47 protein-coding genes and 2 tRNA genes (2 of these 49 cut by a window edge) are annotated in these 57,671 nt (G+C 58.0%); 27 read left to right on the forward strand and 22 right to left on the reverse strand.

Translation table 11 applies throughout. The annotated features are described in order from the left end of the window. Positions 1-437 carry the 3' portion of an HD domain-containing protein gene (locus GSQ91_RS05115; protein ID WP_158820183.1) on the forward strand. Its footprint begins 181 nt before the window's first position, so 437 of the gene's 618 nt are visible here — the last part of the coding sequence; its start codon lies beyond the left edge, outside the window; it ends in the stop codon at positions 435-437. On the opposite strand, the gene GSQ91_RS05120 is transcribed toward GSQ91_RS05115, so the two are convergent. From GSQ91_RS05120 to GSQ91_RS05135, 4 genes are all read right to left on the reverse strand, one after another. Further along, complete coding sequence (locus GSQ91_RS05120) at positions 434-748, reverse strand: hypothetical protein (RefSeq protein ID WP_158820184.1); 315 nt, start codon at positions 746-748, stop codon at positions 434-436. The genes GSQ91_RS05115 and GSQ91_RS05120 overlap by 4 nt on opposite strands. 38 nt (positions 749-786) lie before the next feature. Then, on the reverse strand, positions 787-1,422 hold the full coding sequence (gene pncA / locus GSQ91_RS05125; RefSeq protein ID WP_158820185.1) for a bifunctional nicotinamidase/pyrazinamidase: 636 nt from the start codon (positions 1,420-1,422) through the stop codon (positions 787-789). 189 nt (positions 1,423-1,611) lie between these two features. Beyond that, positions 1,612-2,361: an SDR family NAD(P)-dependent oxidoreductase gene (locus tag GSQ91_RS05130; protein WP_158820186.1), complete on the reverse strand. Its 750-nt coding sequence runs from the start codon at positions 2,359-2,361 to the stop codon at positions 1,612-1,614. An 89-nt stretch (positions 2,362-2,450) separates the two neighbouring features. After that, positions 2,451-2,744, reverse strand: a complete 294-nt coding sequence (locus GSQ91_RS05135) for a helix-turn-helix transcriptional regulator (RefSeq protein WP_158820187.1) — start codon at positions 2,742-2,744, stop codon at positions 2,451-2,453. 64 nt (positions 2,745-2,808) lie between these two features. Here GSQ91_RS05135 and GSQ91_RS05140 point away from each other — a divergent pair, with 64 nt between their 5' ends. From GSQ91_RS05140 to GSQ91_RS05160, 5 genes are all read left to right on the forward strand, one after another. Beyond that, the gene (locus GSQ91_RS05140) at positions 2,809-4,542 is read left to right on the forward strand and encodes an acyl-CoA carboxylase subunit beta (protein WP_158820188.1); all 1,734 of its coding nucleotides are present in this window, start codon (positions 2,809-2,811) and stop codon (positions 4,540-4,542) included. A gap of 60 nt (positions 4,543-4,602) precedes the next feature. Beyond that, positions 4,603-5,466 (forward strand): hydroxymethylglutaryl-CoA lyase, encoded by an 864-nt coding sequence (locus tag GSQ91_RS05145; protein ID WP_158820189.1) that lies wholly within the window; start codon positions 4,603-4,605, stop codon positions 5,464-5,466. An 84-nt stretch (positions 5,467-5,550) separates the two neighbouring features. Further along, complete coding sequence (locus GSQ91_RS05150) at positions 5,551-6,330, forward strand: enoyl-CoA hydratase/isomerase family protein (RefSeq protein WP_158820190.1); 780 nt, start codon at positions 5,551-5,553, stop codon at positions 6,328-6,330. A gap of 60 nt (positions 6,331-6,390) precedes the next feature. After that, positions 6,391-6,891: an acyl-CoA thioesterase gene (locus GSQ91_RS05155; RefSeq protein WP_371417086.1), complete on the forward strand. Its 501-nt coding sequence runs from the start codon at positions 6,391-6,393 to the stop codon at positions 6,889-6,891. Beyond that, positions 6,863-7,600: an SDR family oxidoreductase gene (locus GSQ91_RS05160; RefSeq protein ID WP_158820192.1), complete on the forward strand. Its 738-nt coding sequence runs from the start codon at positions 6,863-6,865 to the stop codon at positions 7,598-7,600. Before GSQ91_RS05155 ends, GSQ91_RS05160 begins: the two co-directional genes overlap by 29 nt. A gap of 44 nt (positions 7,601-7,644) precedes the next feature. On the opposite strand, the gene GSQ91_RS05165 is transcribed toward GSQ91_RS05160, so the two are convergent. After that, positions 7,645-8,442, reverse strand: a complete 798-nt coding sequence (locus tag GSQ91_RS05165) for a glycosyltransferase family 2 protein (RefSeq protein ID WP_158820193.1) — start codon at positions 8,440-8,442, stop codon at positions 7,645-7,647. An 11-nt stretch (positions 8,443-8,453) separates the two neighbouring features. Further along, positions 8,454-8,786, reverse strand: coding sequence for an iron donor protein CyaY (gene cyaY, locus GSQ91_RS05170; protein WP_158820194.1), 333 nt, complete (start codon positions 8,784-8,786; stop codon positions 8,454-8,456). Between the two features lie 102 nt (positions 8,787-8,888). Here cyaY and GSQ91_RS05175 point away from each other — a divergent pair, with 102 nt between their 5' ends. The 3 genes from GSQ91_RS05175 (at position 8,889) to GSQ91_RS05185 (ending at position 10,761) form a co-directional block, all read left to right on the forward strand. Then, complete coding sequence (locus tag GSQ91_RS05175) at positions 8,889-9,971, forward strand: LacI family DNA-binding transcriptional regulator (protein WP_158820195.1); 1,083 nt, start codon at positions 8,889-8,891, stop codon at positions 9,969-9,971. A 125-nt stretch (positions 9,972-10,096) separates the two neighbouring features. Next, positions 10,097-10,444 (forward strand): type II toxin-antitoxin system RelE/ParE family toxin, encoded by a 348-nt coding sequence (locus GSQ91_RS05180; protein WP_158820196.1) that lies wholly within the window; start codon positions 10,097-10,099, stop codon positions 10,442-10,444. Next, positions 10,441-10,761 carry a helix-turn-helix domain-containing protein gene (locus GSQ91_RS05185; RefSeq protein ID WP_158820197.1) on the forward strand — a complete coding sequence of 107 codons (321 nt, stop codon included), beginning with the start codon at positions 10,441-10,443 and terminating at the stop codon, positions 10,759-10,761. The genes GSQ91_RS05180 and GSQ91_RS05185 overlap by 4 nt, the downstream gene beginning before the upstream one ends. A 15-nt stretch (positions 10,762-10,776) precedes the next feature. Here GSQ91_RS05185 and GSQ91_RS05190 read toward each other — a convergent pair whose 3' ends face one another. The 9 genes from GSQ91_RS05190 to GSQ91_RS05230 form a co-directional block, all read right to left on the reverse strand. Beyond that, positions 10,777-12,177 carry a sorbosone dehydrogenase family protein gene (locus GSQ91_RS05190; RefSeq protein ID WP_158820198.1) on the reverse strand — a complete coding sequence of 467 codons (1,401 nt, stop codon included), beginning with the start codon at positions 12,175-12,177 and terminating at the stop codon, positions 10,777-10,779. A gap of 41 nt (positions 12,178-12,218) precedes the next feature. Continuing rightward, a complete protein-coding gene (locus tag GSQ91_RS05195) occupies positions 12,219-13,172 on the reverse strand; it encodes a hypothetical protein (RefSeq protein WP_158820199.1) in 954 nt (317 codons plus the stop codon). A 50-nt stretch (positions 13,173-13,222) separates the two neighbouring features. Next, a complete protein-coding gene (locus GSQ91_RS05200; protein WP_158820200.1) occupies positions 13,223-13,711 on the reverse strand; it encodes a single-stranded DNA-binding protein in 489 nt (162 codons plus the stop codon). 47 nt (positions 13,712-13,758) lie between these two features. Then, a complete protein-coding gene (locus GSQ91_RS05205; protein WP_158820201.1) occupies positions 13,759-15,150 on the reverse strand; it encodes a hypothetical protein in 1,392 nt (463 codons plus the stop codon). 42 nt (positions 15,151-15,192) lie between these two features. Further along, positions 15,193-15,423, reverse strand: coding sequence for a hypothetical protein (locus GSQ91_RS05210; RefSeq protein WP_158820202.1), 231 nt, complete (start codon positions 15,421-15,423; stop codon positions 15,193-15,195). Positions 15,424-15,463: 40 nt separating this feature from the next. Beyond that, a complete protein-coding gene (locus tag GSQ91_RS05215; protein WP_158820203.1) occupies positions 15,464-16,021 on the reverse strand; it encodes a DUF420 domain-containing protein in 558 nt (185 codons plus the stop codon). 26 nt (positions 16,022-16,047) lie between these two features. Next, entirely contained in the window at positions 16,048-17,055 is a 1,008-nt protein-coding gene (gene cyoE / locus GSQ91_RS05220) for a heme o synthase (RefSeq protein ID WP_158820204.1), read from the reverse strand. Between the two features lie 19 nt (positions 17,056-17,074). Next, entirely contained in the window at positions 17,075-17,662 is a 588-nt protein-coding gene (locus GSQ91_RS05225; RefSeq protein ID WP_158820205.1) for a hypothetical protein, read from the reverse strand. A gap of 118 nt (positions 17,663-17,780) precedes the next feature. Further along, a complete protein-coding gene (locus GSQ91_RS05230; RefSeq protein ID WP_158820206.1) occupies positions 17,781-18,932 on the reverse strand; it encodes an acyl-CoA dehydrogenase family protein in 1,152 nt (383 codons plus the stop codon). Between the two features lie 155 nt (positions 18,933-19,087). Between GSQ91_RS05230 and GSQ91_RS05235 the strand changes: the two genes are divergently transcribed. Together GSQ91_RS05235 and GSQ91_RS05240 are read left to right on the forward strand one after the other, a co-directional pair. Then, entirely contained in the window at positions 19,088-20,032 is a 945-nt protein-coding gene (locus GSQ91_RS05235) for a ComF family protein (RefSeq protein ID WP_158820207.1), read from the forward strand. A gap of 85 nt (positions 20,033-20,117) precedes the next feature. Then, a complete protein-coding gene (locus GSQ91_RS05240) occupies positions 20,118-20,771 on the forward strand; it encodes an HNH endonuclease (RefSeq protein WP_158820208.1) in 654 nt (217 codons plus the stop codon). A 172-nt stretch (positions 20,772-20,943) separates the two neighbouring features. Here the strand turns inward: GSQ91_RS05240 and GSQ91_RS05245 are convergent, their stop codons facing one another. Beyond that, positions 20,944-21,792 (reverse strand): hypothetical protein, encoded by an 849-nt coding sequence (locus GSQ91_RS05245; RefSeq protein ID WP_158820209.1) that lies wholly within the window; start codon positions 21,790-21,792, stop codon positions 20,944-20,946. A 77-nt stretch (positions 21,793-21,869) separates the two neighbouring features. Beyond that, positions 21,870-23,696, reverse strand: coding sequence for a DUF1570 domain-containing protein (locus GSQ91_RS05250; protein ID WP_158820210.1), 1,827 nt, complete (start codon positions 23,694-23,696; stop codon positions 21,870-21,872). A 179-nt stretch (positions 23,697-23,875) separates the two neighbouring features. Here GSQ91_RS05250 and GSQ91_RS05255 point away from each other — a divergent pair, with 179 nt between their 5' ends. The 9 genes from GSQ91_RS05255 to GSQ91_RS05295 all read left to right on the forward strand — a co-directional run bounded on the left by GSQ91_RS05255 (position 23,876) and on the right by GSQ91_RS05295 (position 37,320). Further along, positions 23,876-26,179 (forward strand): S9 family peptidase, encoded by a 2,304-nt coding sequence (locus GSQ91_RS05255; RefSeq protein ID WP_158820211.1) that lies wholly within the window; start codon positions 23,876-23,878, stop codon positions 26,177-26,179. Between the two features lie 14 nt (positions 26,180-26,193). Further along, positions 26,194-26,736, forward strand: coding sequence for a regulatory protein RecX (locus GSQ91_RS05260; RefSeq protein WP_158820212.1), 543 nt, complete (start codon positions 26,194-26,196; stop codon positions 26,734-26,736). A 112-nt stretch (positions 26,737-26,848) separates the two neighbouring features. Beyond that, a complete protein-coding gene (locus tag GSQ91_RS05265) occupies positions 26,849-27,817 on the forward strand; it encodes a hypothetical protein (RefSeq protein WP_158820213.1) in 969 nt (322 codons plus the stop codon). After that, positions 27,814-28,395 carry a CDP-alcohol phosphatidyltransferase family protein gene (locus GSQ91_RS05270; RefSeq protein ID WP_158820214.1) on the forward strand — a complete coding sequence of 194 codons (582 nt, stop codon included), beginning with the start codon at positions 27,814-27,816 and terminating at the stop codon, positions 28,393-28,395. Before GSQ91_RS05265 ends, GSQ91_RS05270 begins: the two co-directional genes overlap by 4 nt. 11 nt (positions 28,396-28,406) lie before the next feature. After that, the gene (gene alaS, locus GSQ91_RS05275; RefSeq protein WP_158820215.1) at positions 28,407-31,106 is read left to right on the forward strand and encodes an alanine--tRNA ligase; all 2,700 of its coding nucleotides are present in this window, start codon (positions 28,407-28,409) and stop codon (positions 31,104-31,106) included. A 286-nt stretch (positions 31,107-31,392) separates the two neighbouring features. After that, a complete protein-coding gene (locus tag GSQ91_RS05280; protein WP_158820216.1) occupies positions 31,393-33,783 on the forward strand; it encodes an N-acetylmuramoyl-L-alanine amidase in 2,391 nt (796 codons plus the stop codon). Between the two features lie 46 nt (positions 33,784-33,829). Beyond that, positions 33,830-34,972, forward strand: a complete 1,143-nt coding sequence (locus GSQ91_RS05285) for a DUF6599 family protein (protein ID WP_158820217.1) — start codon at positions 33,830-33,832, stop codon at positions 34,970-34,972. 558 nt (positions 34,973-35,530) lie between these two features. Then, positions 35,531-37,081, forward strand: a complete 1,551-nt coding sequence (locus tag GSQ91_RS05290; protein ID WP_158820218.1) for a glycoside hydrolase family 28 protein — start codon at positions 35,531-35,533, stop codon at positions 37,079-37,081. Between the two features lie 163 nt (positions 37,082-37,244). Continuing rightward, a tRNA-Thr gene (locus tag GSQ91_RS05295) sits at positions 37,245-37,320 on the forward strand. Positions 37,321-37,340: 20 nt separating this feature from the next. On the opposite strand, the gene GSQ91_RS05300 is transcribed toward GSQ91_RS05295, so the two are convergent. Genes GSQ91_RS05300 through GSQ91_RS05310 form a run of 3 tightly spaced genes read right to left on the reverse strand, consistent with a single transcriptional unit; the run spans position 37,341 to position 41,070 of the window. Further along, positions 37,341-38,240: a site-specific integrase gene (locus GSQ91_RS05300; RefSeq protein ID WP_158820219.1), complete on the reverse strand. Its 900-nt coding sequence runs from the start codon at positions 38,238-38,240 to the stop codon at positions 37,341-37,343. A gap of 41 nt (positions 38,241-38,281) precedes the next feature. Continuing rightward, positions 38,282-38,653 carry a hypothetical protein gene (locus GSQ91_RS05305; protein WP_158820220.1) on the reverse strand — a complete coding sequence of 124 codons (372 nt, stop codon included), beginning with the start codon at positions 38,651-38,653 and terminating at the stop codon, positions 38,282-38,284. A 35-nt stretch (positions 38,654-38,688) separates the two neighbouring features. Next, positions 38,689-41,070: a winged helix-turn-helix domain-containing protein gene (locus GSQ91_RS05310; RefSeq protein ID WP_158820221.1), complete on the reverse strand. Its 2,382-nt coding sequence runs from the start codon at positions 41,068-41,070 to the stop codon at positions 38,689-38,691. A 283-nt stretch (positions 41,071-41,353) separates the two neighbouring features. Between GSQ91_RS05310 and GSQ91_RS05315 the strand changes: the two genes are divergently transcribed. Further along, positions 41,354-45,346: an Ig-like domain repeat protein gene (locus tag GSQ91_RS05315; protein ID WP_158820222.1), complete on the forward strand. Its 3,993-nt coding sequence runs from the start codon at positions 41,354-41,356 to the stop codon at positions 45,344-45,346. 134 nt (positions 45,347-45,480) lie between these two features. Here the strand turns inward: GSQ91_RS05315 and GSQ91_RS05320 are convergent. Continuing rightward, positions 45,481-45,583: transfer RNA gene (locus GSQ91_RS05320), tRNA-Ser, on the reverse strand. On the opposite strand from GSQ91_RS05320, the gene GSQ91_RS05325 reads away from it, so the two are divergent. Both GSQ91_RS05325 and GSQ91_RS05330 read left to right on the forward strand, forming a co-directional pair. Continuing rightward, positions 45,534-45,920, forward strand: coding sequence for a hypothetical protein (locus GSQ91_RS05325; protein ID WP_158820223.1), 387 nt, complete (start codon positions 45,534-45,536; stop codon positions 45,918-45,920). The genes GSQ91_RS05320 and GSQ91_RS05325 overlap by 50 nt on opposite strands. Positions 45,921-45,968: 48 nt before the next feature. Then, complete coding sequence (locus GSQ91_RS05330; protein ID WP_158820224.1) at positions 45,969-46,421, forward strand: hypothetical protein; 453 nt, start codon at positions 45,969-45,971, stop codon at positions 46,419-46,421. Between the two features lie 71 nt (positions 46,422-46,492). Here GSQ91_RS05330 and GSQ91_RS05335 read toward each other — a convergent pair whose 3' ends face one another. Then, complete coding sequence (locus GSQ91_RS05335; RefSeq protein ID WP_158820225.1) at positions 46,493-47,122, reverse strand: response regulator transcription factor; 630 nt, start codon at positions 47,120-47,122, stop codon at positions 46,493-46,495. Positions 47,123-47,720: 598 nt separating this feature from the next. Here GSQ91_RS05335 and GSQ91_RS05340 point away from each other — a divergent pair. From GSQ91_RS05340 to GSQ91_RS05355, 4 genes are all read left to right on the forward strand, one after another. Next, complete coding sequence (locus GSQ91_RS05340) at positions 47,721-50,801, forward strand: sensor histidine kinase (RefSeq protein ID WP_158820226.1); 3,081 nt, start codon at positions 47,721-47,723, stop codon at positions 50,799-50,801. A 206-nt stretch (positions 50,802-51,007) separates the two neighbouring features. Beyond that, positions 51,008-54,424 (forward strand): TonB-dependent receptor, encoded by a 3,417-nt coding sequence (locus tag GSQ91_RS05345; protein WP_158820227.1) that lies wholly within the window; start codon positions 51,008-51,010, stop codon positions 54,422-54,424. Positions 54,425-54,560: 136 nt separating this feature from the next. Next, positions 54,561-56,006 carry an alpha-L-fucosidase gene (locus GSQ91_RS05350; protein WP_158820228.1) on the forward strand — a complete coding sequence of 482 codons (1,446 nt, stop codon included), beginning with the start codon at positions 54,561-54,563 and terminating at the stop codon, positions 56,004-56,006. Between the two features lie 638 nt (positions 56,007-56,644). Further along, positions 56,645-57,671, forward strand: partial view of a TonB-dependent receptor domain-containing protein gene (locus GSQ91_RS05355; protein WP_158820229.1) — the start only. Its footprint extends 2,564 nt past the window's final position; only the first 1,027 of its 3,591 coding nucleotides appear in the window; it begins with the start codon at positions 56,645-56,647; the stop codon falls past the right edge of the window.

The raw sequence follows: 57,671 nt of genomic DNA on the forward strand, positions 1-57,671 counted from the left end.
GCGCGGGGCTTCTGCACGACTTCGACTACGACAGGCATCCGACGCCGGAGGAGCACCCCTTTGTAGGGGTAAAGTTTCTGCGCGAGCAGGGCTGGCCGGAGGAGATTCTGCACGCGATCCTGGCTCATGCCGACTACTCAGGCGTGCTGCCGGAGACGCATCTGGACCGCTCGCTGTTTGCCTGCGATGAACTTGCCGGCTTTCTGACGGCCTGTGCGTTGGTCAAGCCAACGAAGTCGATTGCCGACGTTGAGGTCGCGGGCGTGAAGAAGAAGATGAAGGACAAGGGGTTCGCCCGGGCCGTGAAACGCGAGGACATCACACGCGGCTCGGAGTTGCTGGAGATTCCCGTGGAGGAGCACATTGGGAATTGCCTGTTGGCGATGCAGGAGCATGCTGGGGTTCTGGGCCTGGCGGGGATTGCTTCGGAAGGTTAGTGACATCCTCGCATGACGGCGAACCACGCCAGCGAGAGGATGAGTGATCCGATGATGCCGATGGCGATCACAGGACTACGCGTGGCCGGGGTGGCGCTTGAGTGGCTGTGTTCATGCGGTGCTTCGGGGTTGTACGTGATGGGGAAGAGATGGCCCTGCGGGATGGCGGTCTCTGAGTAAAACTCGCCCGTATGGAGTTCATCGTTGGCCCAGTAGTTGAACGAGATGCGAAAGTGTTTGTCGGAGGGAACTCCGAAGGCGAGGGCGCGGCCTGCGCCAAACTCGTACTTGCAGGCGGTAACGGTGGCCATCGCTTCAGGCCAGAGAGCGTCGGGAGTGGTTTGAGATTTCAATCGCGTAGCGCTGAGGATGTGATGCGCTGAACGCTTTGCGCGGCGAAGGCATTGTTGGTCGCATCGATGGTGCCTGGCAAGCCGACGGCGCGGCTGAGGTCTTCGACGACGAGCACCTCAAAGCCCAGCTTTACGGCAGCAAGCGCCGAGTATCCCACGCAGAAGTCGTACGCTAGCCCCGTCAGAAAGAGCCGTTGTAGCCCTCGCTCACGGAGATAGCCGGCCAGTCCCGTCGGGGTGGTGCGATCGTTTTCGGTAAAAGCAGAGTAGCTGTCGATGTTCTGGCGAAACCCCTTGCGCAAGATGAGTTCGGCGTGTGGGATATCGAGGCCGGGGTGGAGTTCCGCGCCGCGCGAACCCTGGAGGCAGTGGTCGGGCCAGAGGGTCTGGGTGCCGTAAGGGGCTTCCACGGTGCTGAAGAAGGGCTGCTTGCCATGGGTGCTGGCGAAGGAGATGTGTCCCCGCGGATGCCAGTCCTGCGTGAGGATGACATGCTCAAACTTCGCGGCAAGCTCGTTGATGCCGGGGATGATGGCATCGCCGTCTTTGACGGCTAGCGCGCCACCAGGCAGGAAGTCGTTCTGCATGTCGATGACGAGGAGGGCGTCGGTGGAGCGGAGGCTCAGGCTCATAGAACGATTGTACGAACTGGGGATGGTGGTGTCGGACTCCAATGGTTTTTAAGTCTTTGCTTTTCGCCGTCATCCTGAGCCAACGGCGAAGGACCCCCGCATTGGTGCTGCCACCAATGCGGGGGTCCTTCAGCTACGCTTCAGGATGACGGCGAAAAGCAAACAAAGGCATCCGCAATCGCGCATCGCTTACTGCAACCCACCGGACGCGAGGATAATATCTCCGGTCAACCAGCTTGAGTCATCCGATGCCAAGAAGACGGCGAGTGGCGCGATGTCCTCCGGCTTGGCGAAGCGGCCGAGCGGGGTTTGCGCGATCATCTGCTTCTCAAAGTCGCTGCCGGCAAGCCCTATGGCCTGGTAGCCCTCGGTCTCTGTGGCGCCTGGGTTGATGGAGTTGACGCGGATCTTCTTCGCGCCTAGCTCCTTGGCGAGCACACCGGTGATCGCGTCGACGGCACCCTTGGTCGCTGTATAGAGCGCGGTTTGGGGCGGAGTCTGCCGGCTCGCAACCGAGCCGATGTTGATCACGCTTCCGCCGTTGGGTCCGAAGTGTTTTACGGCCTCTTGCGTGGCCAGGAACAGGCCAAGGACGTTGGTGTTGAAGTGCCAGTGGAAGTCCTCTTCCGTAGCTGTCTCCAGCGAAGCGAACTTATAGACGCCGGCGTTGTTGACGAGTACATCGAGCGATCCGAAGGCCTTCTTGGTCTCGGCAAAGAGTCGCGTTACATCGGCGCTCTTCGAGACGTCCCCCTGGACCGCGATGGCTTTGCCGCCGGCCTTGGTAATCTCTGCGACGACCTGGTCTGCGCCTTGCTTGCTGGAGGCATAGTTCACAACAACAGAGGCTCCCGCTGCCGCCAGGCCCTTTGCGATTCCCGCGCCAATACCTTTGGACGCGCCTGTAACGACGGCCACTTTTCCTTTGAGCTTGCTCATTCGAAATCTCCTGTATTGATTAGACACTTTGATAAGTGTCTAATCATATGAGAGTTCGATGTCAGGGAAAGTGGTTGGATTCTACGAAATTAAATTGTGGCGAGCTGGTCGAGGTAGGCTCGCAGGACATCGCGCTGCAGGATGAGGTTGGCAAACTTGCCTTCGCGGACGATCTGCAGAAGGCCCGCCGTCTCTAACTCTTTGATATGGTGCGAGAGTGTAGCGGCTGTGATGCGATGTTTCTTGTGCAGGGTCATACAGGGAGTCGGTTCGGCCTGGGCGCCGAGTTCCTGCAGAATTCTCACGCGGCGCGGTTCCGCGAGCGCACGGGCGATCAACTCGAGCTGGCGGGCGGTTAGCCGCGGCTGTTTGACGGGAGCCATAAATTCAACATACACCGGATAGGAATGCGGTGATGCTATCCTTGCGAGTTCTTTGGATGGTGCGATGGCAGAAGATTTGAAAGCGGCAAATAATCTGGAATCAAAGCTCGATAGCGGCTCGGTGCGGTTTGGAGCCAACCGTGCGGCGATGGTGGCGCTGCTCGGCGAAATGCGCTCGGAAGAGGGCACGATCCGCGAGGGCGGCGGTGCAAAAGCTGCTGACGCCCAGCATGCGAAGGGTCGATTGACGGTGCGCGAGCGGCTGGCGTTGCTGCTCGATAAGGATTCGGAGTGGACAGAGTTGGGCCTATGGGCTGCGCATGGAATGTATGCGGAGTTCGGTGGCGCGCCGGGTGCTGGCGTGGTGACGGGGCTGGGGCGCGTCGAGGGGCGGCTGTGCATGATCGTCGCCAACGATGCGACGGTGAAGGCTGGCGCGTTCTTTCCGATGACCGCCAAGAAGGTGCTGCGGGCGCAGACGATTGCGCTGGAGAATCGTATACCGACGCTGTATCTCGTGGACTCTTCGGGCGTGTTTCTGCCCCTGCAGGAGGATGTGTTTCCCGACCAGGACGACTTTGGGCGGGTCTTTCGCAACAACGCGGTGATGAGTTCGCTGGGCGTACCGCAGATAACGGCCATCATGGGGATGTGTGTTGCGGGGGGAGCGTATCTGCCGGTGATGACGGATACCGTTCTGATGACGGAGGGTTCTGGATTGTTCCTTGCCGGTCCTGCGCTGGTGCAGGCGGCGATCGGGCAGAAGACTCCGGCGGAGGAGCTTGGTGGTGCGCAGATGCACGCGGAGATATCGGGCACGGTGGACTTCAAGGAGCCGAACGATCATCTGTGCATCGCGCGCCTGCGGTCACTGGTAGGGAAGTTGGGGCGCAGGGGACAGCAGACGACAGACGACGAGGTGTTCAGTCGTGTAGCGTTCGATCCGGGAAAGGATGCTCCGCGATTCTCTGCGGAGGACTTATATGGGCTGATGGATCCGGCGAAGGCTGCGACCAACAGCTATGACGTGCGCGAGGTGATTGCGCGGGTGGTCGACCGCTCGGAGTTCGATGAGTACAAGGCAGAGTTCGGGCGAACGCTGGTCTGTGGGTATGCGAGGATCGGCGGGCGCGCTGTGGGGATCGTCGCCAACCAGAAGCAGAATCAGCAGCAGACCGTCGCGATGGGGCCGCAGGCTGGGACGAAGCGCACGGAGTTTGGCGGCGTCATCTATACCGAGAGCGCGCAGAAGGCGGCGCGGTTCATTATGGACTGCAACCAGCAACTGGTGCCGCTGCTATTTCTGCACGATGTGAACGGCTTTATGGTGGGCAAGGACGCGGAGTGGAGCGGTATCATCCGTGCTGGCGCGAAGATGGTGTCGGCAGTGTCGACTTCAGTGGTGCCCAAGATCACAGTTATCCTGGGAGGCTCGTTCGGTGCGGGACACTATGCGATGTGCGGCAAAGCCTACGATCCACGCTTCCTGTTTGCGTGGCCGACGGCACGGTATGCGGTGATGAGTGGAGCGTCAGCTGCGAATACTCTGGTGGAGGTACGGGTAAAACAGCTGGAGCGCGCGGGCAAGGTTTTGTCGGCGGAGGAGAAGGCGGGAATCTACGACGAGATTAAGGCCACCTATGATGCGCAGGCCGATCCCCGGTATGGAGCGGCGAGATTGTGGATCGATGCGATCATCGACCCGGCAAAGACACGTGAGGTGCTGATGACGGCATTGGAGGCTTGTGCCCTCAATCCCGAAGTGCCGAGATTTAATCCAGGAGTGCTGCAGACATGAAGCTGCCTGTAACAGTATGAAAAGCATCCGTAAAGATAGCGGTCAGAGACAGAGGTTAATTTGGTAAAGATTATTGAATGTCCGCGAGATGCCTGGCAGGGATTGCCGAAGGTAATGCCGCCTGAGGTGAAGGCGCAGTATCTGCGTGCGCTGATAGAGGCCGGATTCACGACGATCGATGCGGTGAGCTTCGTATCGGAGAAGGCTGTGCCGCAGATGGCTGACTCCGAACTGGTGCTGGACTATCTCGATCCGCCCGATGATGTCGAGATCATCGGCATCGTTGTGAATGCGAAGGGTGCGGAGCGCGCGGTGAGGACGGGTGCCGTGCAGACGCTGGGGTTTCCTTACTCCATCTCGCCGCAGTTTCTCGACCGCAATCAGCGGCAGACACCCGAAGAGGCACTGGACCAGTTGGAACAGATTGGCGAGCAAGCCTATAAGGCCGGGCTTGACCTGGTGGCGTACATCTCGATGGCTTTTGGCAATCCGTACGGCGACCCGTGGGACATCGACGAGGTGGTGAGCGCGGTCGATCTGATGGTGGATGCGGGGGTGCTGCAGGTATCGCTCTCGGATACGGTGGGGATGGCGTCGCCGGAGCTCGTGCGAAATGTGGTCGGTTGCGTGATGGGAGTGCATGAGGGGTTGGAGATCGGAGTTCATCTGCATGCGCGGCCGGACGATGCCGCTGCCAAGGTAAAAGCCGCGTATGAGGCCGGTTGTCGACGGTTCGACGGGGCCATCGGCGGGCTGGGTGGGTGTCCGTTTGCGCAGGATGCGTTGGTGGGAAATCTATCCACAGAGACCCTGCTTGCGACGCTGGCGGAGCTGGGGGCGGAGCTTCCGCCGTTGCGGTCTCTCGATGGGCTGGCTGCGGCAAGTGCGGAGATTGCGAAGAAGTATGGAGCGGTAGTGCAGTAAGAAAGTGACAAGTGATAAGTGAGCAAAGCTAAAAATGATGGTTCTTCACTTGTCACTTAATCACAGCTCTAGGAGATATCAACGATGTCGACAGTACTGGTAGAAGACGAAGACGGGGTACGGACGATCACGCTGAATCGGCCTGAGCGGCGGAATGCGCTTGTGCCGGAGATGCAGGAGGAGTTGATCGCCGCCTTTAGTGAGGCTGCTGGCGCTGGAGCGCGGGTGATCGTGCTTGCGGGCAAGGGCGAGGCGTTTTGTGCGGGACTGGACCTGTCTGTGTTGCGCAAGATGGCTGGGCGCACCCCCCAGGAGCATCGCGTAGAGGCGAACCGCGTAGCGCGGATGTTTCGCGCGGTGTGGGACTGCGATGTTCCGACGATCGCTGTGGTCCACCGGGCTGCGATTGCGGGCGGCACGGGGCTAGCCATACTCTGCGATTTCACGTTAGCGGGACCAGAGGCGCAGTTCGGCTTTACGGAGGCGCGGATTGGGTTTATTCCGGCGCTGGTAGGTGTGTACCTTGCGTTGCTGGTGGGTGACAAAGTGGCGCGCGGGCTGCTGTTGAGTGCCCGGAAGTTTGACGCAGTGGAGGCTTTGCGGCTCGGGTTGGTGAATGAGGTGGTGGATAGAGAGGGATTGCAGGGACGGGCTGCCGAGCTGGCGCAGGAGCTGATGGAGAACTCTCCCGAGAGCCTGCAGGCGACCAAGCGACTGTTGCGGGCGCAGCAGGCGGAGTGGCTGGATCGTGCGCTGCATCTGGCGATGGAGGCGAATGCGGCTTCGCGGGAGACACACGATTTTCGTGAGGGTGTGGCTTCGTTTCTGGAGAAACGGAAGCCGGTGTGGAAGAGCAGGGGTTAAGAAAAAATAAGCTGGCAACAGAAAACGGCGACAACTCGCTAGACTGTGGAGATGAGCGAGATGAAAGAGATCCTGGAGCGTGGTTTTGGGGAGACGCGTGTGCGCGTGCGCTACGCCGAGACCGACCAGATGGGCGTGGTCTATCACGCCAACTACCTGGTTTGGTTTGAGGTGGGGCGCGTTGAGCTCATGCGTCAAATGGGCCTGGATTACAAGAGCCTGGAGTCCGAAGACGGCGCGATGATCGCGGTTGCCGAAGCCACCGTGCGTTATAAGGCGCCTGCGCGCTATGATGACGAACTGATTGTAAAGACGTGGCTGATCGGGTTGCGTGGTCCAATCCTGCGGCTTCGGTATGCGATTGTTCGCTCGACGGATGAGCTGTTATTGTGCGAGGGCGAAACGGTACACGTTGTCGTTGGGCGGGACATGAAGAAGCGTGAGATGCCGGCGAGGTTCGCGGAGCGTTTTGCGACGATATTGCATCGTACAAAGGGGCCGGAAAGAGGAGCATCAGATCGAGGAGCAAACGATGAGCGAGAAGAAGGTTGCACTGATTAGTGGGGCGAACAAGGGCATTGGTTTCGAGACCGGGCGGCAGCTCGGCAAGCTGGGTTATACGGTTCTGCTAGGTTCGCGGGATGCGTTGAAGGGTGAGGTGGCGGCGCGGCAGCTGCGCGCTGACGGGGTGGACGCCCGGGTGGTGAAGCTGGACGTTGTGAAGCAGTCTGATATTGACGCCGTTGCGAAGCTGGTGGAGAACGAGTTCGGCAAGCTCGACGTGCTGGTGAACAACGCTGGAGCCATGATCGAAAAAAGCTGGACCAAGAACAGCACCAGCGAGACAAAGGTTGCCGACCTGCGCGCGACGTTCGAGACGAACCTGTTTGCCGTGCTGGCGCTCACTCAGGCACTCCTGCCGTCTCTGAAGAAGGCGGAAGCCGCGCGGATTGTGAACGTGTCCAGCATTCTCGGTTCGGTGAGCTTGCAGGCCACGAAGGATTCACCCACCTACAGCACCAAGCTATTCGCGTACAACTCGTCGAAGGCGGCTCTCAACGTCTTTACCATTCATCTGGCGCACGAACTGCTTGGGACGAAGATCAAAGTGAACTCGGCGCACCCCGGTTGGGTCCAGACGGACATGGGCGGCAGTGCCGCGCCGATGAACGTGGTTGAGGGCGCAAAGACCGAGGTCCAGCTCGCAACGCTGCCTGAAAAGGGGCCAACGGGCGGGTTCTTTCATCTGGGCGAAGCAATCGCCTGGTAGTCAGAATTTTGAACAGGAACGAAGATGGGGCACCCAGTTCGGAGTTAGGCTGTTGGGTGCAGTGGAAGCTTGCGCATTTTCTCCCAGGCCTTCGCATACTTCCAGCTGGTGTACGTGGCATGGTACAGGTGCAGCAGAAGGCCTTCGCGACCGTCGAGGAAGCCGAGGCGGAAGATATAGTTCCACAGGAACATCAGCTGCGGGACCAGGAAGATATTGATCACGAAGCTGAACACGGAGCGGCTGGTCCTGCCATTGGCTATCAGCAGGTCCGCGCCCAGGCCGCTGTAGCGGTCCATATGCTCGATGTATGTGGAGAGCGCCGGGTAGGCGTTATGGATGATGTCGAAGTCCAGCGTATCGGCCGCGCCGTCAAAGGCGATGGTCTCGTGGACGGGACGTTCCTGAAAATGTGGGGTCAGCGCAAAGTTCGCGGCGCGGCGTCGAAACAGGCGCAGCTTCGGGTCGGGATAGAAGCCGCCATGCTTGATCCAGCGTCCTAAAAACAGGTTGCGACGGGGCAGGTAGTAGGCGTCTGTTGGCGGATTTGTGGGCAGCATCGTGCGAATCTGGGTCTGCAGTTCGGACGTAAGTTCTTCATCGGCGTCGAGGGAGAGTATCCATGCACCGGTGCACTGGGAGATGGCAAAGTTTTTCTGCGCCGCAAAACCCGGCCATTCCCGTTCGATCACGCGGGCGCCAAAGCTGCGCGCGATCTCCTGGGTGCGATCGGTCGAGCCCGAATCGACGACCACGATCTCATCGGCCCAGCTGACACTCGCGAGCGTTCGTGGCAGATTCTCTTCTTCGTTTTTCGTCACAATCGCGACAGAGACGAGCATGGCACCTCAGGTCACAGAGAGATGGAAGGATCGTTCAGATGTTCGCGTAGCAGGCGCTCGGTGAGCGTCCGCAGGTCTTCCCCGGTCTTGGGCAGCGTGAATGCTTTGGCATCTTCGTTCCATTCAAGCTTGAATGAGGTGGACTGCGCCGAGATCCAGACCTGCCGGACGGGCGTATTGGGCGTGAATACAAACTTTGCACTATCGTCCTCAAAGAGGACGTTGAGGACGCCATTCTTTTCTTCGGCTTCAAAGCCGCCGTCTTCCTCGGCACGGATAAGGGCCTGTTTCAAGGCTTCGAGGGCCTGGTCGGATTCGCGGCGGAAGATAATTTCATCGATCATTTGGAGACCAGTGTAAATGCATGCCGTTCGAAATTTCGAAAGGTTTCGTCATACTGGCCGTCAAACGTATATCTTGGTTGGCGACACAGGAGATGGTGCAGAATGCCTGAAGAGAAAAAACAAGTCGTAAAAAAACCCATCAGTCAAAAGGCCCTGGCGGAGCATTTGAAGCTTTCGCCGAGTACAGTTTCGCTTGTCATGAACGACGCTCCGCGGGCGAAGCTGATCCCCGAAGCGACGCGGAAACGCATTATCGATGCGGCGGCCAAGTTCGACTACCGCCCAGATTTCTATGCAAAGTATCTGTACTCCAAGCGCAGCTTTACCGCTGCGGTGGTGCTGCCGGAGATTCGCGATCCCTATGCGTCGACGATACTTTCCGGCATCGACCGCAAGCTGACCCAGGAGAAGTATCTCTACTTCACAGCGAACCACTATAACCAGGAAGAGTTGATCCGCGAGTATCCGCGGCGGCTGCTGGAACGTGCGGTGGAGGGGTTTCTGCTGATCAACACCAAGTTGGTCGCAGACCCAGGCAGGCCGACGGTGATGGTGGGCAGCGCTCCGAAGGTGGAAGGTGTACCGCGGTTCGCGTTGAACAATCATCGTGGAGGCGCCCACGCCATGGAATACCTGGCCGGGCTCGGACACCGCCGTTTTGCGGTGATCAAAGGACATCCATGGCGTGCAACCGCCAGCCAACGCTTCCAGGGGATTAGGGATAGTGCGAAGGAGCATGGCATTGTGCTGGACGAGCGCCTGGTAAAGGAACTGCACTCAGGAAATTTGCCCCATGAGGTTTCGATGCCCGAGGAAGGCTACCGCTGTGCGCTGGCGCTGCTGGCGGCGAAGGTTCCTTTCACGGCGTTGATTACCTTCAACGACGTGACGGCAATCGGCGCGATTCGTGCCTTCCGCGAGGCCGGTTTGCGGGTTCCTGAAGACATCTCCGTCGTAGGGTTCGATGATATCGAGAGCGCGGGGTATCTGACGCCCAGCCTGACGACACTGCGTCAGCCTTTGGCGCAGATGGGCGAGCTAGCGGCCGAGCATCTGATTGGGATCATTGACAGAGGCGAGCCGCCGCTCTCAGAAGTTCTCGTAGACCCAGCCCTGATCGAGCGCGAATCGACGGCAGCCCTCGGTAAGAGCAAGGTGATCCCGAAGAAGGGGCCTCGACATTAGGGACTGTCTATGTTGCCGCATAGATAGCCCGTCAGACGGTATCTGAACTTTTTAGCCGTTGGGAACGGGATAGGTTTTCCTTGACGCATGTTGTCATATTTGACAACATGTAAAGCAGCGAGAGAATGACAAGAAAAACGCGACCCATTTCGTGGATCAAGGCGGCTCGTAAGGATTTCGACCGATTTCCTGATGAAGCCCAAATGATCTGCTGGACTGCGCTGACGATTGCATCTGAGGGTGGGAAGGCAGATATTGTGAAGCCTTTACATGGGTTAGGCCCTGGAGTTCTCGAAATAGCGCTGCCCTATCGAGGGGATGCGTTTCGCGTCGTTTATGCGGTACAGATCGGAACCGATGTGTGGGTGATCCATGCTTTCCAGAAGAAGTCGACGCAAGGGATCAAGACCCCTAAACATGAAATCGAACTGATAAACGACCGCCTGAAAAGATTGAAGGAGATGCTTCGATGAAAAGCGAACCGATGGAAGTTGTACGGGGCAGTGGGAACGTGTTCCGCGATTTTGGACGTGAACTGGCCGATGTCGAGCAACTCAAAGCTATTCTGGCGGCTGAAATCATCAAGATGCTGGATCGAGATGGTCTAAGCGTTCGCGGTGCTCACGGTCGCACGGGAATTGCTGCTGCCGATTTCTCTCGCATTCGCAATGCCGACCTCCAACGGTTCACCTTGGATCGCCTGGTTTCGATCATCAATCGGCTGGGATCGCGGATCGAGATTAAGGTGAAAGTTCATCGTGTACAACCAGTTGAACGGGCAGCGGCATAGCCCAGAGATATTTCCCTAACTCTTCGGGTAGATGAAGTACACCAGGCCGAGGTAGTCGTCAGTGAGCAGGAAGCTGTCCGGTCCGATCTGCAGAAGGCCGCAGGGACGCCCGTGAATGACGGGTCTGCCATTCACCTTCGTGAGGAAGCCGGTGAGAAAGTCGCGTGGTGTGCGGTCGCCTGGAGTGAACTGCGTGAGCCGGTAGCCTGTGCCGATACGCTGATGCCCTGCGCCGTGCAGCGCAACGAGGAAGCTGCCATGCAGCAGAGGACTGTCGTTGCCAAAATAGGCTATGCCGAGTGGCGAACTGTGAGCGGCAAAGGTCGTGTAGGCTGCTGGGACGTCCTTGCAGGAGGTCAGAGGCTCAGGGACAGTCCCGAGGTCGGCGTTGGGGTCGGCTGTCGAGGCATGGCCCCCTCCCGCTGGCAGCAGGGTTCCAGCTTTGGCCAGCACAGGGCGATCGGCGACTGCAGGATCATCGGGCCCTGGATTCTCGGGCAGCGCTGTGGTGTCGAGCGTGGGCTTCCCATGGGCGAAGTAGCAAGTGGGCCAACCGTAGTTCACGTTGGTGAATGAGCCGAGGTGAACCCCTGCAATCGCACCGGGCTTGGCGTTCGAGTCGAGCTCAAAGAAAGAGTCTTCGGGCAGGGTGTCGCCGAGATGGTCATCGCCCATGTTGCTGGCGAAGAGCGAGCCTCCATCGAGCCCCGGGATAAAGCGCAGGTCGACGGCGTTGCGCAGGCCATGCGCCAGAAGCTGCGGGTGGGAGCCATCGGGGTCCATAACGCTGAGCGAAGCGCGAATGACCTCGTGCTCGCGGCAGTAGTTGCAGGAGGAGCCCGCAGCGACGTAAATGCGGGTATGCCCATGCAGCGTAGCGACAGCGACGGTGCGGGTCAGATGCCAGCCTCCGTACTTGTAGTTCAGGCCGTAGTCGGGGTAGTGGATGAGAACCTGTGGTGGTGAACTCGGCGCGTTGTCGCCGGGGTTGTACTTATAGCGCACCAGGCGGTCGGTGAGCGGCAGATAGAGCCACGTCTGATGGGTGGCAGGATCGGTCCAGAAGGCCAGGTTGTTGGGATTGCGCAGGTGGTCGAGATAGTGTGTGACGTGTGCGAAGGTGTGGGTCTTCTCGTTCCAGCCGTCGAGGATAAAGATGGAACCCTGCGTGTTATCGGCCAGGTCATACATTCCGGTAACAAAGATGCGGCCGTCAGGCGCCTGTGCGAAGAAGCGCACGCGATGCAGGCCGCTGGCTGCGACATTGATATCGAACTTCTCCGGCAAGGAGAGCGTGATGGATTTGCCGGGAGCATAGGTCAGGGTGTGCGAGGCGTTATTCGCCTGAGCCTGTAGCGATAAAGGCAGAATGCAGGCGGAAACGAGCAGAAGTAGACGCTTAGATAAACGATTCATGCGGATAGTTAGACGGAACATAGGCAGGTGAAGTCGCCCGGTTACTTGGTTGGACACGGTCCCGAAGCCGCCGTTGGCTCAAACCGGAGCGCGGTGTCGGAAAAGAGAAATGGCTGACAGGTGAAGGTGCGCAGATGGGCGAGCTCATAGGATCGCGCGTTTCCCAGCGGATCGGTAGCCTCATGCGCGGATAGGTGGCCCGTTGCGGTCACCAGGTTGAAGTGTTTGGCAGGATCCGCAGGGTCCGGTTGCATCCAGCGCTGGACGACATTGCACCCTCCCGCAGGGTCCACGTGTTTTCCCGTAGCAGCAGAAGAGCAATCACGCGAGGCGGAGGCAAAGCTCATGGTGACGACTGCGCGGTTATTGAAGATGCGCAGGTGGGCTTCGTTCTCGGTGTAGCCGCCCTCACCGTCGGTCGCAACCGCATGGAAGACCACCTGATAGCGATCCTGCTGCAGCAGCGAGCGCGAGGTGCGGGCAAAGGTCGCTGGAGTCGTCCTGGGGTCATCGAACGAATCCGAGACGAACACGGTGGCAATGCGGCGCCAGTTGTCGCCATCAGGCATCAGGATCGCGGTGACGATGTGCTGATCGAGCTCGATCGTGAGCATCGCGTCGAGATCGTCCGTGCTGCCGAGGTCGGCGAACTCCAATTGGATGGAGTGCGGCCAGCCGATATGGCCGCGCTGCAGATATTGGCTGGGCGCGCCGAGAGCCGAGAGCGCAGCGGCCCGGGTGCGTTCGTCGTCCGAACGAAGCTGTCGCGTGAGCGACTGCGGTGCAGGCACGCCATAGTTGACCGCAACGAACTGAAGCGCCCCCAAGCCCGAGCTGACAGGCGCAATCGGCTGCGAGCCGATGATGCCTCCATGGGCAAACGTCGAAGGCGGTGGTGCTGTTGGAGGGGAAGAACCCCCGTTATGGTGTTGGGCTGAAAGCTGCGGAGCCGCGAAGGCCAGTGCGCCGGCAAGGAAGATCAAACTGCGGCGCATGGTCGATCGCGACTCCTGGTGTGACGAAAAAGACAACAAAGGGGACATGGTTAAAACGGAATATCTTCGTCGGTAATGCCCTGATCAGCGTAATCGTTCGCGGGTGCGCTGGGGGCTGCGCTGGAGGCGCGAGCGCCTGAGTAGCTGCCTGAAGAGGCGGAAGACCGCTCATAGCTACCACCGCCGCTACCGCCTTCGGCACCGCGTCCGCCCAGCAGCGAGAGCTCGTTGACGAGGATCTCGGTCTTGTACTTCTTCTGGCCGGACTCTTTGTCGTCCCAAGAGCGGGTCTGGATCTTGCCTTCGACGAAGATCTGCGAGCCTTTTTTGACATAGTCGCGGACAACCTCCGCGGTGCGCTGGAAGCAGACGAGGTTATGCCACTCGGTCTTGTCTGCCCAGTTGCCCTGCTGATCCTTGGCGCGTTCCGCGGTCGCAAGCGAGAAGCTCGCGACGGTCATGCCGCCTGCAGTCGTACGAATCTCGGGGTCTTTACCAACATTCCCGAGGAGAAAAACTTTATTAACGCCTTTAGCCATGATTTGCTCCGTTCGGAAACGAGGATAGCAGAGACGGGGCAGAGGATTTAGGGGTGGGGACGGCCTGGCACCCCTCCGGCGGGCGCTGGAACGCCTGATGCGGGCTTCTTGGGCGTCAGGAGAGGCGAAGGCCACTGCGCTCCCACACGGGCGATGGCGGAGTCGATTGTGCTCCCGCGAGCGAGGGCGTCTTCGTCGACCGGCTGGACCACACGAACGATGCCCTGGGCGTCGGTGAGGAGGAGAAGAGGCACATCCGTCGCTGCAAACTGGTCGAGCAGCGCCGGCTCTACGACGATTGTGGGCGTCTCGCGCAGCAGATTAGCAGCGTCGGACGGGTCGAACGCCGTGGATGCCGGCGCATCTTTGGCGGTGGCTCCGGGAGCGGGCGGTATAGGTTTGCGCGGCGGAACGGTCTGGGCGAGCAGGCCGTAGAGATACGCCTCATGGTCGGCGACGGTGAAGACTGTCTCGGGAAACTGACTGCCCATCTGAACGCACTGCGCGCACCAGTCAGGGAAGAGGAGCAGGGCCGTCAAAGCGTTGACTGCAGGCAGCTGCGGCAGCTTGCCCGGCATGCTCAGATACGAGAGTCCCGCGATCTTAGGCAGCGGCTTACCCAGCAGAGCGTAACGCTTTCGCGAGGCCGCGATGGGAATGGCTTCGTCCGGGGTCAGCGTTGTGGGCAGAGCGGCGTCGAGGGCGATGAGGGCTGCGGCAACATCGGCAGGCGGTACCTTCGCAAGCTGCTGAAGCGCAGGCAGCGTGAGGCCATCGGCATAGAGCTCATGCAGGGATTGCGGAGGTTCATCGGCTGACGCTGAGGCGGCCGGGGCGGCTGCTGAGGCGGCGGTAGCCTGCAGGAGAGCCAGAAGCAGGGGCTGGCGTAGCGTCGCAAGCGCGAGGGCGTCAGAGGTGTTGACGAACTGCATGTAGCTGATCGCCTCGCCGATCGTCTCGGCGGTCAGGGTATCGTAGGGCACGACGGTGAGCATGGTGCGCGCACTGGCCAGTGCGTCGGGCTCCTTCTTGAGATGGAGGTCGGCGTCGATCTGCCCGGCGTAGGCTTGGGCGAGCAGAGGTTTTGTGGGGGAATCGGCCGCGATGTAGAGCGTTGCAGCCTGGATGACCGAAGGCCACATCTGGCCCAGGGAACAGAGTCGGACAAGATCGATCAACGCCTCCCCGGTAAAGACCTTAGGGTCGCGTGCAGCGCAATCTTTTTGAGCGCGGTCCATGGCCACCTTGAGCGCCGCGATCTCGACGTCGGACCAGTTCGCGACGGAGTGACGCGTGACATCGAGCGGATGCATTGCATTGTCGTAGGCGGCTTTGGGAGAGAGTTGCTGAGGCGGTGGGGCTGGCGAGGTGTTCTGAGCCAGGGCCGTTGCGGAAAAGAGCAGCGTAGCGAGAAGAGTTCGGAGTTGCAGCTTGCGCACGGCCGGGACCTCGAAGTTCGGCCAGAATAGCAGGGTCAGAGGCTATGAGCGCCTGCGGAGATCCCCAAGCAGCTTCGCAAACCCCAGCAGCAGTGTGAGCACGCCTGTTGGCAGGCAGCCCATCGCCAGCATCAGGGCGAGCCATCCGCTGGTAGTGTGTGGACCCTGTTTGGTAACGCCGCCGAAGGCTGTCAGCATCAGGACCGCCGCGACCGCTCCTGTAAGGAAGATAGCGGCGCCGGTGCGGAGGAGTTTGCGAGTGTCTGGGTGCATAGGGGGCAGAAAACAGGTAGAGCAGAAAAGAGAGGCCGTATTAGCGGTAAGCGGCCAGCATCGCATACACCACGACGCCGGTGACCGACACATAAAGCCAGATGGGATAGGTCCAGCGCGCGAGCTTGCGGTGCGCTGGAAAACGGCCCGTAAGCGAGAGGAAGAAGGTGATGAGAATCATCGGCAGCGCAACCACGCTGAGGAAGATGTGGGAGATCAGCAGCGCGAAGTAGGTGACGCGCAGAGCGTGGCCCTGGCCGAGAAACCGCATATCGCCGTGCAGCGCATGGTTGACGATGTAGCTGACCAGAAACAGGCTTGAAACCAGGAATGCGCCAAACATGCTGTTGCGGTGCGCCGTAATCCTGCGCCGCATGATGAAGCGGTAGCCAAATATCAGAAACACTGTGCAGAGCGTATTGAACGTGGCATTGAGTGCTGGCAGGAAGGCAAGCTGTGTTCCTGCGACGTCCGTCGGCTGGTGGTAGTAGACCAGCCAGGCGAGAAAGAGCGACGCCGCGGCACTGATGCCGATGATCGTAGCGACGATCGAGAGCGGTGTGCGGTAGTTCGGATTTTCGTTGGCAATCGCTGGCATTTAATTCTTTCGTTCGTGAGCAGAGGTTAGAACAACAGACGGCCCTGGGCATTGAGCATCATCGCCAACAGCAGCAGCGGCAGATACATCACGGACACCTTGAGCAGCTGGCGGGCGAGCGCACGGTTCTCCGGGGCTTCCGGGTTGCGTGTGATAGCTGCGAAGCGGATGGTCGCGTAGAGATACCAGATGCCGAGCACTCCTGCGACAACGGCATAGGGCAGTCCGGTGATATGTAGCCACGTCGGCCACAGGCTTACCGGGATCATCAACACGGCATAGAACAGCGACTGGACAACCGAGGATCGGGCGGCGTCGCGCACAGGCTCCTGGGTCGCGGTTACACGGATGCCGGCCTGCGCGTAGTCTGCGCGGTACATCCAGCCGATGGCCATGAAGTGCGGGAACTGCCAGACGAAGAGGATGGCAAACAGCGCGACGGCGGGCCACTCGATGAGCCCGCGTGCGGCGGTCCAGCCGATGAGCGGCGGCAGCGCTCCGGGGAAGGCTCCAATGAAGGTGTTGAGCGTGGTGATGCGCTTAAGTGGCGTATAGATCGCCACATACCCCACGGCGGTGAGCAGCGTCAGCGTGCCCGTGAGTGGGTTGGTGGCATACGCCAGATAGAGCGAGCCGCCGAAGACAAGCAGGAAGCCAAGGATTAATCCGTGTGCTAGCCCGATACGATGCTGCGCCATTGGCCGCGAGGCGGTACGCGGCATAAGGCCGTCAGTGGTGCGCTCCAGCGCCTGATTCAGCGCGCTCGAGCCCGCAGTGACGATGGCAATGCCTGCGAGCGCTTCGATGAGTCCAATATGAAACGGACTGATCCCCGAACGCAGCGACCCGAGGTAGAAACCGGCCGCCGCGGTGATGATGACCATCGTTGAGACGCGCACCTTGAAGAGCGCCGCATAATCGGCGAGCAGCGAGGAACTGCTCGCGCGCGAGTGAAGAGTCGTAGATGTGGCAGTGACGGGCACGTTGAGCTTTAAGGATAGCCCATCACCCGCAGGTTGGCGGGCGGTACTCATCCTTCACCGGGGAATGGGGTTAGCGAGCGGAATTTACCAGTATGGATTTGAAACCCGTGAAGTTCACTCTGCACGCCGATTCTGGGGAGGGGTGCCAGGTTGAGCCATCCGCATAGTCGATCTGGGTGATCTCGGCCCACTGCACGAAACCCACGGTCTGGGGATATATCTCTGAGTGAAAAGATGTTGCCGCTATCTTCGCATGGGTCATCAACTCGAAGCTCTCCGCTACGGGGTCATCGTTTACGGGGTTAGTGTTGACAAGCATCACGTGCGGACCTTTCGGTGATCCATACACCGTGACATGCACCTTCAACAGCTTCGCCGAAGCCATCGACCCGTCGAACGACAGATCAAGATGCGGTGCTTTCTCCGGTGGACGGGTTGATTCCACAGGACTGTTAAGCTCCACTGCACCATTCGGTTGCTGATTCTGGAGTGGATTCTTTGACAGGAGTGTGGCAGAGGATGGCCATGCCTGATGTCCGAGAAACCCTATTGGGCACTTTCCGGTCACAAGAATCACATTGGAAGCGATTGGCTTATCTTGCCCGGGCAGCACACACGCTGCGGAGAGTAGAAGAGCAACGGTAAGAAGGCTGCGCATAATCCACCTCGGTTCGTCCTATGGCTACGTTCTAGATGCCTGCACCAACAATCTATACCCGCGTCTCCATGGGGCTCAACTCTCGAAGGCATGGGTTACAAGGGTTTGGACGGATCTCTCAGGCAGATGGTATCGTCAGCTTCGCAATGGTCGCCAACTGCATAAAGCTGGTCCCTTCGTAGATCTTCCCGATCTTGGCATCGCGATATAGCTTCTCGACGGGGTAGTCCTTTACAAAGCCAGCCCCACCAAAGACCTCGACGGCCAGTGACGCAGTCCGCTCGGCAACTTCGCTGGCAAACAGCTTGGCCATCGCGGCCTCCTTCAGATACTCTGCACCGGAGTCCTTAAGGCGTGCGGCGTTATAGACCATGAGCCGCGCGGCTTCCACATCCATCGCCATGCGCGCGAGTTGGAACTGCATGGCCTGGAACTCGGCGAGCGGCTTGCCGAACTGCTTGCGCTCACGGGCGTAACGAGCGGCGTGTCGCCACGCTCCCGAGGCCAATCCCACAAGCTGGGCGCCTATTCCGATGCGGCCCTCGTTCAGTGTCTCGATGGCGATCTTGTACCCTTTGCCGGCCTCTCCAAGCACGTTCCCCGCAGGCACACGGCAGTTGCTGAAGAGCAACTCGCAGGTGCTGCTGGCGCGGATGCCGAGCTTGTCCTCCTTGCGTCCCAGCGTGAAGCCGGGCGTGCCTTTCTCAACGAGGAAGCACGTAATGCCTTTGTATCCTGCGGCGGGATCGAGCGTGGCGAAGACAAGAAACAGTCCAGCCTCGACGGCATTGGTGATCCACAGCTTCGAGCCGTTGAGCACATAGTCGCCATCTTCCTGCTTTGCTGCGCGGCATTGTAGGGCAAAGGCATCCGAGCCGCTGACCGCTTCGGAGAGCGCATAGGCTCCGGTAAGACTCTCGGCCAGCTTGGGCAGCCAGGCTTTCTTCTGGGCTTCGCTGGCCCAGCGCATCAAGGCGCTGATGACAAGCGTGTTCTGCACATCCACCAGCACGCCAACCGCGGGGTCGACGGCGGAGATCTCTTCGACCGCGAGCACGGCCTCGAACAGCGTTCCAGCCGCGCCGCCATACTGCTCCGGGACCTGAACGCCCATCAGTCCAAGCTCGAAGAGCTTACGCAGCAACTTCGGCTCAAACTTCTGTTCTTCGTCCATAGAGCGGACGAGCGGAGCGATCTCAGTGCGCGCAAAGTCGCGGACTGTATCGCGGAAGAGGGTTTCGTCGGGGGAGAGTTGAGTGAGCGCAGGCATAGGCTTAGGGGCGACTGGAAAGTGTAGCGCACCCGCCCTGGTTCACGCGCCCGGATTGCAGCAGGGCGCGTTCCCGGACTATACTGCACGCATCGGCACAGCTGGCGCTTCTTCTCGCCGTGCCGCGGGTGAGGTTCGTCTTCAGCAGCGAAAGCGTGAAGGATGTCCAGCTCGGAAGTGGAGGGCCGCCTGGCCAGTATTTGGGTGCGGCTGGATGGCGTGCGGTAACGCGCGTCCTCCGAAGTTGCCGGAGTGCGACGGGTGGGGCTGTCGCGGATCTGGTCAACGTAATTTTCCCATCGGATTGCCGTGTCTGTGGAGCACCGATGGTTGCGCTTTCCAAAGCGCAGGTTTGCGAGTCGTGCGTTGCGCGTGTGGGAGCGCAAACCGACGTGCTGTGCAGTCGCTGCGGCGATGCCATGGGCATGGAGTCGGCACGGTTTGCCGCCGGCATGGGAATGACAGAATGCACAATGTGCAGGCTGGCTCCTCCAGAGTTTGCGAAGGCTGTAGCCTTTGCCGTCTATGACGATGAGGTGCGCGAGATGCTGCACCTGCTCAAGTTCAACGGAATGCGGCGCATAGCCGACCATGTGTTGGGCGACGGCATGGCTGCTGCGATCCTGAAACTCGAAGACGAAGCCGCGAGCGAACTCACCGTCGTACCGGTGCCGCTGTTTGCCAGCCGTCAGCGCAGCCGTGGGTTCAATCAGGCGCAGGTATTGGCCGAGGCCGGCATTGCTAAGCTGCGGCGGTTGCGCCCCTCCTGGAAGCTGCAGATGCGGCCAGACGTTCTCTGCCGTGTCCGCGATACGCGTCCGCTGTTTGTTCTCGATCCGGGTACTCGCCGGAAGAGCCTCCGCGGTGCCTTTCGCGTCGAGCCTGCAGATGCCATTCGCGGGCGCGAAGTCTTGCTTGTCGACGACATCCTGACCACCGGCGCAACGGCGCGTGAGTGCTCGCGGGTGCTGATGCGGGCAGGCGCGGCGAAGGTCTGGGTGGCGACGATGGCCAGAGCGCAGGCGGAGAGCGTCCGCGTTCGAGCGGACAGTGGATCGAATGTGGCTCGCTGGGACATGGGTGCCGTGAAGAGTTTTTGATGAAACATTTTTGAACCTTTGATGGAGCAGTGAGCAGCAAGTAGTAGCAGTGGCTTTGAGCGATACATCAACCTGGAGGGCAGGAATGCAGGCTGGGAAAATGAGGGGAAAGCGTACAGGCAGCAGACATCACAACACTCACCCGGTGCCGGGCACAGCTCGCGCCGAGGCGATCGACATACGCATGGGTGTCTTTCGGCAGCCGGCGATGCAGACGCCAGTGCTCGTGCTGAATGCCAGCTATGAGCCCATCAACATCTGCGGCGCTCGGCGGGCGCTCGTATTGGTGCTCAAGGGGGTCGCTCGCACGGAAGAAGAGCAGGGCAGTGTTCTGCACTCGCATCGCGTCAACATCCAGATGCCCAGCGTCATCCGGCTGTTGGAGTACCGCCGCATCCCGCACCAAACCCGCGCGCTGAGCCGCAAAAACATCCTGCTGCGTGACCGCAATACCTGCCAATATTGTCAAACCGTACTCACGGCTGCAGAGCTGACGCTGGACCATGTAATCCCGCGCTGCCGCGGAGGCTTGTCGACGTGGGAGAACCTCGTCGCCTGCTGCCGCGACTGCAACCGTCGCAAGGGCAGCCAGATGCTGCACGAGTTGACCGACATGCGTCTGCTGCGCGAGCCGCGTCCGTTCTCGCTGCATACCAGCCGCCACATCATGCGCATGATCGGCAGCGCCGATGCCAACTGGCGCAAGTATCTGTACTTCGAGTCGGATCAGGCCGCGTAACGCTGTTGCCGTTGTCTTTTGTTTTGTAGTTGTTTGTTTTTCGCCGTCATCCTGAGCCGTAGGCGAAGGACCCCCGTATTCGTGCTGCCACAGGTGCATCCGTGGCACTCCAGAATGCGGGGGTCCTTCAGCTTCGCTTCAGGATGACGGCGAAAAACAAACAACGACCACCCTACTGTTTCGGCGGCGCATCCTTCGGCTTCGAATCCGTATCGCTGGGAATCTCTTCGCCGTTGTACTTGATGATGATGTTGGTGTGGAAGCGTTTGTAGTCGGTGTAGTGAATGATCGTGCGCACGTGGACATCCTGTGACAGCGCGCCCTGTTGTGCGGCGAAGTGCAGGTTGCCCTCGGCCTTGGTGTAGGTGGGGAACCAGTACTTGTCGTCGATCTGCTGGTAGTAGGTAGTAAACGGCGGCGAAAGATCTTCGTGGCCCTTGCGCATGTCCTGCGGTACGCTCATGCCGTTCACCAGGACGATCTCAAGGTCCTGCTGGTCGACCCAGACTTTGCCCTGGAAGTAGCGGTGGCCCTTCTCCAGCACCTTGGGTTTGACATCGAGAACATAGGTGTCGAGCTCGTCCACCTTTTGTCTGCCGAGATAGTTGATGTCGTACTGCGGCAGCTCCGGCGCGGTCAGGACGAAGGGCAGGCGCTTCTCGATGTCCTTGAAGTCGTTCTCGGTCATGATGACGCGTTCGATGGTGTTCTGCGGCGCGAAGACGACGTGTTCCTGGCGTTTGCCGTCCTTGTCGAAGGTGATGTCGGTGACCTGGTGGTACTCACCGTCGGGACGGTTGGTGTCGTCGGAGATGGTGTTGAACTTGACCTCCTGACGGAAGGTATAGTCCTCGCGAGCCGCGGCGAACTCGCTTTCGCGCGCGCCCATCTTCTCGATGATCTGCGCGACAGTCATGCCTGCAGGCTGTGCGGGGTCGAGCGGTCCAAAGCCCGACTGGGCAAAGGCCGGCGCGGCGAGGAGGACGATTGCGGCGAAAAAGAGGGGCTTGGAGAGGGACATGGCTTCTACAACAGGATAGACGGGCTGGGGCCGCGAAAGGTTCAGAGGCGGATTGGTGGCTATGCGAAAGGGTTCCTCTAACGTGCAGCAGCCTGTGCACCGCTGTTCGGCGTGGCTGGCAGCGGAAGATCGTCGCGTACCTCCAGATCGAGCAAATGGTTATCCTCCGGTTTATACGCCACAATCGCTGGATGCCCGGTTAGATGATGGCAGGTCGTGAAGTGGTCTTCGCCCCACCAGAAGCTGTCGGAGAAGCCAACCATAAACCGCCCGTCCGACTTAAACGTCAGTGGCGGTGATCCCGGCTTATCATGAGTCAGCGTCAGCGTCAGTGGTGTCGTTCCCGGCCCACTACCGCACGTAAGCTCCGTCAACGTGCCTCGTTCCACCTTCGTCCCGGCTGGCATCTCCAGGGCAAGGGCCACGCCATCGCCTCTATCGCTCACCGGCACATCATTCCAGAGGTCAACGGCCTCGTTGTGATCCGGCCCACTCCACCGCTCCGCCACAAAGCGCGAGAACTGCGCCGCAAGCGCGGGCTGCTTCCCGTTCAATAGAATCCGGCCTGTCAGGATGTGATACCCGGCCCGCCACGGCTCCAGTTGCTCTGCCTTACGCACATCGTTGTACGCCTTCGTCATCTGGCCCAGCCGCCACTCCACCAACCCCATCTCGACATATGCCGGTGCAAACTCAGGGGATAGCTCGATCACATGCTGCAAGGTGCCCTGCATCGCCTGAAGCTGTTGTGGCGACATCGCACGGAGCGGCGTTCCCGACATCGCCAGAGCAAACACGGAATGCGCTCTTGTAGGATCGAGATCCACCGCCTGTTGCCACTCCTTTACAGCCTCGGCGTCCTTCCCCTCTCGAAACTCGAGAAACCCTAACTCCTCATGCGCGCCTGCAAGCTTAGGATCGAGCGCCAGTGCCTTCTCTATCCGCGCCCGCCCCAACGTAGACTCATAGGCGCCGATCTGAAAGCAACCCAGCTCATACTCTGTCTCAGCAGGAGTCAGTTTGCGATCAGGAAACGAGTTCGCATCCACCTTCGGGTCCGCAGGCAGTACGCCCGCTTGAAAGGTAAGCCTCTGGAGGTAGGTGGCGAGGGCTTGGCCAAAGGCGTGAGGATCTCCAAAGGCATCCTGGAAGGCCTCCTTCTCCGGTACGCCGTCCTGCAGCTTCTTGAAGAACACAATTAGCTTGGCGCCGCGATCCATATCCTTGCCAAACATCATGAAATGCACCATAGCCCACGCCTCGGCGTAGAACAGGTTAGCCTCCCTATCGTCGCGAATCCACTTCTGGTCATTCGCCGGATTCAGCATCTCGGTCACCGGCAACAAAGTCTCATGCTGCAATGCAGCCATTCGTAGCGATGGAGCTCCTATCAGCGTACGACCGTGCTCAAAACGCGTATAGCCGTAGAGCTCGGCGATCCCTTCGTCCAGCCAGAGAGGTAGCCAGTGAGCGCGCGCATGCAGGATGCTGTGCGTGTACTCATGGAAGACGACCACCTGGTTCTGGTCTCCCCATGTATCCAGGCGCACCGTCGCAAACTGCTTCTCCCATCCACGATGGAACTCTCCGGCAACATTGCCATTGGTTCTCTTCCACTCATTTGGCTCCAGTGTCTTGAAGGTGCTCTCGTCACGTGCTGCGACGATCGTCAGCGGCGCTCCCGCTCCAATCGCAGGATCGTTGAACTGCAGTACGAATACATAACGCATCTGCTCAAACTGCGCGGCCATAGCCCTGCCTTGCTGCGCACTTCCATCCGTCAGCACGCGGAAGTGCGGGCTACGCACCTCTGTCCACGTTGATTCAGCCTCTGCCTCTTGGGCAAAGACGAACAAGGCAAAGAGAACACTCCAGAGGAGCTTGTTGGATTTCGAGGGGTGCATGCGAGCTATTCTCCTCGTGCGTTATGGGGGCGTCAAGAACCTCTTTCAAGCCCGCCCGATGACCCTCACCCGGGTGCCCATCTTCGACGCGCGTTCTTTGCCCACCTTAGGCGCGATGAGGCCACGCCGAAGGTGGGGCACCCGGATTGGTAGCTATGCAAAAGAGTTAGACTGGCGCGATGAGATTCCGTACGATTTTGGCCCTCGGCCTACTGGCCGGGCTCACCGGCGCGGCAAGCGCACAGACGGCGAATTCAACAGCCAAGCGACCGATCACCTTCGCCGACCTTCAGGCAATGAAGCGCATCAGTGATCCTCAGATCTCGCCCAGCGGCAAGTGGGTGCTGTTCTCCGTAACGGACGTCTCGCTCGAAAAGAACACCAAGACCAACCACCTGTGGGTAGTGCCGATAGCAGGCGGCAAAGAAGTCCAGCTCACCAGGGGCACAGGTGAGAGCAACGGCCGCTTCTCGCCCGACGGCAAGAGCGTGATGTACTCCAGCGATCAAGGCGGCAGCGGACAGATCTGGGTAGCCTCCTGGGACGATGGCACAGGTACGATCGCTTCCGGACGGCCGGTGACGAACCTGGAAACCGAAGCCGACGGCGCAATCTGGGCTCCCGACAGCATGCACTTCCTGTTCGTCTCGAATGTGTATCCGGAGTGCGAGAGCAGGAAAGATGGCCCCGCTCGATTTGAAGAAGAAGCCCAGTGCAACGCGGAGAAAGATGCCGCCGCCGCAAAGAACCCGGTGAAGGCGCAGATCTTCGACCATCTGCTCTACCGCCATTGGAACGCCTATCAAGGCGCAAAGCATTCGCACATCTTTTATGCCAGCACGACTGGCGGCGCGCCGAAAGACCTGACGCCCGCAAGCGTGATCGGAGACCACGAGGCTCCCACGTTCTCACTGGGAGGCCCGCTGGGCTATGCGATCTCGCCCGACGGCAAGGAAGTCGCCTACGTCGTAAACCGCGAAGAGGTTCCGGCAGCTTCGACCAACAACGACATCTATGTACTGCAGGTAGGCGCTGCACCCGCAACGGCCAAGAAGGTAAGCAGCAGCCCCGGCAGCGACGATGGCCCTGCATACTCACCCGATGGCAAGTGGCTCGCATGGCGCTCGCAGGCACGGAATGGATTTGAGTCGGATAAGTTCCGGCTGGTGGTAATGGATCGTGTCAGTGGTGCAATTAAGGACTTGATGCCGAAGTTTGATAACTGGGTAGATGAGTTCTTCTGGGATGGTTCGGGAAAGATTTATTTTATGGCTGGAGATAAGGGTGAGGAACCTATCTTCAGCATCAACATTACCGGGGATGATCTACACAGATACGGCAAAGGTAGCGGTGAATGGAGTAGCGTTGCTCTTGTCGGACAGAATCTCGATACTTCCTTTGTTGGCGTGAGGATGACAGTTGATGCTCCAGCCGAAATTGTTTCGGCGAATTTATTTGAAATGGACGATACAGCTCAACGAGTCATACCTGGGCATAACAGCATTCCCGCGAAGATTGTTACGAAACCAGTCGCGGCTATAAAACCGCTTACTTCTCTCAATGATTCTTTGATTTCACAACTTGATCTTTCGAAGATGGAGCCCTTCTGGTTTACAGGCGCGGCGGACACAAAGGTCGAAGGCTTTATCATCCGTCCACCGAACTTCGACCTTGCGAAGAAATATCCGCTGAAGTTCCTGATGCACGGCGGCCCCCAGACCGCGTGGGGCGATGCCTGGAGCTATCGCTGGAACCCCGAGCTCTTCGCGGCGAACGGCTATGTCGTCGTGATGATCAATCGTCGTGGCTCCACGGGCTATGGGCAGAAGTTCGTCGATGAGATCTCGGGCGACTGGGGAGGCAAGGCGTTCGTTGACCTGATGAAGGGGCTCGACTACGCGGAGCAGAAGTATCCGTTCATCGACAAAGACCGCGAGTGCGCGCTGGGCGCGAGCTACGGTGGTTTTATGGCGAACTGGGTGCTCACCCACACCAATCGATTCAAGTGCGTCGTGACGCACGACGGCATGTACAACCCGCAGAGTGCCTACGGAACTACCGAAGAACTCTGGTTCAACGAGTGGGAGTTCCGGCCCACAGCATCCAACGGCATGGTCGAGCAGACCAAGGCCGCGCATCCGTGGGACTACTTCGACCAGACCAACGACCAGGACCCCTTCCGCAAGTGGTCTCCGATGCTGCACATCAAGGACGCACACACTCCGACGCTCATCATCCACAGCCAGCGCGACTACCGGCTCGATGTGAGCGAAGGTTTCCAGCTGTTTACCGCGCTGCAGCGGCTGGGTGTGCCATCGCGTATGCTCTACTTCCCGGACGAAGGGCACTGGGTGCTGAAACCGCAGAACTCGCAGCTCTGGTACGAGACAGTGAACGACTGGTGTGACCGCTGGACGGGCACGAACAAGTACGCAAGTGCAGGGCCGGAGAAGAATCCGGCGGCTGTGAAAGATAAGCACTGAGGCGGGCGGACGCAATGGCATTTAGCAAATCAAAATCGGCAAAACCTCCGCTGAAGCAGACAGAGCTGTTGGAGTATGCCGTAAAGTCACTTGCCTCGAAGATGAAGAGCGAACGCGACCTGCGGCAGCGAATGCGTGATCGTGCAGAACCAGGCGAGGCTGGCGTCGAAGCGATGGATGCGGTCATCGCGAAGCTGAAAGACCTCGGCTATCTCAGCGACGAGCGCTTTGCTGCCGACTACACCCGGATGCGCCAGGAGAACGAAAAGTTCGGAAAGCGGCGTGTGCAACAAGGGCTGATGCAGAAGGGCATCGCCACAGAGCTAACCAACAAAACCCTCACTGCGGCCTACGACGAGGTCGACGAAGTCGCATTAGCGAAGCAGTATGTCGAGCGCAAACGCATGAAGAAGCCCGAGGGCGATAAAGAGGTCGCACGCGCCATGCGGCGGCTGGTCGGCGCGGGGTTCAGCGTCGGCACAGTATGGAAGGTGCTGCGCGGCTGGGGCGCTGCGGTGGATGAGGTTAATATATCCCTCGAGGACACTGCGGAATAGATCGAGCAGGCATGTGCGATTATCGCACGAATGGCGTCGAAGTAGCCGAGCTGAAACGCTCGCACTTTTATGTCGATTGCACACGATGGGCGCTTCAACAGAAAGCAGAGGGATGGCCAAGTCAGAGGAAGAGAGATTGCAGCGCGTTATAGCGATCGACTGGTCGGGACGTGTGGATACCTCCGGGCAGCGGCGGCACATCTGGGCAGGCGTCTGGACTGCGGGTGCTGACGGCAAAGCCAGCGTGAAGCTCGAAGCGGGCCGCACACGCGACGAGGTTGGCGAGTGGCTGATCGAGCTGGCACGCGAAACGCCACGTATGGTGGTCGGAATCGACTGCTGCTTCAGCTATCCGGCATGGTTTCTCGCCGAGCACGGTTGCACAGCCGCATTCGACTTCTGGCGACATGTCGCAGCAGGGCATGGCGAGCGCTGGCTGGCTCGCGAATGTGAAGACCGCCGGTTCTGGGGCAAGCCTCACAAGCGGCCCGCCGAGTTCAGCGGCGATGGCCTGCGGCGCATGATGCGCCTGACCGACTGGGACAACAAGATCGCACAGGCTCAGGACGGCGGCGACCCGCAGCGTGCGGCAAAGATGCTGGGCATCACACCGAAATCACCGTTTCAAATCGGTGGTGCCGGTAGCGTGGGTACAGGTTCTCTGCGGGCGATGCCATTTCTGCTGCGACTGCATGAGGCGGGCTTTCGGGTGTGGCCGTTTGAAGATGCGCAGCTTCGGGATGCTACAAGCAGATCCCCTGCGGGGATGACAGAAAGAAAAGCAAACACGAAGCCCCTGCTGGTAGAGATCTATACGCGATTGATGACTGGACCGGTAGCGAAGAGCAATCCCGAAGCACGCAAGGGGTATCTCACTGCGCGACGCAAGGACGACCCACTCTATGCAGAGATCTCGCGCAGCGTATTTGCGAAGGCCCAGAGCTCAGAGGATGCTTTCGACGCACTGGTAAGCACTCTAGAGATGGTGCGACATGCGGATGAGTTTGCAAAGCTGCGCGCAACCAGAGACGAAACATTCGGCCTGGAAGGGATTACCTGGCGGCCCGGAGTGAGTGGATGAAGCGTGTGATTCCGTGGGGGATGGTCTGGGCACGAGTCGTGCTGTGTCCGGTGATTGTGATGGGAGCTTGGCGCGGCTGGGCGGGCTGGTGGCTTGCTGCGATCGTAATCTTTGCGCTGGTCGACGACATTGCCGATGGTATGCTGGCGCGTCGATGGGATTGCGATACAGCCTCGCTGCGGCTGGCCGATTCGTGCGCAGATACGGTGTTTTATCTCGGTGTCGCGGCAGCGGTGTGGCTGCGAGTGCCGCACGTCCTGCGTGCGAACGCGTGGCTGCTGGGAGCGTTGTTCGCACTTGAAGGTCTGCGCTATGCCTTCGACTTCTGGAAGTTCGGCAAGGGCGCGAGCTATCACTCGTATCTCGCGAAAGCGTGGGGCCTGGTGCTGGCGATTTCGATTGTGAGCGTGCTGGCTCGCGGCGGCCCGGTCGGTGCGATTACGTTTGCCGTGGTCTTCGGCATTGTGACCAATCTTGAGGGGTTGACTATGAGCCTGATGCTGCCGCGCTGGCAAAATGACGTGAAGACGTTGGCGGCAGCACGGCGACTGCGCCGCGAGATGCTGGCTCGCTGCTAGACTTAAGTTCTATGCGTAACTTGTCAGGCAATCAGATTCGGGAAGATTTTTTACGGTTTTTTGAAGTGAAGGGGCACCGTCGTGTGCACTCTTCGTCGCTGGTTCCGGCCAACGATCCAACCCTGCTGTTTACCAACGCGGGGATGAACCAGTTCAAGGACGTCTTCCTGGGCGCGGAGACGCGTGATTACTTGCGCGCGGCCTCTTCGCAAAAGTGCGTGCGCGCCGGTGGCAAGCATAACGATCTCGAGAACGTCGGCTTCACGCGTCGCCACCACACCTTCTTCGAGATGCTTGGCAACTTCTCGTTTGGCGACTACTTCAAGCGCGACGCGATCAAGTATGCGTGGGAGTTGCTGACCTCGGAGGACTGGTTCGGCATTGATCCCTCCAAGCTCTACGTCACGATCTTCGAGGGCGATGCGAGCGTATCTCGCGACAACGAGGCCGAGCAATTCTGGCTGGAAGTAGGTGTTCCCAAAGAGCGCATCTTCGAGCTCGGTGCGAAGGACAACTTCTGGGCCATGGGCGACACCGGTCCCTGTGGTCCATGCTCGGAGGTCTATTACGATCTCGGGCTGACGGCTTCGGAGACGGGCGAGGACAAACCGTTCGGAGAAGACGACCAGCGCTACATGGAGATCTGGAACCTCGTCTTCATGCAGTTCGACCGCGCCAGTGACGGCACGCTGACACCGCTGCCCAAGCCTTCCATCGATACCGGTATGGGGCTGGAACGCGTCGCCTGCGTGCTGCAGGGGAAGCTGTCGAACTATGAGAGCGATCTGTTTACGCCTCTGCTGAAGCGTGCTGCGGAACTGACGGGGATGTTATCGAATTCCGAGTCGCCAGTTCTGAGTTCTGGAATTGAAGAGATTGCGATCAGCGATGAGAAGGGCGCGGCTTCGCTGCGCATCATCGCTGACCATGCGCGTGCGTCGACGTTCCTGATCTCGGATGGCGTGCTGCCCGCGAACGAGGGCCGCGGCTATGTGTTGCGCAAGATCCTGCGGCGCGGCATACGGCACGGGCGGCTTCTCGGGCAGGAAAAGCCATTCATGCATGAGATGGTGCTCGCCGTGCGCGATGAGATGCAGGCTGCATATCCAGAGTTGAAGGAGTCTGCGGACCGCGTGGCGAAGGTGGTGCTCGCAGAAGAGCAGCAGTTTGCGCGCACACTAGAGCTTGGATTGCGACAGATGAACGAAGAAACATTGCGCTCCGGTTCACAGGCGTTTCATCTGTACGAGACCTTCGGGATGCCCCTGGACTTCATGGTCGACGCTGCACGCGATGCGGGCATTGCGTTTGACATGGCCGGTTTCGAAGCTGCGAAGGAAGAAGAGCAGCAACGCGCTCGCGCTTCGTGGAAGGGTGGATCGCAGAAGTCGGCCTCGCCGGTGTATCGCGAATTGGCGAAGACGGAGTTCGAAGGCTATACCTCGTTGCGTGTCGATGGTGCGAAGGTCCTCGCACTGGTCAAGGACGGCGTCGGTGTCAGCGAACTGAAGACAGGCGAGACAGGCGAAGTCGTACTCGATGCGACCAGCTTCTATGCGGACTCGGGCGGACAGGTGGGCGACGTCGGCTGGCTGTACTCTGCCGATCACAACACTGTCGTCGCTGAGGTCTCAGGCTGTAAGAAGCCGGTGCAAGGTGTCTTCGCTCATGCGGTAACGGCGAAGCAGACGATTGCTGTGGGAGATACGGTCGATACGGTGGTGAACGGCGAAGTACGCGCGGCGGTGATGCGCAACCATACCGGTACTCATCTTTTGCATGCGGCGTTGCGACAGGTTCTGGGAACGCATGTGAAGCAGGCGGGATCGTTGAATGACCGCTCGCGGCTGCGCTTCGACTTCTCGCACTTTACGGGTGTGGCCGAAGAAGAGCTGCAGGAGATCGAAGATATTGTGAACCGGCAGGTGCTGGCCAACACCCTCGTGCAGACGCTGGTGGATGTGCCGATCGACGTTGCGGTGCATGAGTTAGGCGCGATGGCGCTCTTCGGTGAGAAGTACGGCGAGCGCGTACGTGTGGTCAAGATCGGAGATTTTTCGACCGAACTCTGCGGCGGAACACACATCGGCGCGACAGGCGAGATCGGGCTGGTTAAGTTAGTAGGCGAAGGCGCGGTTGCGAGTGGTGTGCGGCGTGTCGAGGCTGTAACGGGTACGGGCTCGCTGGGATTGTTCCGTCGCGATGCGGATGTCGCGAAAGTAGCCTTGCAGTTTGCAGGTGGCGGCGGCGATGCCGATGCGTTGCGGTCGAAGGTCGCGGCGCAGGACGACGAGATGAAGAAGCTGCGCCGCGAGCTGGAGCAGCTGCGGATGAAGTCGGCCAGCGCGGCGACAGCCGATGCTGCGTCCTCGGCCGTTGAGGTCAAAGGTGTTAAGGTGCTGGCCCAGCGTGTGGACGCTCTCGATAAATCACAGATGCGGAACCTCGTGGATGAACTGCGCGGCAAGCTCGGATCAGGCGTGGTCGTTCTGGGTGCGGCGACCGAAGGCCGGGTTTCGTTGATCGTTGGCGTGACGAAGGATCTTACGGGCAAGGTGCAGGCGGGAAAGATCGTCGGGCAGATTGCGGCGAAGGTTGGCGGTAAGGGTGGTGGGCGTCCGGATCTTGCCGAGGCTGGCGGGAGCGATGTTACGGCGCTCGATGGTGCATTGGCAGGTGCTGCCGACGTGGTGGGCGAGTTGCTGGGGTAGGTGGGCATAGACGCAGAGCGCGATTCAAATGTTTGTGGCTCGCTTTGCGTCATGGGCATCGCGCAGGAGCGCGACTGTTTTCCGTTCTGCTAAGCAATATGGCTCAATGGAGGAGAGCGGTCGTTTGCTACCGCAAACGATCCCCACCTTAGGCGCGATGAAACTGCGCCGAAGATGGGGCACCCGGATTGTCGCCCGATATTCCATCCGCAGGGTATTCGCCTGAGTACCCTTGCGGGATTCACAGCCTGAAGAGTGCCGCCGCAAACCTACACTGAAGGTAGATATGGGCGCTCTTTCCCAAAGGTGGGTTGTGCAGGGACGTTGCGCGGTATGCGTGGCTGCGATCACATGCGTTTGCTTTGCTGGTCTGAGTTCTGCCGCGGTTACAGCGCGAGCGAAGTCGGATCCATGGCAGTCGGCACTTGCAGCGCGGCAGGCCTTTGAGGCTGAGCCCTCGGGCACCCATACCAAGGCGGAGTATGCCAACGTCATGGATGGCTTTCGTGCGATCTATCATGGCGACCCAGCCAATACCCACGCAGCGAAGGCTGTCGAGCAGGTAGCTGAACTGCTCGCCGAGCAGGGACACGAACTGGGCGATCGCAAGAGCCTTCGCGATGCCGCCGGTCAATATGAGTTTCTGGCCAAGGCATATCCAAGTTCGACAGGTGGGTCGCTGGCCCCGTCTGCGTTGGGACATGCGCTGGAACTGCTCGGTCCGGATGGCGTAAACGATGCCGCCGAGGCCCGCAAGGTGCGAGCGGAGCTGGAGAGTCAGTATCCGAGATTTGCTAAGAGTGAAGAGGCCAGGAGTTCTCACCCTGGCGGCGATGAGACCGTCGCCAGCATAGATCGCCCCGCGTCGACGGCCGGCAACGATCGGACGACTCGCTTGAACGAGCAGAGAACGGTCTCCACAGGTTCTGGTACTTCCGATACTCGCTTTAGCGGTGATAGTGCCACTACGAAGACGGGGCGCTCGGTTTTATCTGCAGACGTCGAGACGATTCGTGCGGAAACTCCTGTTGTGAAACCGGTAAGCCTGTCTGGGAGCAAGCACGTAGCGCAGGTTACGGGCATTCGCCACTGGTCGACTTCAACCTACACGCGCGTTGCGATCGACCTTGGCGATGAGGTCGAGTACCAGGCAGCGCGGGTAGAGAACCCTGACCGCATCTTCTTCGATCTGCACAACTCGCATCTTGCGTCCGAACTGGCAGGCAAGAGTTTCGCCGTTACCGACGACGGTTTCCTTACCCGTATTCGCGCCGCGCAGTTTTCCAATGACGTTACGCGGGTGGTGCTGGATGTGCATGAGGTTGCAGAGTACTCGGCATTCCTGTTGCCGAACCCGTATCGGCTGATCATCGATATCCATGGAAAGCAGGGAGTTGGAAATTCTAAGGAGCAAGGAGCTGGGGTCATTGGAGCTGGGGTCATTAAGGAGCAGGGAAATGTTGCCCCGCCAGCAAACAGCAAACAGCAAACAGGAAACAGTGATGAGATCACAGGTAACAGACAACAAAGATCAGCCAGCCTAGCGCCGGTTGCACCCGTTGCGCCGGCTCCATCGACAGTTTCGAGTGGGTCGAATGGTGTCACGGAGGTTTCGGGGCTGCCGCCGATGCCTGTGACCGATGGTAGTTCGGCGTTTGGGCTGTCTTCGCGGAAGACGGCAGGCAACTCCACCGTTGCACAGCCGCGTGTCGTGATTCCGACCAAGCCCACGACGGCCAATCCTGTTCCGAATACGGTAACGACGCATTCCAGCGATACGGGAGTCGAGTTTGCTGCAGTCAGCGATCAGCCGGGCAAGGTTGTGGCGACGAGCAGACCCACTTCTCAGCCGATCGTCGATCGCACTCCGCCGAAGAGCAAACCGCCTGTGAGTGCAGCCCCAGTAGAGGCTCCGCCGCCGACCGCAGACGGCGAGACGCTGGTGCGGGCGCTGGGACTAAAGATTGGTCGCATCGTGATTGACGCCGGGCACGGTGGTCACGATTCCGGCACGCTCGGCGTCGGTGGCATTGAAGAGAAAGACGTTGTGCTCGATGTGGCCTTGCGGCTCGGCAAGCTGCTGCATGACCGGCTCGGAGCCGAGATCGTCTACACGCGCGCCGACGATACCTTCATCCCGCTGGAGACGCGGACGGCGATTGCAAACAAGGCACAGGCGGACCTTTTTATCTCGGTGCACGCCAACAGTTCGCAGGACTCAACCGCTCGTGGCGTCGAGGTGTACTACCTGAACTTCACCAGCGACCCCGACGCGATGCGTGTGGCGAGCCGCGAGAACGCTGTCTCGACCCAGAGCGTGCATGAATTGAGCGACCTGGTGAAGAAGATTGCGCTTAAGGACAAGATTGACGAGTCGCACGAGTTGGCCACCGACGTTGATGCAGGCCTTTACGCCGGTCTGGCGAAGGGCAACGACGGGCTGAAGAATCGCGGCGTGAAGAAAGCGCCGTTTGTGGTGCTGATCGGTGCGAATATGCCGTCGATCCTGGCGGAGATCAGCTTCGTCACCAATCCGACCGACGCCGAGCAGCTGCAGCGGCCACAGTACCGGCAGCGCGTGGCGGAGAGCCTATACAACGGTGTTGCGCGCTATGCGGCTGGTATTAATGGCAGCAAAGCGGGCGCTCCAAAGACGACGGAACGGGCGCAACGTTAGGCCGGGACGTGCTTACGTTTTCGAGTTGGTGTAGTCTGTGCCCTGTATGGGACTGGTTTTCGTTCATCGGCGCGGGGTGTTTGCGGGCATTATGCTGGCAGGTTTTGCGATAGGTGCGCTGGCTCAGTCGGCGACCACGATTACCGAGCCAGCGTCTCCTCTGCTGCCGCAAAGTTTCGGAGAGTGGAAGGCAGGAGCCGCCTCTCCTGCAACGGAAACCCCATCAATTTCATTGACCACAGTGAATAAGGCGGCCCTTGAAGAGTCCGGGCCACAGCGCTCGCAGGTCGCGGATTACACACACAATGGCCGCAGTATTCATGTGGAGGCCATCCAGTTCAACGACAGAACCGGGGCCTATAGCGCGTTCACGCTGGTTCAGCGGACGGACATGCGTACTGGCAAAGAGCTTGGCTCGGTCGACGCAGTAGGCGATGGAGCCGTGCTGTTTACCGTAGGCACGTCACTGGTGCTGGCTTACCCGGCAACCGGCGCGGACGTTGCATCGCTCAAGCCACTGTCTGAAGTGATGCCGAAGGTAAGCGGCCCCAAGGGTGTCGCTCCGCTCCTGCCCACATTCGTTCCTACGAAAGGGTTGGTCGAAGGCAGCGTGCGCTACGCGATAGGAGCTTCGAGCTATGCGGCTGAAGGTGGTGTGCTTCCGGCCCAGTCGCTGGGCTGGGACAAGAGTGCCGAGGCCGTGACAGCGCAGTTTGCCGACAGGCGCGGCAAGGAAACGCTCACGCTGCTGCTGTATCCCACGCCGGCGATTGCGGGCAGCTTCACCAAGGCGATCCAGAATGGAATTGCCTCGATGGGCCCGAGCTTTGCCAATGCAAAGGTGCGACGTGAGGGCGATCTGGTGATGCTGGCTTCGGGTAGCTTCTCACCCGACGAAGCACAGCGGATGATCGAGAACATCCACATGCGCCAGGAGCTTAGCTTCGACAAAGACGTGCAGCCGGTCTTCCACACCGAGGTGCAGAAGACCTTCAGCCTGCTCGAGAGCATCACGATACTCTCGGGTGTGATGATGCTGGCTGCGGTGCTGCTGGGGCTGTTTCTGGGCGGGGGACGGGCTGCGATCCGGGTGATGCGCGGCAAATCGGCGGCCAGTGAGCCAGAGTTCCTGAGTCTGCACCTCGATCCGCAAAATAAGGCCCCAAAATTCGGATCGCCGCAGTCCTGAGAGATTAAATTTGACTCCTATCAGCTACGGGTGCCGCAGGAAGGTACCCGGTGAAACCCGGGTAAAAACCGGAGTTCCCCGGCGTTGTTTTCGATAAACCATTGAAAACATTGAAATTGATATTTATCCCAAAACTTTCTTGACAGCACCCGAGGCCAACCATACTCTTGCACCAGAGAGTTCCGATAGCTTTGCCTCTGTTGGAACTGCCTCCCATAGAAAAGGGTCGCCCTGTTGCCGGGCGGCCCTTTTGATTTGTGGAAAAAGTGGGACGAAATTGGGGTGTAAGCGAAGAACAGGCAACGGCAAAATCTTTAACGCAGAGGGCGCGGTGGTTTTGACGCAAAGCGCGACACAAGCATTTGTGACCCGCTTTGCATCTGCGGAGGTTTCGCAGAGGTCGCGACGGCATCTGTGGTGAAGCCATCCGCACTCTGCGTTGAAGATTTTGGGTGCTCATAGTTGCATAGCTCTTATGAACCTGATGTCCTCTCCAAGAGTTCACTTGTCAGACAGGTTTGTGCTAGTGTGGCAGGGCGATCTTGCGGAGGGTTGGGAATGTATCGGATAGGGAGAGAGACGGTTGTGGTGTGTGGCTTGGTGCTGGCTGCTGGCGTGTGTACGGTGGCGGGCGCACAGGACACACGGCCGCTGATGGAGCCGAAGATCCCACCGGTATGTACGAAGCTGGAGGCGCGGCTCTATGCGGAGCCGGATACCAACGGTGGGCGCATCTCCGAAGAAGACGAACAAAAGCTCGACACGGAGCGGATTCAAAAGGCATTGAACGGATGCGCGCCGGGGCAGGCGGTAGAGCTGACCTCTGGCTTCGGTCCAGAGGCGACAGGCACTCCTGTCGCAAAGCCTGTTCGATACGACGTGTTCCTCACCGGTCCCCTCGAGATGCGTGATGGCGTGACGTTGTTGATCGATAAGGGGGTGACGCTTTATGGCTCGCGAGACCCCAGGGATTACGAGATTCCCAATCCCGATGCGAAGCCCGGAGATCCGATAGCCCCGATCAAGTGTGGCACCTCGACGCCTCGGCCAACGACCTTTCCGACGTTTTCGGTCAACGCTGGAGCCCGCCCGCGCGGAGGTTGCCGGCCCCTCATCGCCATCAACGATGTGAAAAACGTTGGGATCATGGGGGAAGGCACGATCGACGGCCGAGGTTATGCAAAGTTGGACGGTCACGACTATAGCTGGTGGCAGATGGCGCGCAAGGCGCAGCCGAACGACGATCTGTACTACTCAACGCGGTTGATCTCAGCCAACCATGCCGATGGGCTGGTGCTCTACAAGATCACGCTGCACAACTCGCCGAACTTCCACGTCGGCGTGAACAATACGAACGGATTCACGGCGTGGAGCGTGCACCTGCAGACGCCGGTGGATAAATCTCTGGACGCGCGCAACACCGATGGCATCGACCCGGGAACGTCGCAGAACGTTACGGTTGCCTATAGCTGGATCGATAACGGGGACGACAATATTGCGATCAAGCAGGGCGTCTCGCATATGAGCGTCGTCCACGACCATTTCTATAACGGCCACGGGATGTCGATCGGGTCGGAGACGATGCTGGGGCAGAGCGACCTGGTGGTGCATGACCTGGTGGAGGACCACACCTCGAGCGGCATCCGCATTAAGAGCAATGTGAAGCGCGGGGGGCCGGTCCACGACCTTATCTATAAAGGCATCTGTATGAAGGATGTGCCGATTCCCATTGCGATCTCGCCCTACTACACCAACCAGACGGTCGAGCCATTTGAAGACCCGAAGTATATCGGTGACAAGATTCCCGATTACAAGGGGATTACGCTTCAGGACATCTACTCGGAGACGCCGGGGGATGTGCTGATTGCAGGGTTGAACGACGACCACAGGACTCAGGTGATGCTGAAGAACGTGATTATCAAAGGAATTAAACCAAGCCAGGTGCATCTGTTCTACGACGACCTGACGGTTCAGTCGCCGGGGACGAATCTTCCCCTGCGAGAGAGCGCGAACAAGACGGTAAAGCTGATTGGGGATGGGGCAAAGGGTATCGAATCGGTGGGTGACCAGCCCGATCCATGTGCAGGGAAGTTTGTGCCGATGCAGTAAACCTGTGGATACACCGAAGCAGATTCCCTCCGGGAATGACAGAAAGAAAAGCAAAGGCAAAGGCGATTTTGCGTCTGCGGCGATTGTCGATAGAATGACAGAGGAGCAAGCCAGACGCAAAGCGCATCACACACCTTTGTGTTGCACTCCGCATCCAGAGCAGGCCGACGTAGCTCAGTTGGTAGAGCAGCTGATTCGTAATCAGCAGGTCAACGGTTCAAGTCCGTTCGTCGGCTCCATCTTTTCAAAGACTTAGCCTTCAGTTGACCGCCATCTGCTGTACAACTGCTGTACAAGCTATTTTTTCTTCCAATATACGCATCGCCTCCTGCGCCACTCGTGGCGCAGTTTTGATGTAGAAGCGCTGGGTCGTACTCACGTCCTCGTGCCTCAGAATGCATTGGATCGTGGTGTCTTCCACACCCAACTCCTTGAGGTTGGTCGCGAGGCCGCGACGGTACGCCTGCCAGCCCTTCCATTGCATGCCGTTCGCTTCAAACACTGGCTTGAGGATGCGATCGGCGATGTTGTCCAGATCGAGCGCTCCGCCGCTACGGTTGGGGAACATGAATCCCGCCGCCGTCTTCGGTCGAATCGCATCGAGCAACAGGCGAAGAGGCCGAATGATCGGGACCAACCCCGGTTCATCCACGTCCTCATCAGTTTTGGTGCTCTTCAGCGTGGTGTTCCATACGCTACGACAGATGGCTAATGCTTTGCCATTATCGTCCTCCCACCACAATCCCCGTATTTCACCCTTACGAAGGGCGGCAAAGGCGGTGACGCCGATAATCGCGCGCATTTGATCCGCACTGATTCCAGCGACATGAACTTCCGCCTTGATCCCCGTTCTCCTACGAGTGATACGGGCTGTCTTACGCTTGCGAGGTAGTGGTTGGGGAACGACGATAGGATCCCTCGTAAAGAGCTCCAAATGCCTCAGGATCTCGTCCAGGCTGTACGCAAGGCGCTTGCGGCCGTGCTTTCTTCCCTTGGGGATCCTGACGCCCGTTGTCGGGTTTGCACCGTCGTACACGCCCAGGTTACGGGCCTCGGTGAAGATGGCGCTGAGCGTCACCTTAATCGTCTTGTACGTTCCATGTGCGCGGTTCGTCCCGTGCTCATCTTCGACTGCATTGAGCAGCGTCTGAATGTGCATTGGACGAACATCCCGAAGCCGTAAGCCTCCGGCTCGTGGTTTTAGGTGACACTCCCACGTATCCCGATAGCACTTGAGCCCGGCTCCAGTGAGCCGCCGCCTGCATGCAGGCAGAAACGTGTTGTCCACGAAATCCACGAGTGAAACTCCCGATCCGGGATGGAACCCACCTCCAGCGCCGCGACGTGCATCCACTCGAAGAGGCGCGGAGCTTCAAACGGCTGCTCGACCTGGAAGAGCCTAAGTACAGCTTGGAGCAGATTGCGGCCAAGATCGGCAAACCACCCGCGTACGTCGCTACCCGTTTGAAGTTGACCGAGCTTGCCGAAGTGGTTGTTGAGGAGTTCTACCGTTAGGAGATTGGCGTCGGCCATGCGCCGCACGGGCCCGCTTCTAAAGAGACCATCAATCATGTGTAAACCCCGAATTTCTGAATCAACGAAGACAGCTAGTACAGTTCGTGCTCATAGAGGCGAAGCTGTCGCATCGGTGGGAAATCGGAATCCGCATCTTTCCATATACCATCTAACTCGGCAAACTGCCGGGAGGCTTCGGCTCTGTTTCCCGATAATGCCTGGGTTCTTCCCAACTCGAGCATAGCGAGGCTGATGTACGGAGACTGCGGACGAAGCATGCGATGTTCAAGCACCCGCTGGAACTCACTTGCAGCCTGCGCGTACTGATGCTTCTGCATATAAATAAGGCCGCGGTAGTAGGGCGGAGAAAGTATGGTTGCCGCGCAGAAATCGTATGGGCGGGCTGCAGCCAGCCGGCGCAGGGCTTCATCCGGATTATGTTGCTTGAGAGCAATCGTGGCATTGGCAGAAGCGAGAATCACGGAATTTACAATCGTGTTGGATGAATTCTGCAACGCAGATCTGTGGGCTAAGGCTTCGGAGTGCGCAGTGTCACCAGCACGGGCAAGGGCCAACGAGGCAACGGATTGCAGGTAGGCATCGTTGGGGGCCATCGCAACGGCCTGCATAGTGTCGTGGATCGCTTGCTGCGGAAGGCCAAGGTCCGCTTCGAGAGTGGCCCAATCGATACGCACGCTAACACCCCGTAGAGAATTATTGGCATGCTCAGCAAGCGAAAAATATCGGGCGCTCTCTCGTAGCTGGCCGCGATAGGCATAGCGGCAGGCCAGCTCTTCGACGAGCCAGTCATCGATGGGCTCTGTACTCGCCTGCCGAAGCAAATCGGGAGGAAGCACACCATGATTCATAGACAGAAGATTGGCGAAACAGACGCGGCGGAAAAATTCAGAGTCTCTGACCGATTGTGGAGAACTGTTGCACAACCGGCTCAAGGTCCCATAGTCGCCTAAAGCCAGATGAGCCCAAGCAAGAGTGCCTTGAAACATGGAAGAGTCAGGTTGCCATTTTGTCGCCTCCAGGGCAAGCGTCAAGGCCTTCTGCGGCTCGCCAATGTCGAGGTACTCCACTGCGAGGTTGTTCATGGGCACGGGATCGTGCGGATAGATGGAAAGCCACACCTGGTAAGTGCGTACGGAGCTTGGGAGGTCACCGGTCACGTAGGTGTCGTTGTGGGCCGCGATGTAGAGTCGCTCACGGTCCGTTGTGCGCGCGCGCAGATCGAAGGCCTTTTTGTAATACTGCACGCCTAGGGAGCGGTTGTCGAAGCCGATATAGATTGCGCCCAGACGACCGTAGGCGAGGGCAAATTGAGGGTCGAGCTTGATGGCCAGCTCGTAATAGGGAATGGCGTTACTAATCTGGCCTCGGCGGCGGCTTTCCTCGCCGATGGTGAATGCTTTGAGAGCCGCAAGAGAACTGGTCGTAGCCTGGGCTACAGGGACATTGAATCTTCTGAGCGAGGGTTCAGGCTCTCCAAGCTGACGGCGGAGTTTTTCCGTGACCGCATTCAGGGCGGTCAGCACGTCTTCCTGTGCTGGCGCGTAGCTCTCCTGTGTGGCCAGCAGCCTGCCGCTGCCGCATTTCCAAACTTTAACCTGCACAAGGTAGCCGGGCTGCTGATTCTGGACTTCGCCGCGCAGGAGAATCTTTCCTTTGAGCGTCGAGCAGGCGCGTAGCTCATCTTCGAGGTTGGCGGATGAGAGATCGGGAACCAGACGCCGGAAAGCGGACTCATCGATCAGGCGGAGATAGGGTGATTCCTCCAGCTTGACCTGAAAGGCTGGAGACAGGACACCACTGAAGTCGGCTTCTCCCGATGCGTTGGCAAAGCCGCCATCCATAACGCTGTCATGGTCGCTGACGAGAGAGGCTGCTGCCGAGCGCCGGTAGTAGACGCTTGCGGCAATGGCCAGTACGGCCAGAATCAGGGCACCGATCGATATGCGCCGGAGGCGCGGCGTCCACAGGCTTGCCGGGAAGCGACGCTTGGGAGTGGTGTCTACGGAATGGACATCGAGATTGGCAGAAAGAGGCCGGGACGGGACGACACCTACCCTAACGGATACTTTTTCCGACGTCAGCCGGACCGGTGTCACCTGGCCGATGAATTGGTAGCCGCGGCCGGCGATGGTTCGGATGTAGTGTGGATCGGATGCGCTGTCCTGCAGGGCATCGCGCAGCTTCCGCATCGCAACACGGAGACTGCTGTCGAAGTCCATAAAGGTTTTATCGCTCCAGAGGCGAGCCTGAAGCGTCTCCTGGGAAACAACCCGGCCAGGTTCTTCCAGAAGGACCAGAAGCGCTTGAAAGGGGAGTCTCTGAATCCGGGTTTTCTCACCATCCTTCAGCAGCAGCCCGAGGCGAACCTTCACCTCAAAGCCATCGAAGAGGTACGAATCAACCTCTCTCAGACTGTCCTCTTTGCTTTCCAACCATCCTGCTGTCTCCGCCATCTACCCTCTGCGAACCGACTTTGCCTGTAGTCGTCCATCCCGTCAAGTGGTTGGATATAAAGAAGATTAGAGAAAATTAACAACTGTTCACATCAGTTTCGTTGACAAACAATTCATAGAAAGTTTTCTTCAAGATATAAGAGGTTCGCTGCTACTTCCCGATGTCACGGCGAAGCCGAAGGTCGAGCGGGTGCAATTCTCTCACTGCCCCCAACAGCGCTAGCGGCAGCTTTGGGCTGCCAAGTTTTCAAAATGTTAATCGATGTTACAGGAGCTCAATCGCATGCCTGAATACTCCGTCGGGAGAAGACTCTCCCTGTCTCTGATGATTGTGTTGCTTTTGGTGGGCAACTCACTGGCGCTGTTTTCCGCTCAGGCGCATGCTCAGGCTGCTCCCATGGTCAAGGAACAGGTCAGCGATTCCAAGCTGGTTACGCTGAAAAATAATGTCCATCCTCTTGCCAAAGCGGAGTATGACCAGGGGGCTGTGCCGGAGTCGACTCCGACGGGCGGCCTGTTGCTGACGCTGAAGCGGCCAGTGCAGCAACAGGCTACTCTGCGAAACTATCTGGTCTCCGCGCATACTAAGGGATCCGCAAATTTCCACAAGTGGCTGACCCCCGCCCAGTTCGGCGAGCGCTTTGGGCCTGCGGAGTCGGATATTGCCGCGGTGATGACCTGGCTGGAATCGCATGGCTTCCAGGTTGAAAAGATCGGCGCAGGCCGGTCGGCGATCGAGTTCTCGGGAACTGCGGGCAATGTGAAGGAAGCCTTCCACACTGAGCTGCACGCCTACCTGGTCAACGGGCAACTGCATCACTCCAACGTGACGAATCCACAGATTCCGGAGGCGCTCAGTCCAGTCATTGCTGGCATCGGCGCGCTAAATGACTTCCATCCCCAATCGGAGATGGAATCCCTGGGAAACGCCACAATGAACCTCTCTACGCACAAGGTCGTTCCCCAGTGGACCACGCCCAATGGCAACGGCGGAACCGACTACATAGTAGCGCCGGAAGACTTTGCCACACAATATGACCTGACGCCTCTGTATATGGAAGGCATTACCGGCGCGGGGCAGCGCATCGGCATTCTCAACGACTCCAACATTGATATCGGCCAGGTGAGCGCCTATCGCAAGCTCTACAACCTCGACGGCTCCAGCACGCCGAATCTTCCGCAGACCATCATCGATGGGGACGATCCTGGGATTAACGGCGATTCGGGCGAGGCTTACCTCGATGTTGAGCTTGCCGGAGCCGTTGCTCCGCAGGCCTCCATCGACCTCTACATTGCCGCAAACACCGACTATGCCAACGGACTTGATCTCGCCATCCTGCGCGCCATAGAGGACGACCGTGATCCGGTGCTGAGCCTCAGCTTCGGAGGCTGCGAGGCTGCTTACGGCGCTTCCACGTTGGCGTTCTACAACGCCGCCTGGGAACAGGCCGCAGCTCAGGGCCAGACCGTGCTGGTCGCTACGGGTGATTCCGGCTCGGCGGGCTGCGATTCGTCAAACAGCTATATGGCCGAATATGGTTTACAGGTCAATGGTCTGGCTTCTACGCCGTGGAATGTTGCCGTGGGTGGCACGGATTTCTATTACAGCGACTATGCGACCGGGGGAGCCAGTGCCAGCCAGTACTGGGCCAGCACAAACGACAACAACCTTGGTTCGCTCACCAAGCCGCTTCCAGAACAGGTCTGGAACAACAACATCTATGGCCTGAATACCTCCGGCTACGATTTTCCGGACGTCATTGGGGGCGGCGGCGGACAGAGCACCTGTGCAGATCCCAACGGGCCTCTGGCCGGACAGAATCCACTGACAGCGATTGGTTACTGTCAGAAGCTTGGCGGATACGCGAAACCCGACTGGCAGGCGGGCACAGGTGTGCCAAATGACCAGGTTCGCGACCTGCCCGACGTGGCGCTCTTTGCTTCCAATGGGGCAAATAACAGCTTTTACGCCATCTGCGCGGGGCCGCAGCAGTGCATTCCCTCGGATGGCTCTGTATCCTTCAGCGGCGTCGGCGGAACCTCCGCATCGACACCCGCCTTTGCCGCCATTATGGCGCTGGTCAATCAGAAATACGGACCTCAGGGACAAGCGGATTATGTTCTCTATCCGCTGGCTAAGCAGGTCCCCACGGCCTTTCACGATGTGACGGTGGGGTCGAACAACGAGCCCTGCGATGGAACGCTGACTTTTGAGCAATACGACTTCAACTGCTCAGCGGATGCAACTGTGGGCAACTTTTCTCTGCAGAACTGGTATGCCGCCGCCGGCTACGACATGGGCAGCGGACTGGGCAGTGTGGATGCCGACGTCCTGGTGACGAACTGGAACAAAGTCACTTTCACGCCGACAACGCTTACCTTCAGCGCCACCCCCACAAGCATTGCCCACGGACAAAAAGTGACGCTGACCGCTTACGTCGGCGCCAGCTCCGGCTCGGAGACGCCAACCGGTGTAGTTGCTGTAATAGCCGACACGCCGCTCACCGCGAACAAGAGCCAGCTTACAATTCCGCTGAATAGCACCGGAACAGGCGCAACCACCGTGAACTACCTGCCTGGCGGGACCTACAACCTCTACGGGCAATACACCGGCGACGGTACCTTTGGCGGAGCCACCTCTACGCCAATTTCCCTCACCGTCACTCCCGAGAACAGCGCGCTCAGCATCGTCAGCAACGTAGGCGGCACCAGTCCTGTAACGCCGGTGCAAAGCGGGGCGTCGATTCCGTACGGAACGACGATTTCGCTGAGCATCCAGCCGATTGGCGTCAATGCTGCCAAAGGCCAGAGCGACGGTATTGCCACCGGCACGGTCACGGTGACGGACAACGGAAATCCGCTGTCCACGATAGCGCTTGACAGCACCGGGGCGGCTTTCTTCACCTCCGCGGCTCTTGCCATCGGCAGTCACAGCTTTACTGTCAGCTACTCCGGCGATGCGAGCTTTAGCGCTTCTTCTTCGGCTTCGCCGATTACCTTTAGTGTTGCTAAAGGTGCGACCACGACCTACCTGGATTCCAGCACAGCCTCGTACTTCACCCAGGGCTACCCTTTTTACGGATACATCTTTGTACAGGGCTCGTATCCCACGGGCGCCACCGGCGGCGGAGCGCCTCCAACGGGCAGCGTCGTAACCACTCTGAGCAATTCGACGCAGACACTGGTGGAGACGGTTCAGCTCTCTCCGCTTGCCGCCTCGGGCGCTGCTTACGGTATTGCGACTTACGATCAACTGCCCGTGGGCACCTACAACCTGACCACTACCTACTCTGGCGACAGCAACTGGGCAGGCTCGACGAGCACGATCAAAAACTATGTGGATGTGGTGGCGCCGACCACGCCGCAGATGCTCACCACCACCACGCTGGCCATTACCTCGCCGACGAACCCGCAGGATATTCAGCCGGGCACCCCCGTAACAGTAGTGGCCACCACCGCCGGACCGACGGGAGCGTCTGTGGCTCCGACCGGATACTTCGGCTTCCTCTCGGCCGGCAGCCAAGAGGAGCTGTGCGTCAGGGTGGGCACGCCTGCCACAAGCGGGGCTACGATAACTGCAACATGCACCTACACGGCGACGAATGCGTATCCGAACACGCAGACGGTATTTGCCGAGTACCTGGGCGACCAGAACTATATCGGCTCGATGAGCTCCATCCTGTCGTATAGCAATCCCTCCGGGGATTTCACGCTGACTGCCCAGAACCAGAGCGTCGTGGTGCAGGCCGGCACGCCAGCCTCTGCCGCGGTCCTGCTAGCCTCTTCCACCTCGAACCCGTACACCGGCAGTGTCAGCCTGACCTGCTCGGTCGCCGGCGGACCCTCCGGCAATACGGTGCTGCCAACCTGCTCAGTGCCAGGCTCGGTGACGCTCAGCGCGTCGGGTCAGAGCACGGCTACCGTGCAGTTGACGAGTTCCTTCCCGCCGGCGTCGAGCTCGACAAGCGGTGCCACGGCAAACACCGCAAAGAATGGAGTCAACCCTCTCTCTCGTTATCTCGCAGGGGGCAACTGGGCACTGGCTCTCGTGCTGCTGATCGGCATTCCTGTCCGGAAGCGCGCGTGGAAGGCGATGCTGATGGTGGCTCTGCTGCTCTTTGTACCTGCCATGATCATGGGATGCGGCGGCGGCTCCAAGTCGACGCCACCGCCGCCAAGCGCGACGCTTGTTCCGGCCGGAAACTACACGGTGGTCGTTACCGGTATGAATGGCTTGGTGACACATAACGTGCAGATCAACCTCACCGTCCAGTAACAACATCGATCTCCTTTTGATTTTTGTTTTTCGGGATTGGTCTGCCCGATCTTTTGTACCATCTGAATTGTTAATGTAGCGCAGCCATTGGACATATTAGGACCGCCACGTAGATCACCTTTTGTGGAAGAAATTGGTGCGGGGTGGAGGACTCGAACCTCCTTCGTTACTCATTGGGAATGAGAACTTGGCGATTCGTTTGCAGTCTCTCGATTGGGGTCTCTATACCGGCATCGCATTGTTCGGATCGATCGGAAGTGGCAAGACCTATGGGCTGATCCTGCCGGCGATGCGTCAGCTGTTCGCATACAAAGCCGACGATCCTGATCGCAAACTATACGACATTGTTCTCGAAGTCAAAGGTGGTCTCTGCCTGCAGCTCCAGCGAATCCTGAAATGGCGCGGGCGCGAACAGGACTATGTCGAAGTCTCGCTCGATGGAAATATTCGCTACAACTCTCTCAATAACTCGCTTGGTCCCTACGCGCAGGTGTTCAATATCGCATCCATTATCACCTCTATATGGGGGAAAGTAAGGAGCCGTTCTTGCAGCAGTCCTATACAGACCTCGTGAGATACGTGAACCGCTGCCGCCTTGTCGAGTGGGCCTCCTGCTCTACGTGTGGTCGAGACCGTTGCTGCAATTCTCGAACGCTCGGTCCAGAGTGCAATAAAAGCATGGTTCAAGCGTATCCAGACGGATGAGAAGGCGATGTCAATATTGTTGAGCTACGAACAACGTTCTGGCCCTCTACCCCAGGTTTTCCGCGACGTAGTATCTCGCCTTCTCTCTTCTAAACCGATTGGCAGCAAGGAGCTGGTATCCGCAGCCGCTGTGCAGCATGGGCTTGAACGACGCAAGCAGAAGTACACTTCCGCGATGATGGTGGAGGATTCGCGGATGTTACAAGTAACTATCTTTGATACGTTGCAGCACAATCTGGCTAGCATCAACTTCAGCGTGTCGCTCATTGGCGTTATGACGATTGCAGACGAGATCGATTCACAACTCAGTCAGGCGATGACAAGCTACATAACACAATCAGTGAGCGATGCTCTGCCCGTGGAGGCATAGGAACTTACCTATCAGTCAGGCATTGTTACTGGAACCAGAGCTGAGTCAGCGGAACGCATCCTGCGCTGACTTCACGCGTCTAGAAATCCACGCTTCATTGCAATCATCACTGCGTGAGTTCTATCGTTCGCACAAAGCTTAGCCAGAACGCTCTTGATGTGACCCTTTACCGTTTCCTCAGAGATAGCGAGCTTGTCTGCGACAATTTTGTTAGAACACCCGGCAGCCACGACCCGGAGAACTTCTGTCTCACGGGCCGAAAGGGCATCAGCACCAATGTGCTCGGCGATCTCATCGGCAATCTCCCTTGGGATTCTGCGCTGTCCTGCGTGGACGCCACGTATCGTGTCGATGAGTTCCGTTCGGAGCATGCTCTTAAGTAGGTATCCCACCGCGCCTGCCTCGAGAGCGCGCGTCGCCTGCACATCGCCAGAGTAGGTGGTGAGGACGACGATGCGAGCGCGAGGGAACTCTTTGCGGATGGCAAGAATCGCTTCAATACCGTTCATCTGCGGCATCTGCAAATCCATGAGCGTAACGTCTGGTCGCTGTTGCCGGAATTTAGCGACAGCCTCCCTCCCGTTTGTAGCCTCACCTACGAGCTCCATATCCCTCTCGGCCTGGAGCGCGAAAGCAATACCATCCCTGACGAGCGGATGATCGTCGACACAGAGAACCCTTATGCGATCGGATTTGTTCACAAAGCGCCTCCTGCAGAGTTCAGCCGCAGATACAGCGAGAAAAGTTCGCGAGAAGCCAGCCAAGATTTTGGGAGTGATGCTGAATCATCCGCCAAGATATCACGATTCCTCTCGGAAGGACCCCCTCATAAGGGTTACTCTATGACGGTCTTCCTGCGGGTAGCCATTCTTGATCTTCGGCCTTACTGTACAGAGGTGCAAAGGCTCTGCAGCTCATATCCAAGTGGTATTCCAGGGATCGCCCTGGTCTTGCTTCGATTGTCCGTGGCAGTCCTGTTGTTCGCCGGAGGCGATTCGCGCTCGTCTCTTGTCAGGTCAAGCCCATTATTTTTCTTCAGCTTAGCCGTAGCTGTCGCCCTTTGTGCAGGGGGCGGTACAAAACTGGCGGCATTCCTTGCGCTGGTTGTGCAGGCACTTCTCCTGGTTCGTTCGCCGCAGGAAAACATCGTGTTGAGCGCCATCTTCATGACGCAGAGCCTTTCAGCCGCAATGCTTGGAGGTGGTTACTACTCCATTGATGGTTTTGTGTATGGACGGAAACGAGTTATCTTCCCGCCTTCTCATAGGTGAAACAGACGCCATGTGGGTAAATTAGGGTATGTTGTTATCGCGCCGTTTCCTGCATGTGATCTTCGGACTGCTTCTTGTGAGCGGTGGAGCGATCACCTGCCGGGCAGACGAGTACCCCCCTATCAGCGAGTTTCAGCACACTGCCTGGAGTGCCAGGGAGGGAGCACCGGCTATCGCAACGTGTTTTGCGCAGACTCCAGATGGGTATCTTTGGATTGCATCGCCGATTGGCCTCTATCGTTTTGATGGGGTGCAGTTTGAGAAGTTTCAAACCGCGCACGGTGAGCATCTCCTTGATATCAGTATCTCGACACTCTTTGTCGCAAAAGATGGGGGTCTTTGGATCGGTTATACCCATGGAGGAGCGAGCCTGCTCAAGGACGATCGCCTGACCAACTTCGTTGAAGCGGAAGGCCTGGCGGCGAACGTCAAGGTATTTCATTTCGCGGAAGACAGAGATGGACGAATGTGGGCTGCAACTAGAGGCGGTCTATTTCGTCTCGAAGACGAGCGCTGGAGGAAAGTGGGGTACGATTCCGGCTATGCCGAATCTTTGGCGCAGGAGGTGGCGATCGATGAAGATGGAACGCTCTGGGTGCTTACAAGTCAGAATGTTGTCTATCTGCCGCGAGGCGCTTCGAAATTCAAGATAGCGGAGCCGCAAGTTGCCGGGTTCGGCTTTGTCTATCGATATGGTGGAACCATTTGGATGACGCGCTCAAATCGGCGCAAAACCATGGGATATCAAACGCCAGAGTACACTCCCTATCTGAACGGATCTGTTGTGGGACATGATGCCCCCGGATATTTCGTGGATCAGTCGGGCGGTCTTTGGGTTGAAAACACGGGCGATGGACTTTATCGGGTCACCGACGCATCACGCGTGTCAAACAGCGATGGAGTTCCGCCTACCAGTGGCGTCGAGGAGTTTTCGAGTAGAGACGGACTGAGTGGAAACGAGATCTTTAGTGTCTTTGAGGACCGGGAAAAGAATGTTTGGATAGGTACGCAAAACGGCATTGACCGGTTTACTCCAAGCAAGTTTGTATCGGTCAAACTGCCCACGGGCGCGACCGATCTGGAATTGGCCCCTGGAGATCGTGGGTCAGTCGTCGTCACAACCTTCCACGGTTCAGCGATCACGATTGATGCTGATGGAAAGACCGGGAATAGGATAGGTGCTGGTGGGAGCGTCAGTTCCATGTATCGCGATCCAAAGGGGGCTCTTTGGTTGAGCACCCCACATGGATTATCACGGGCCATCGTAGGTCGATCAGAGCAGATTGCTCTTCCTGATTTCCATCGCCGGCGAGGGATCGACAACGTACTTGCCATGACGATGGACAAAGGAGGCGCACTATGGGTTTCTATAGATGGAGAAGGGATCTTTCGTCTGTCGGGCGGGACCTGGACCCAGATCAAGACACCCTTCATTTCATCGAAGACCGCCGCACTGTGTGCGTTCACCGATAGCGTCGGAGCCATCTGGCTGGGCTATCCCGATGACCTCATTGTTGAATTCAGCGGGAAAGCAATGAGAGACTTCACGCATTCGTCTGGCCTGGAACTCGGAAACATCAAGACTCTGACAGAAGAAGCAGGGACTCTATGGGCTGGCGGGGATACTGGCATAGCGTTTTTCAGGAATCAAATCTTCAATCAAGTACAACTGGCAGACCGCAAAGAGCTGCGAGGTGTGTTTGGCCTCGTCTTCGCACGAACCGGGGATCTGTTCATCACGGATCGATCTGGTGTGGGCCGTATTGCTAGTTCCGAACTCACTAGACCGCCTAGCAGTTCGGAACAACCGGTGACCTATCAGTCGCTCTACCTCGATAGTTCTCCCCCCGGTTTGACTCCGCGTTCGAGTTCGGTTCAGGCCTCAGATGGCAGGTTATGGTTCGTTTCGTCGAATGGGCTCGCATGGCTCAATCCCTTGCAGTCGTGGAGCAATCCTCCTCCTCCGCCGGTGCTTATAAAGTCCGTGAACATCGGTGACAGGTCTTTCGAAGCGACCTCCAAGCTGGATTTTCCGCCACGAACCAAGAGCGTACAGATCAGCTACACCGCTCCGACCCTAACCTCTTCGGAGAATGTCCATTTTAAGTACCGGCTCGATGGAAACGATTCAGAATGGCAGGATGCAGGAACGCGAAGAGAAGCTTTCTACACAAACCTTGCCCCGGGGAACTATGTGTTTCATGTGACCGCCTCTAATAGAGACGGCATTTGGAACGACACGGGGGCGTCCCTGGCCTTCCACATTTCGCCAGCATTCAATCAGACGAGAGGTTTTTTTCTCGCCTGCGCGGTGGTCTTTTGCGGATTGATCTATCTTCTCTACCTCTTCAGAATTCGCCAGGTTCTCTCTCTGCACGAGACCATGGCCGCGGATCGAATGGCGGAGCGAGAGCGTATAGCGCGAGAGTTGCATGACACTCTCTTGCAGGGGGTGCATGGCCTCATCTTAAGGTTCGGCGTTCTCACAACGAATTACCCAGAAGGAAATTCGACCCGCGCCGCGTTGGAAGACACCCTTGTTCTCGCAGAGAAGATGCTCATCGAGGGCCGTCAACGGGTGCGCGATCTTCGTTCCGAGGCGAACTCGGTTGATTTGCCAGAAGCTCTCTCTGAGGCAGGGCATGAAATGGCAAGGAACGCCAATCTTCCATTCGTGTTGCAAGTACATGGCACGCCTCGACCTCTACGGCGGATAGTGTCCGAGGAGATATTCAACATTGGGCGGGAGGCGATCAACAATAGTTTCCTGCACTCACAAGGTTCGAAAGTAGAGGCTGAGCTGGTCTATTCCAAAACCTCCATAACGCTTCAGGTGCGAGATGATGGCCGCGGTCTCGAACCCTCCGTCCTTAAGTCAGGTCGTACCGTGGATCACTGGGGCCTCCCGGGCATGCGGGAACGCGCTGCTTCTCTCGGCGCAGAATTCCAGATCTATAGCAAAGCAGGATTCGGGACCGAGGTGGAGCTCCGTATCGCAGGCCGTATCGCCTTTCAAAAGGGGCAGCCTCTTGGCTATGGAGCACGGATATGGAGAGGTATTCGTCGTACGATCGCCAGGAGCGGAGCCGCGAAGAGAATGCCTGATTAGTTGAGAGGGCTTAAGTCAGACCCGAGCTGGCGGTAGTATACGCTCCCTCAAAAGGGTTATAGGAACACGACCCTATTCAGCATTTACGGGCTTGACCTCATCAGGGACACTCATCGTGTCGATCTAGTTTTGATCCACGTGAGAGATTCAAAGGATCTTTTCCTTGACTCCGTTCCCATCAACGCTTCCTTGTAGAGGTCATAATCGTGAGCACTTCGTGTAGCAGGCCCACTTGCGCTAAATTGGCACTCTTCCTCTCGTTCATTGTGCTGGTGAGCCAGATCTGGAACCCATCTGCATCTGCCCAGCTTTCCTCCGCATCGGTTACGGGAGGAGTCAAGGACGCGAGCGGCGCCGTCGTGCCAGGCGCGCGGATTGTGCTGAAGAATGCGTCGACGGGCGTGGAGCGCGCGGCGACCTCCAACGACAGTGGGAGCTATAACCTTCCCGCAGTCCCTCCGGGACCATATACCTTACAAGCGACGAAGACCGGGTTCGCTACGTTTAGCAGCGGTGGCTTCACGCTCGTTGTTAGCCAAACGAGCACCATTGACATAACGATGACGGTCGGAGCCGTCAATGAGACCGTCTCAGTGCAAGCGGAAGGACAGACGCTCGAAACCGGCAGCTCCCAGTTGGGCACAGTCATCGGGAGTAGGGAAGTGACGGACCTGCCTCTGAATGGGCGTAACTTCACTCAATTACTTTCGCTCACGCCCGGCGCCTCGCCGATCAGCGTGGCCCAGAATGGAAGCGGAGATCGGACGCCCACTACCTTTGGTTCGGCATTCACATTTCCTGCGGTAAATGGGCAGACGAATCGTAGCAACTTTTTCATGGTGGACGGCTTGAACGATGAGAACAGCTGGTACAACACCTACACCGTCGCCCCGATTATTGATGCGATTCAAGAGTTCAAGGTCCTTTCTCATCCAGATCAGGCACAATATGGCGGTGTAACGGGCGGTATCGTCAATGTCGTAACTAAATCTGGGACGCAGCACTTCCATGGCTCTGCCTGGGAGTATTTACGCAACGACTTTTTCGATGCGCGCAATCCATTTCTGAGCTCTGTTACGCCGCTTCGACAGAACCAGTTTGGCGGTTCGCTCGGCGGACCGGTGATACTCCCTAAACTGGCAGGACTGCGCAAGAACACTTTTTTCTTTGTGGCAGCCGAGGGTTTTCTCTTCAGCCAACCTGCAAATAGCTTTTTTATTGTTCCTACCTCCACAGAACTCAGCGGCGATCTAAGTGCGGTGCCTACGCAGATCTATGATCCCTCGTCGACTCGACCCGATCCCGCAAACCCTGGCCAATTTCTCCGGACAGCTTATGCAAATAACCAAATTACGCCCTCAGAGATTGATCCAAGAGCGGTTGCCTATGCAAAGTTGGTTCTGCCGTCCCCGATCTTCATACCCAGTGCGCCGCAATATAACGCTATCAATACAGAGTCGAACAAGCAGCAGCAAGAAAACTATACCGTCAGGATCGACCATAACTTTGGGGATCACGACTTCGTTTGGTTTCGCTACAGCGCGGAGCGTTTGAATGAAACGACGCCAGGAGGCCTTCCCAGCATTACGCAAACCCTCAGTGAGCCAGGTCAGAACTATGGAGCGAGTTGGATGCACGTTTTCGGCCCTTCACTCAGCCTGCAGGCCCAATTCGCGCGTTCTCACCTTGGTTACGATAGCGAGAGTCGCTTCTCTATCCCAAATGTCATCGGGACATACGGAGCGACTCCCGCGATCGCGGGATATGTTGGTGGCATTCAACTGATGCCACAGATAGGTGTCAATGGCTTCTTCAGCGGCGGGGAATCGTCCGCTCCTTCCCCCGATCTCTCGACCACCTGGCAGTACAAGAGCGATGTAACGAAGAGCATTGGGAGGCATGTCCTCCAGGCTGGCGGAGAGTGGAACAGCCTGGGGCATACAGAAAAGCAACTCTACGGACAGGTTGGATTTGCACCTCAACAGACGGCCGATCCTAACAATCTTGGCACCACGGGAAGCGCCCTCGCCTCCTTCTTGCTCGATGTTCCGGATAACGCCTACCGCCGTAACGTGAACATCGCGGAGCGACCGGGCGGCATCATGGGATTCTATGTACAAGATCAGATGCGCGTCACGGAGAAACTAACGGTCAACGCTGGGCTTCGCTATGATCGCACCTTCATCCCTGGCTATGGAACGGAGAGTTCAGTCGGAACGCAGGGCAGCATCGAGACCGGAGACATGGACTTCGACAATGGCACCTACATCGTCCAACAGCTTCCTCCTTCCTGTGAGGATCGCGGGCACGCCCCATGTATACCGGGAGGTGTTCTGCCAGCGCATGTCGTCGTAAGTCCTAATAGGCGAATACTGCATGACACGAAGACGAACTTCGGCCCCCGTATCGGTGCAATATACCGTGTCAACCCACGCCTCGTGATTCACGTGGGTTTTGGGATCATCTTCGATAATTGGGCGGCTGCCATTCAACTCGCGCAGAATTATCAAGGCTCTTGGCCGGATATAGGAACTCAATCCGTTCAGAGCCTCAATCTGCCTAGCGGCACAAGCCTACTTCCAACAGTGACCGGGCAAAATCCGTTTCTCGGCGCGAGTGCCTCCGATCTACCTGCCAGTACTCCGTTCACTCCGTCAAATGCGAACTACTACGTAGATCCGAATATCCGGAACCCCTATTCCGAACAATACAACCTCGGAATCGAGCAGCAGTTGACCCAAAATATGAACCTCTCACTCAATTATGTGGGGTCGGAATCACATCGTTTGGATGTTGGGACCTACTACAACACAGCCGTCACACCCGGACCCGGAGATCCAAGTGCGAGATCGCTATACCCTTACATGATTGCCAGCAACTATGATCGCTCCATCGGAAAGGGAACGTATAACGCTTTGCAGATTGCTTTGAGCCGGCGCTTTGAAGGTGGCCTCGCCTATCAAATCTCTTACACCTGGAGTAAATCGATTGATGAAGGATCGTCGGGTTATTTCGGCGTTGAAGGCACTAATGTCCAAAACCCGTACAACATCCGCGGCGACCGCAGCGTCTCTGCATTCGATCTTCCACAACAGTTCACCGCAAACGTCAACTACGAGGCGCCGGTCGGCCGTGGCAAGCGCTTTTCGACGGGCAACAGATTGGCGGATTATGCACTCGGCGGCTGGCAGGGGAATGCTATCTTCAGCGCGCACTCTGGCCAAAATTTCAGTCTCAATCTTGATCCGGATATCGCCAACATTGGGAATGAAGGATACGAAAGGCCGAACCTTGTCGGCAACCCGAAACCGGCACATCAGTCAAAAGACGAGTGGTTCAACACTGCTGCTTTCGTCGCCCCCGTCCAGTACACCTATGGAAACGTTGGGCGAAATTCTCTGCGTCAGCAGGGTTTCTGGAACCTTGACCTCTCTGTTTTCCGGCAATTTCCTGTTTATAGGTCGGCACGCTTTGAACTCAGAGGGGAAGCGTTCAACGCAACCAACAGTGTCATCTTGGGTACACCCGGAACCGATCTTTCTACCCCTTCGACCTTCGGAGTGATCTCCAGTACTGCCAATGATGCTCGCAAGCTTCAAATCGCTGCAAAGATCATCTTTTGAAGTGAACGCCAGTGCCGCTTGACTGACAGATCGCCTCGGGTCGCTCTATCGTGATTCGGCTAGCGCCGCAATGGCAGACGTTCTTTGCTAACAGTAATGCATAACGGGACGGCCCCTTTGCCGCAAGGAGAATTGAGTGACGATCAGCCGAAGAGAATTCAACTATGGGCTCATGACAGCTGCGACCTTGCTAGGAGGCGCGCACAGATTGGACGCTTTGTCCTCTCCGACTCAGATGCGAGAGCCGTTGTTAGATCTGCAGCAGAAGTTTCTGGACTTGCGTTTCGGGATGTTCATTCACTTGAACATGGCTACCTTTGAGGAGCGTGAGTGGGGCGACCCAAAGGCGTCCCCGAAGTTGTTCAATCCAGCTCGTCTGGACACGGATCAGTGGGCAGAGGCGGCCGCCTCCGCGAATATGGGATATGGATGTTTGACGACGAAACACCATGACGGTTTTTGTCTCTGGCCCACAAAGACCAGCAGCCCAAGTGTCAAGGATTCTTCCTTCCCGCATGACATTGTGCGTTCCTATACGGATTCCTTTCGAAAGCGCGGGCTGAAAGTTTGCCTCTACCTCTCTATTCTCGATCTGAGGGCTGACATCCGTCCGTATCAGATCACATCGCAGAAGATCGATCTGATTAAAACCCAGCTAACAGAGCTTCTGACCAACTACGGAGAGATCACGATGTTGATCTTCGATGGGTGGGACTGTGGTTGGGCGCGCTTGCACTACGATCAACTTCCCTTTAGGACAATCTATGATCATATAAAGAGCCTTCAGCCCAATTGTCTGGTCTCTGACCACAATGCGGGCCAGTATCCGGGCCCCGCTCTCTATTACTCAGATATCAAGGAGTACGAACAACACGCCGGCCAGAAGATTCCAGCTGACAGCCTGGTTCCATCGCAGTCCGGTACTACGTTGCAGAGCGAATGGTTTTGGAAGTCCGATTATCCTAAACAAGAACTTACGCCAGCCAAGCAGATTGTCGAGGAGTGGCTGATTCCGTTCAATCAAGGACATTGCAATCTCATCCTGAATGTTGCTCCGAACCGGGACGGGCGATTTGATCCAAACGCAATTGCGAGGCTTGAGGAGATTGGCAAGCTTTGGAAGAACCCCGGTCCTTCCCCGAAAATAGCCGCCTCCATCCAGATCACGACTCCGAATCTGGCGTTTGCCAAGCGTTCTTTTGCCAGCAGCAGTGCCGACACGTCCGGCCCTGATCTCGCGAATGACAACAACTTTCGAAGTTCCTGGATGTGCGATGAAGGGCAGACGTCAGGCTGGCTCGAGATTGACTTTGATCAATCGGTCGCATTCAATACCGTTTCGATCGTGGAGTCCCGCTACGACTCGGACTCTGGGGCGAAGAGCCGAATCGACAGCTATCGAGTGCAGCGTTGGCATGACGGCTCATGGTCCGATCTCGCAATAGGAAAAGGTGGGAATACATTCCAACTGCATCAGTTCCAACGGATCAGTGCGGAGCGTATTCGGTTGGTATTGTCTGGCTCGACGTTACCGCCTGGCATTACCGAATTCGGAGTTTACAACGAACCCCTGGGATCGTAGCTTTCATTGGTCGCCGCAAATCCAGTGTCGGACTGTGGTTCACGTTTGAGTGGGCAAAACCCATCGGCATCCCATTCATGGTATGGGATGTCAGTGACGTTTGAGCGTAGTTGAGAGTTTGCGCTGCGCATCCCTGGTAAATGCCTAGGTACAGGCCGGTGCGTCGATGTCGCACTCCGTCTTCTTGGCTAATTCGATTCGAATCAGTCGTGGTTCCAGCAATTGCTGAGATCCGGCAATGATTGCTGCGCGATCAATGCCCCAATCAGACGGGAAAGCACGAGTTCAGTGATTTGTGTTGGTAGCGTGCATGTTTTGCCCCTCTAAAGGGGTGTTGGAGCGGGCCTCAAACGAGGATATGCCGCTTCGACTTCTTGAGAAAGACTCATCGTGTTGACCCTCTGAGATTTGCGTGAAAGAAGCGAGAGTGGGCGAAGCCCATTTAACTCTCACAAAAGATCGATGGGGTTATGGGTTCAGGTAGCTGCGACTGTGCCTCGGCCTGCAGAGTGCTGTGAATTTAACTGAGATCTCCGAACACCTCAGGGCCTATGTTTCCGACTGTGACGATGATCCCTAACAGTCCAGTCGATAGAGAGAGCTCCACCGACTCAATACATCCATTTCAGAGGTCAGCAATGCCTAAGCTAATGTCAAATCTGCGACAGCGTCTCTTCTTCGGAATTTGCCTGTTAACGTTCTTTCTCTCGGTATGTAGTGAGGCTCAGGAATATCGAGGCACAATCTCCGGACGGGTAACGGATCAATCAGGAGCGGTAATACCCAAAGCTGCGATCACTGCCGTCGGTCCGCAGCAGACGTATCATGCTGTGACAAGTGCCAACGGGGAATACACAATTCCCTATCTTCAATTGGGCGTGTACCGGGTATCTGCCAAGGCCCCGGACTTTGGCGAGGTTACGAAAAGCAATATTAATATCGAAGTCTCTTCAAAGATCAATCTGAACTTCGCTCTGCAAGTTGGTGGCGTCTCCGAATCAGTAGTAGTTTCTGCTGATGCCGTGGGGCTCAATACAGATGATGCGTCTGGTGGAACCGTAATGGATCCGGAGAAGGTCCAAAATCTTCCTTTGAATGGCCGCCAAGTCTATGGACTTTTATCTCTTGTTCCTGGGGTAAAAAACTATGCCACTACGGGTGCACAACAGGCCACCGGGCAGGACGAGAGCAATGCATATTCCATCAATGGGCAATCAGGGAACTACAATCAGTTCTCTTTGAACGGTGCCTCGGTTTCACAGCAGGGAGGAGGCGGTTCGGGAACTTGGAACATCTCGCCCAGCGTCGATGCTGTCGAAGAGTTCAAGGTGATGACCAATACCTATGACGCTCAGTACGGCCGCGAGGCAGGTGGAACCGTCAATACCGTTCTCAAGAGCGGAACTGACCAATTCCACGGGACGGTCTATGACTTCTGGCGCAATTCAATCTTGGATGCGAATTATTATCAGTTGAATCAACAGGGGCAGAGTAGAGCATTTCACAATCAGCACCAGTTTGGTGGCACCGTTGGTGGACCTATTCTCCATAAGAAGCTCTACTTCTTTGGTAGCTATGAAGGGTGGCGGGAAGTGTATCCGGTGGCCGTTGTAACGGGTACTGTAACTCCGGACATGTTGCCGGGACCGGATGGCAGTGTGAATC

It is taken from the genome of Granulicella sp. S156 (genome assembly GCF_009766105.1).
Classification (GTDB): Bacteria; Acidobacteriota; Terriglobia; order Terriglobales; family Acidobacteriaceae; genus Granulicella.

Excerpts from the sequence above, each read along its gene's own strand:
- GSQ91_RS05120 (WP_158820184.1), bottom strand. The coding sequence starts at position 748 with ATGGCCACCGTTACCGCCTGCAAGTACGAGTTTGGCGCAGGCCGCGCC.
- pncA (WP_158820185.1), bottom strand. The coding sequence starts at position 1,422 with ATGAGCCTGAGCCTCCGCTCCACCGACGCCCTCCTCGTCATCGACATG.
- GSQ91_RS05130 (WP_158820186.1), bottom strand. The coding sequence starts at position 2,361 with ATGAGCAAGCTCAAAGGAAAAGTGGCCGTCGTTACAGGCGCGTCCAAA.
- GSQ91_RS05135 (WP_158820187.1), bottom strand. The coding sequence starts at position 2,744 with ATGGCTCCCGTCAAACAGCCGCGGCTAACCGCCCGCCAGCTCGAGTTG.
- GSQ91_RS05140 (WP_158820188.1), top strand. The coding sequence starts at position 2,809 with ATGGCAGAAGATTTGAAAGCGGCAAATAATCTGGAATCAAAGCTCGAT.
- GSQ91_RS05150 (WP_158820190.1), top strand. The coding sequence starts at position 5,551 with ATGTCGACAGTACTGGTAGAAGACGAAGACGGGGTACGGACGATCACG.
- GSQ91_RS05155 (WP_371417086.1), top strand. The coding sequence starts at position 6,391 with ATGAAAGAGATCCTGGAGCGTGGTTTTGGGGAGACGCGTGTGCGCGTG.
- GSQ91_RS05160 (WP_158820192.1), top strand. The coding sequence starts at position 6,863 with ATGAGCGAGAAGAAGGTTGCACTGATTAGTGGGGCGAACAAGGGCATT.
- GSQ91_RS05165 (WP_158820193.1), bottom strand. The coding sequence starts at position 8,442 with ATGCTCGTCTCTGTCGCGATTGTGACGAAAAACGAAGAAGAGAATCTG.
- cyaY (WP_158820194.1), bottom strand. The coding sequence starts at position 8,786 with ATGATCGATGAAATTATCTTCCGCCGCGAATCCGACCAGGCCCTCGAA.
- GSQ91_RS05175 (WP_158820195.1), top strand. The coding sequence starts at position 8,889 with ATGCCTGAAGAGAAAAAACAAGTCGTAAAAAAACCCATCAGTCAAAAG.
- GSQ91_RS05180 (WP_158820196.1), top strand. The coding sequence starts at position 10,097 with ATGACAAGAAAAACGCGACCCATTTCGTGGATCAAGGCGGCTCGTAAG.
- GSQ91_RS05185 (WP_158820197.1), top strand. The coding sequence starts at position 10,441 with ATGAAAAGCGAACCGATGGAAGTTGTACGGGGCAGTGGGAACGTGTTC.
- GSQ91_RS05190 (WP_158820198.1), bottom strand. The coding sequence starts at position 12,177 with ATGAATCGTTTATCTAAGCGTCTACTTCTGCTCGTTTCCGCCTGCATT.
- GSQ91_RS05195 (WP_158820199.1), bottom strand. The coding sequence starts at position 13,172 with ATGCGCCGCAGTTTGATCTTCCTTGCCGGCGCACTGGCCTTCGCGGCT.
- GSQ91_RS05200 (WP_158820200.1), bottom strand. The coding sequence starts at position 13,711 with ATGGCTAAAGGCGTTAATAAAGTTTTTCTCCTCGGGAATGTTGGTAAA.
- GSQ91_RS05210 (WP_158820202.1), bottom strand. The coding sequence starts at position 15,423 with ATGCACCCAGACACTCGCAAACTCCTCCGCACCGGCGCCGCTATCTTC.
- GSQ91_RS05215 (WP_158820203.1), bottom strand. The coding sequence starts at position 16,021 with ATGCCAGCGATTGCCAACGAAAATCCGAACTACCGCACACCGCTCTCG.
- cyoE (WP_158820204.1), bottom strand. The coding sequence starts at position 17,055 with ATGAGTACCGCCCGCCAACCTGCGGGTGATGGGCTATCCTTAAAGCTC.
- GSQ91_RS05225 (WP_158820205.1), bottom strand. The coding sequence starts at position 17,662 with ATGCGCAGCCTTCTTACCGTTGCTCTTCTACTCTCCGCAGCGTGTGTG.
- GSQ91_RS05230 (WP_158820206.1), bottom strand. The coding sequence starts at position 18,932 with ATGCCTGCGCTCACTCAACTCTCCCCCGACGAAACCCTCTTCCGCGAT.
- GSQ91_RS05240 (WP_158820208.1), top strand. The coding sequence starts at position 20,118 with ATGCAGGCTGGGAAAATGAGGGGAAAGCGTACAGGCAGCAGACATCAC.
- GSQ91_RS05245 (WP_158820209.1), bottom strand. The coding sequence starts at position 21,792 with ATGTCCCTCTCCAAGCCCCTCTTTTTCGCCGCAATCGTCCTCCTCGCC.
- GSQ91_RS05250 (WP_158820210.1), bottom strand. The coding sequence starts at position 23,696 with ATGCACCCCTCGAAATCCAACAAGCTCCTCTGGAGTGTTCTCTTTGCC.
- GSQ91_RS05255 (WP_158820211.1), top strand. The coding sequence starts at position 23,876 with ATGAGATTCCGTACGATTTTGGCCCTCGGCCTACTGGCCGGGCTCACC.
- GSQ91_RS05260 (WP_158820212.1), top strand. The coding sequence starts at position 26,194 with ATGGCATTTAGCAAATCAAAATCGGCAAAACCTCCGCTGAAGCAGACA.
- GSQ91_RS05265 (WP_158820213.1), top strand. The coding sequence starts at position 26,849 with ATGGCCAAGTCAGAGGAAGAGAGATTGCAGCGCGTTATAGCGATCGAC.
- GSQ91_RS05270 (WP_158820214.1), top strand. The coding sequence starts at position 27,814 with ATGAAGCGTGTGATTCCGTGGGGGATGGTCTGGGCACGAGTCGTGCTG.
- alaS (WP_158820215.1), top strand. The coding sequence starts at position 28,407 with ATGCGTAACTTGTCAGGCAATCAGATTCGGGAAGATTTTTTACGGTTT.
- GSQ91_RS05280 (WP_158820216.1), top strand. The coding sequence starts at position 31,393 with ATGGGCGCTCTTTCCCAAAGGTGGGTTGTGCAGGGACGTTGCGCGGTA.
- GSQ91_RS05285 (WP_158820217.1), top strand. The coding sequence starts at position 33,830 with ATGGGACTGGTTTTCGTTCATCGGCGCGGGGTGTTTGCGGGCATTATG.
- GSQ91_RS05290 (WP_158820218.1), top strand. The coding sequence starts at position 35,531 with ATGTATCGGATAGGGAGAGAGACGGTTGTGGTGTGTGGCTTGGTGCTG.
- GSQ91_RS05300 (WP_158820219.1), bottom strand. The coding sequence starts at position 38,240 with ATGCACATTCAGACGCTGCTCAATGCAGTCGAAGATGAGCACGGGACG.
- GSQ91_RS05305 (WP_158820220.1), bottom strand. The coding sequence starts at position 38,653 with ATGATTGATGGTCTCTTTAGAAGCGGGCCCGTGCGGCGCATGGCCGAC.
- GSQ91_RS05310 (WP_158820221.1), bottom strand. The coding sequence starts at position 41,070 with ATGGCGGAGACAGCAGGATGGTTGGAAAGCAAAGAGGACAGTCTGAGA.
- GSQ91_RS05315 (WP_158820222.1), top strand. The coding sequence starts at position 41,354 with ATGCCTGAATACTCCGTCGGGAGAAGACTCTCCCTGTCTCTGATGATT.
- GSQ91_RS05340 (WP_158820226.1), top strand. The coding sequence starts at position 47,721 with ATGTTGTTATCGCGCCGTTTCCTGCATGTGATCTTCGGACTGCTTCTT.